The sequence below is a fragment of the Ralstonia sp. 1B3 genome (assembly GCF_036631435.1).
In genome coordinates, this window is the sequence record NZ_JAPNUG010000039.1 from 1 (window position 1) to 56281 (window position 56281).

Here is a 56281-nt window from a genome sequence, read left to right on the forward strand (position 1 = left end):
TCATCAGCGAGGCCGGCATCGTCAGCGCGAACGGCATCTTCGCCGGTGGCGACCTGTGCGCCGACACGCATCTCGAAGCAGGCTGGGGCATCCGGGCCGGCGGCGACATTGAAGCGGGTGGGGCCATCCGCGCGGGCGAAGGCGTGGAGGCGGGCGGCACGATCGTGGCCGGGCCCGGCTACGGCGTGTATGCCGGGCTGGCGGTGCGCATGGCCGACTGGCCCGTCAGCGCGCGCGTGCATGCGCTTGCGCGTCCTGACGGTCTGGTCAGCGGACACTGGGGCGCGCCATGAGCTGCGCGCTGCCCATCCCGCCGCCCCTCGATTGGCCGGCGCTGCCTTCCGTCTTGCGGCCGCTGCAGCGGTGGCTTGCGCCGCTGGGTCTGCGCATCGACGTCGAGCACGGCAGTGACGACATCGAGCGCGAACTCGACACGCTGTACGAGCGCATGCAGACGCCCGGCACGCCGCTGCACGGCATGGCCTGCGACGATGGCACCTTGCCCGGCTTTCGCCTGCACACGCGAGGCCGACGGCGAGATTTACGTCTACGTCGAAGATGTGGCCGCGCGGCGCTTTGCTGGCGTCACGGTGTTCAACCGGCTGATTGAACTCGACAAGCGTGCCGATCGCATCCTGCGTGCACCGCATTCGAAATATGCGGCGGCGTACCAGCGGCGCGGGCTCGCATCGGCGGTGTATCGGCGCGCGCTGGATGGCGGCATGTGCCTGATGAGCGGCGCGCGGCAATCGACGGGCGCGCACGCGTTGTGGCAGTCGCTGGCGGCGCGGTATGCGTCGGGTTACGTGGAAGTGCGCGAGAAGCGCTTGCGCTATCTCGGCGATGCAGTTGGTGCGGACGTGCTCGACGCCTTGCACACGCGCCGCGTGTTGTTGGGCGGCGGCTGGACCATCGCGGCGTTGGCGACTGCCACAAAGATGGCCGCCTGATGATCAACCTGCGACGCTCTCGATCACGTCGCGCATGCGTATCACCAATCCGTCCATCGCTTCGGCCGGCACGTTGCCGTAGCCGAGCACGAGGCCGTTGTATTGCGCGGTCAGCGTGCCGGGCAGGCAGAAGCGTGACAGCGGCCGCAGCACCATCCCGCGTTCCCGGGCGGCGCGGCTGACCTCCGTGTCGCGCACCGGCGCGTCGAGCCGCGTGGAAAGATGCATGCCGCCCGCACCGCCCGATACGGTGACGATGCCGGCCAGGTGTCGCTCGATTGCGGCCTGCAGCGTATCGCGGCGCTCGCCATAGAGGCGACGCATGCGGCGCAGATGCCGCGTGAAATGTCCCGCCTCGATGAACTCGGCCAGCGCGAGCTGCTCAGCCACGCGCCCGCGCAGCGTCAGCGCACCCGCCGTCTTTTTCAGCACGGGCGCCAGGGCTGGCGGTACCACCATGTAACCGAGGCGCAGCGCCGGGAACAGCATCTTGCTGAACGTGCCGAGATAGATGACGGGCGCATCTTCGGTCAGGCCTTGCACGGCGGACAACGGCGCGCCCGTGTGACGGAACTCGCTGTCGTAGTCGTCTTCGATGATCCACGCGCCGGCTGCGCGTGCGTGCTGGATCAGCGCAAGACGGCGCTCCAGGCTCATCACCGCGCCCAGCGGGTATTGGTGCGATGGCGTGATGTAGATGAGCCGGGGCGGCGTGTCACGCCAGTCTTCCGCGCGCGGGGCGAGGCCATCGGCATCGACGCCGATCGGTACCAGGCGCATGTCGGCGGCTTGCAAGGCGGCGCGCGCTCCGTAGTAGCCGGGGTTCTCGATCCATGCAGTGTCGCCCGCATCGGCCAGCGTGCGGGCGCACATGTCGAGGCTGTTCTGCGTGCCATCGGTGATGAGCACCTGCGTCGCATCGCAGCGCACCCCGCGCGAAACGCGCAGGTATTCCGCCACGGCCTGGCGCAGCGCGACGTTGCCTTCGACCGGGCCGTAGCCCATCTGCCCCGGACCGATGCGGCGCCACCCTCGCTCCATGCAGCGGCGCCATTGCGCCAGCGGGAATTCATCCAGCGCGGGCGTGCCGGGCAGGAAGGGCAGCAGGTCGTCCATGCCGCCGCGCGGCGCTCCAGATCCTTCACGCGGTGCGATAGCGCGGGTGGGGCATCCGGCGCCGGTGCGGGCGTCTGCTGCAGGCCGACGCGTGCCACCACCGTGCCTTGCCGTCGGCTGAGCACGAAGCCCTCCGCAGCGAGCTGTTCGTAGGCGTAGAGCACCGAATTGCGTGCGATGCCCAGTTCTTCGGCCAGCGTGCGCGATGGCGCGAGGCGCGTGCCTTCCTCGATCTGTCCGCTCAGGATGGCCGCACGCAGGCAGGCATACAGGCGGTGCTGCTGCGAGGTGCGGGCTCCGCCTTCGCCGTGCATCGCCGTGCGTTCGTAGTTCGACAGCAGGACGCCGTAGTCCATCGTGGCTCCAAGACCTTGCATTTTGGTGGGTCTATGCATGGTGCCACGGTTTTTCTATTGTCGGCATATCGATTGATGATTCGGAGCCTCGCGTGTCGACCACAGAACCCACATCGCCCACCGCACGCACCCGCGTGCGCCGCGTCGCGCACCGCGGCCACTACGACCGCACCACGCTGCATGCGATCCTCGACGAGGCGTACGTCTGCCACATCGCCTTCGCCGACGAGCACGGCGTGCATTGCATCCCGACCGCCTGCTGGCGCGAGGGCGATCATCTGTACATCCACGGTTCCAACGGCAGCCGCATGCTGAAGCTGGCCGGAAGCGGGGCGCAGGTCTGCGTGACCGTCACGCACATCGACGGCCTGGTGCTGGCGCGCTCGGCGTTCAACCATTCGATGAACTACCGGTCGGCTGTCATTTACGGTGCGTTCGAAGTTGTGCCGGATGCGCAGAAACCTGCGGTGCTCGATACCTTTATGGAAGTGCTCGCGCCTGGTCGTTCACGACAGGCGCGGCCGGGTAATGCCAAGGAACTTGCCGCCACGACCGTGCTGCGCATTCCGCTGGATGAGGCGGCGTGCAAAGTGCGCACGGGCGGGCCGAAGGATGATGCTGAAGACCTTGACCTGCCTGTGTGGGCTGGGGTGCTACCGATGGCGCTGTTGCCGTTGCCGCCGGTGGTGGAGGCTGCGCCTGCGGGTACGCCGGATTATGTGCAGGAGTGGAGGGACAGTGCTCGCGTGCCGGTGGGGGATGTGGTGGTGTCGTGACGGCTGGGGTGCTGGTTGTTTTTTGGTCGTGGTGGTGCATCCCTTGTTTCATCCCCTGCCGGGGCTGACTCACTTTCTTTGGTCTTGCCCAAAGAAAGTAAGCAAAGAAATGCGCGCCCGAGATGGCGAAAGACTCCTTGAATTTCTGTAACCGTGCGGAGAAGGAGGCAAACTCGCTGCGCTCAAACAGGCCTCCTTCTTTTTTCCGCCGGCTTACAGAAATTCAAGGCGCCATCTAGGGCAGGAAAGTCAAAGGACAAAGCCGAACCATCTGGGCGCCGACCCAAACGACAAGGCCAACCTGACGATGGGTTGGCCTTTTTCTTTGACGTTGAGCCCTTGATGGCGCCTTGGATTTTTGTTGCGGGAAGGATAAAGAGGGGAGGCCTGTCTGAGCGCAGCGAGTTTGCCTCCCCTCCCTTCCCGCGACACAAATCAAGGAATGGGTCGCCATCTCGGGCGCGCCTTTCTTTTGCTTACTTTTCTTTGGCAAGACAAAGAAAAGTGAGTCGGTCCCGGCAGGGAACGAAAGAGGGGTGGACCAGAAGCCCCAAAAAAACCTCAGTGCACCAACTGATTAATCTCAATAATCGGCATCAACACCGCCAACACAATCAACAACACCACCACACCCATCGTCAAAATCAGCGCCGGCTCCAGCAAGCCAGTAAGGAACAGCGTCCGGCGCTCCAACTCCTGCGCCTCGCCTTGCGCAGCCCGCTCCAACATCGCAGGCAGATTCCCCGTCGCCTCACCCGAGCGAATCAAATGCACCAGCACAGGCGGAAACTGGTTCTGCGCTGCCAACGCCCGCGCCAGCGAAGTCCCTTCCCGCACGCGCGTGGATGCATCCTCCACGTTGGTCTTGAGCGCAACGTTGTTCAGCGTTTCCCCCGCTGCCTGCAACCCACGCAAGATCGGCACGCCGGCACTCGTCAGGATCGCCAGCGTGCTCGCAAACCGCGCGGTGTTGTAGCCGCGAACGAGCTTGCCGAACAGCGGCGCCGTCAGCAGCCATTTGTGCCACGACAACCGCAGCGCCGGCTGCTTGAGCAGATTGCGGATCAGCACGCCAATCGCCGCAAGCACGATCGCTGCCAGCCATCCCCAATTCCGTACAAAGTCCGACAGCCACAGCATGATGATCGTGAGCGTCGGCAGCTTCTGCTTGGTGTTGGCAAACACGCTGACCACCTGCGGCACCACGTAGGACAGCAGGAAGATCACGATCGCAAACGCCACCACCGTGACGATGGCGGGGTACGTGAAGGCCAGCTTGATTTTCGATGTGAGCGCGTTGCGGCTCTCGATGTAGTCGGCCAGGCGCGAGAGGACGAGGCCGAGGTTGCCGGAGTGCTCGCCCGCTGAAACGAGGGCGCGGTAGATGTCCGGGAAATCCTTCGGATGCTGTGCCAGCGCGACCGACAGCGAACTGCCGCCCACCACTTCCGCGCGGATGGCGGCGAGCAGTTCGCCGACGTAGGCGCGTTCGGCCTGATCGGCCAGCGCGGCCAGTGCTTCATCGAGCGGCAGGCCCGCCACCAGCAGGCTGGCGAGCTGGCGCGTGACGAGCGCGTTTTCCTGCGCCGAGAGCCGCTTGCCGAAGCTGGACCCGCCGCGCTTGGTGGCCTGTGTGCCCAGCGCGTCGACCAGCAGCGGCGTCAGCCCGCGTGCGCGCAGCAGCGTGCGCGCCTGACGCGCGCTGTCGGCTTCGATGACACCCTTGTCGGTCTTGCCGGTGGCGTCGGCGGCTTCGTAGCGGAAGGCTGGCATGCGCTATTCGTTCATTCGCGTCTTAGTCGCGCGTGACACGCAGCACTTCTTCCAGCGACGTGGCGCCGGTGTCGATCCAGCGCTGTGCGTCCATGCGCATCGTCTGCATGCCCTGGCCGATGGCGAACGCCTTGATGTCGGATTCAGCGGCCTGGCGGTGGATCATCGTCTGGATTTCCGGCGTGACGGTCAGCAGCTCGTACACGCCAGTGCGGCCCTGATAGCCGGAGTGGCTGCAACGGTCGCAGCCGACGTGATGCCACACCGATTTGCGTGCCGGTGTGGCCGGTGCCACGCCATCGGCAACCGGCGTGCCGGCCACGGCTTCCACTTCTGCGGGCGTGAGTTCGAGCACTTCTTCGCGGCGGCAATGCACGCACAGGCGGCGTACCAGCCGCTGCGCCAGCACACCCAGCAGCGACGACGACAGCAGGAACGGCTCGATCCCCATGTCGATCAAGCGCGTCACGGCGGATGCGGAATCGTTCGTGTGCAGCGTCGCCAGCACCAGGTGGCCCGTCAGCGAGGCCTGCACGGCAATCTGCGCGGTTTCCAGGTCGCGGATTTCCCCGATCATCACCACGTCCGGGTCCTGGCGCAGGATGGCGCGCAGGGCCTTGGCGAAGGTCATGTCGATCTTCGGGTTGACCTGCGTCTGTCCAATGCCGTCGAGGTCGTATTCGATCGGGTCTTCCACCGTCATGATGTTGGTGGACGACGCGTCGAGCCGCGACAGCGCCGCGTACAGCGTGGTCGTCTTGCCCGAACCCGTCGGGCCGGTGACGAGCACGATGCCGTGCGGCTGGTTGATCAGGTGGTCGAAGCGCGCCAGCGTGCCGGCGCCCATGCCGAGCTTGCCGAGGTCGAGCCGGCCGGCTTCCTTGTCGAGCAGACGCAGCACCGCGCGCTCGCCGTGGCCGGTGGGCAGCGTGCTCACGCGCACGTCCACCGGGCGGCCGCCCACGCGCAGCGTGATGCGCCCGTCCTGCGGCAGGCGTTTCTCGGCAATGTCGAGTTGCGCCATGATCTTGATGCGCGAAATGAGCGCGCCGTGCAGCGCCTTCTTCGGGCGCACCACATCGCGCAGCGTGCCGTCGACGCGAAAGCGCACGACGGATGCATTCTCGAACGGCTCGATGTGAATGTCCGATGCGCCTTCGCGCGCGGCCTGCGTGAGCAGCGCGTTGATCATGCGGATGATCGGCGCGTCGTCTTCGGATTCGAGCAGGTCTTCCACGGCCGGAATGTCCTGCATCAGGCGGGAGAGGTCGACTTCGCCTTCCACTTCGCCCACCACCTGGGCCGCGCTGCCGTCCTGCGCGTTGTAGGCCGTCTGCGTGGCGGTGGACAGTGCTGCCGTGTCGAGCGTCACCAGCTGCAGCGCGCCGAACACGCGGCCGAGTTCAGCCAGCGCCGTGCGCGAGGTTTCGGGGCAGACCCACACTTCCAGCGTGTCGACGTCCTGGCGCGCGACGAGCAGCTTGGCGTCGCGCGCAAACGCATACGGCACCAGCCGCACGGCGGACTGCGAGGGCGGCTCCAGCGTGCTGACGTCGGTGGTGGAAGCTTGCGTGGCCATGGTTCGTTGTCCGTTGTCAGCCGCCATTGCGCGGCGCGTTGCCGTCGTAGCCGCCCGAGGTGGGGGCCGCGAAATTCTGCAGGCGCGGCTGGCTGCGCGTGGTGCCCTGCGGCATCGGCATCGGGGCGCCCGGGGCACCTGCGTACCGGCCGGGCCCTTCGGCACGATCGACACATCGCCGTAGTTGTCGGCCGGGCGCATCGCGCTGGGCGACGGCAGCACCGGCGTGTCCTTGTCTGACGTGGTCGGCAGCATGTTCGGCGAGACAAAGCCCTGCTGCGTATCGCGCATGTAGTTGTAGCGGTTGTCCGACAGCGCGCCGGTCGCATCGGCCGTACGCAGGATGATCGGGCGCAGGAACACCAGCAGGTTCGTCTTCACACGCGTCTTGTTTTCCGAGCGGAACAACGCGCCCAGGATGGGAATGTCGCCCAGGCCCGGCACCTTCTGCTCGCCGTCCTGGTAGTTGTCTTCCAGCAGACCGCCCAGCACGACGACCTGGCCATCGTTGGCCAGCACATTGGTCTCGATCGAGCGCACGTTGGTGGTGGGGCCCTGCGTCGCATTCTGCGTGCCCGGCACCACGGCCGACGACTCCTGGAAGATCTGCATTTTCACCAGCCCGCCATCGGTGATCTGCGGCTTGACGCGCAGCGTGATGCCGACGTCCTTGCGGTCGAACGTCTGGAACGGCGTGACCGAAGCCGACGTGCCTGTCTGGGCATACGAGCCGGTGGTGATCGGCACGTTCTGGCCGATCAGGATCTTGGCCTCTTCGTTGTCGAGCGTGATCAGGTTCGGGGTCGACAGCACGTTGACAGAGCCGTCCGAGCCCAGCGCCGACAGAATCGCGCCCAGGCCGCTGGCCTTGTTGAACACGCCGAAGTTGCCGCCGTTGAGCTGCCCGACGTTCACGTTGGACAGCGCCGTCTGCGCCGCCGTGCTGCCGATGCCGCCCGTCGTGATGGTGGCGATCGTGCCGGCCAGCGTCAGCAGATTGCCTGAGCCGGTGCCGAAGTTGGTGCCGCCGCCGCCGTAGGTGTTCGGGCCGCCCGCGCCCACCATCCACTGGATGCCGAGCTGCGACGCCTTGGTGGCCGTCACTTCCACGATCATCGATTCGATGTAGACCTGCGCGCGCCGCGCGTCCAGGTCGTCGATCACGGCGCGCAGGTTGCGGTAGACCGGCTCGCTGGCGGTGATGATGAGCGCGTTGGTGGCCGGATCGGCCTGGATGATGCCGCCGGTGGTGGGCGTGTTGTTCTGCCCGAACGAGGCGCGGAACGAAGAGCTCCCGCTGCCCGAGCCGCTGCCCGAACCCGAGCCGCTGCCGTAGTTGGTGTTCTGCGTGTTCTGATTCTGCGAGGTGTTCACGCCGCCGGCGGGCTGCGAGGTCGCGCCTTGCGCGGCGCTTTGGCCGCCCGGGCCGGTGGATGCCGAGGCCGACAGCGTGGCGTCGGCCGCGACGATCGCACGCAGCGTAGTGGCCAGCTGCACCGCGTTGGCATTCTTGAGCGGCACCACCCAGATATTGCCGGGGCGCGCGTTCGGCACGTCCAGCTTGGCGATCAGTTGTTTGGCCTGGGCGAGACGGGCCGCACTCGACGCACGCACCATCACGCTATTCGAACGCGGCTCTGCCACGACCGACGTACGCAGGCTCGGGTCCGACAGCGCCGCGCCGGCGCCCGCCCCGCCTGCGCCACCGGCAGACGGATCGAGCAGCTTCTGCAGCGTGGCCGCCACGTCGATGGCCACGGCGTTCCTCAGCGGAATCAGCTCGGTTTCGCCGGCCACGGGCGTGTCGATCGACGCGATGATGCGGCCGATGCGGCGCAGGTTGTCGGCGTAATCGGTAATGACCAGCGTGTTGTTGGCCGGGTAAGCGGTGATCGTGTTGTTGGGCGCGATCATCGGGCGCAGCACCGGCACCAGGTTGTTGGCCGATTCATGCTGCAGGCGGAAGACCTGCGTGACGACCTGCTCGCCGCCGCGCGCGCCTGCCGCCCCCACGCTGGTGGGCGAACCCTGCAGCTTGGCGTCGGCTTCCGGCACGACCTTGGTGAAGCCGTTGCCCTCGACAATCGCGTAGCCCTGCATGCGCAGGATCGAGCCCAGCGATTCCAGCGCCTGCGAGCGCGTCACCGGCTTTTCGGTGACGAGGTTGACGGTGCCCTTCACGCGCGGGTCGACGATGAAGTTCTTGCCGGTGGCCTGGCCCACCGCCTTGACCACCGAGTCCAGGTCCGCGTTGACGAAATTCAGCGAGACCTCATCCCCAGGGTTGCCGGCGGCGCCGTTCTGGGAAGATGCCGCGCTCGGCGGGGCGGCAAAGACTGGCATCGAGCCGGCCACCATTGTTGCGCAGCATGCCAGGACGATGGCGCGAACGGTGAGTCGGGAAGAGGCGTTGTACATGGTCTCGTTCATGGTTGTCGGCACGCTGGCTCGCGCGCCGGCTTGAGGATCAAAAGCGGAGTCGATGGTGGGACCCGTCGCGCGGGCCCAGCAGACTCAACAGGCCAATCAATTGCGGTTCCGACTCCGGCGTGGCACTGGCCACCCCGTCAAAATGCGCGCCCTGGCCAAGAGTGCCCTGGCCTTGCAGGGTGAGCGGCCCGGCCAGCGTCGACAGCGACAACTGCATCGGCGCACCGCTCACGCCGCCAAACGACAGCACCGCCTGGTAACTGCCCAGCGGCCGCACCCGGCTGAGGCTGGATGATACCTGCTCGAGCGTGACAGTCAGCGCGCCCTGGGCGGTGTTTGGCTGGCCTTTCCCGCGGCTGAATTGGCCCGAGAGCGGCGTCCATTGCGCCCGCAACCGGCCATCCAGCTTGAGCGTGTTGAATGGCGCGCCAATGCCTTCCAGCAACGATGCCGGCAGCGCGACCGCGCCGGCCTCTGCCTCCCAATGCCCCGGCGTGACCGTCAGCGTGACGGGCTTCTCCAGCGCGCGATCGTGCGCCAGGTGCGCGCGCAGCGTGCCGGTCAGCAGCGGCAGCATGTCGATCGACCAGGACAGCCGGCCGGGCAGTACGGTCGCATCGGCGCCGCCGTTGCCGGCGGTCAGCGCGAGCGTTGCGCTGCCGTGCCAGATACTGCCCTGGCTGTCGGCCAGCAAAACACGGTGCCCCGTGGCTGCGGCAATGCGTTCCGCCGCCCACGCGGCCGGATACTGCGCCACCACGGTCGCGCCCACGGCCAGCAGCGCCACGCCACACCACAGCACACGCCAGCCGAGGCCGGTGCGCTCGTCCGGCCCGGCCCGGCGGCGCAAGCGCAGCGGCGGCAGCGATTCAATCCCCATCGGCACGATCGGACCCGTCAGCGGCCAGCGGCGGCGGGGCCTTGCAGCGTCGCCGTCACGTTGACCAGGGCCGTCGCGCCCACGTATTTGATGTTCGTGTCGATCACCTTCATGCGCTGCGCCTGGCGCACCTCCTGCAGCCATTCGGCGACGGCGCCGAAGGGCACCTTGTCCAGTTGCACCTGCACGCTCTCGCCCGACATCGCCATCCGCGTGGCCTTCAGGCCATGGTTGGTCAGGCTCGTGTTGAGCGCCTGCTGCAGTTCCGCACCGCGCGGCACGGGCGCGGCGGCAATGGCCGACAGGCCGCGCGCTTCCTGGCCCAGCGTTTCCATCTCGGCGAGCTGGGTCCGCATCTGCGGCAGGGCTTTCTCGATGCGGCGCTGGCCTTCGAAGGCCGGCTCCCACAGCACGAGGTAGACGATCACAAGCAGCAGCACCACGCCGCCACCGGCCAGGATGCGGCGTTCGCGCGGCTCGCGCTGCATCCAGAACGTCGTCGCCGCATCGCGCAGCGAGTCCGGCACGCCAATGCGCGGCAGGCGGCGGGATGACGATCGGGAAGAGGAGGGGGAGGAAGTCGCCATGGAGGAAGCGTTATTGGGCGATGGAGACCGTCCAGCGCGAGCCCGGTACGGTCGCCTCGGCACCGCGCGGGGCCTCGGCGGTGTCCATGTTCAGGCCGACATTGCGGGCGGCGGTACGCAGGCTGGCGGTGTCGGTGCCGTCCTTGAGCGTGACCGTGAGCGCGCGGCCGTGGTAATCGAGCGCGAGCAGCGCATCGGGGGCGAGGCCGGTGGCTGCCTGGGCAAATCGATCGGCCAGCGGCAGGAAGTCTTCCGGCGCCGATTTGCCGGCGGCCAGCCGCAGCTGCTCGACTTGGCGGCGCATCTGCGCGGGCGGGTCGAGAATCACGGGCGTATTCGGGAATGCCGTCTGCAGCTGCGCGCGCATGGCGGTATCGAGCCGCTTCTGCTCGGCGCGCAGCGTGAGCCAGCGCGCGTTCATGCCGATGAGCTGCACGACCACGATGAGCACGGCCAGCGCGATGGGCAGGCGCCAGAGGCTCCAGTCCATGCCGGCCACGCCGCCGCGCGCAAAGTCGAACTGGCAGAGATCGGCTTCGCCTGAGGCGAGGGCGTCGCGGGCGCCGGCCGCCCAGGTCGCCCAATCGAGCGTGGCCGTGGCGGGGTCGGTCGACAGGCCGGGCGCCAACTCGCGCAACGCGGGCGACACCATCAACGTGGCCGGCGTGGGCGCAATCCCCAGCCAGTTGCCGACGTTGGCCGGCAGCACGCGCAGGCCGTAGCCCTCGGCGCGGCCGGTGCGTACGGTGATGTCGACGGCCACGGGCGCGTCCGGGTCGGACGATGGCGCCGCGTCGAGCGCGATGGTGGCCGGTGTCACCGCAGCCACGGTTTCAGCCACGGGCGCGTCGACTGCGGGCTCGGCGGCAGCAGAAGCATCGAGCGACGGCTCCGCGCGCTCGACGGCGTTTGCCGATTCTGCAACCGGCGCTGCCGCTGCGGCAGGCGTTTCAAACGGCACGCAAAGCTGCGCAGGCAGCAAATGGCAGGTGCGGTGCTTGTGGCCGGCAAAGGTATCGAGAATGAAGCGCACCCACGCGCGGTCGGCAATCATCAATGCGCGCGATTGCGGCTCGCGGGGTGTCCGCCAGCCACGGGCCGGGGCATCACCCAGGCGCGGGCCGAGAGCGATATGGCATTGCTGCGCGTCCTGCACGAGGCGGTCTTCCACCAGATTGGGCAGCGCCAGACGCAGTTTGGGCAGCGCCAGCGGCGGCACGTTGGCCGGCACGAGCAGCACGTCCGCGGCGGGCAGCAGAAGGATCAGGCGGTCGGCCGCGGGCAGCTCGTCGGTGCGCGAGGTGCCTTCGCGCTGAACGCGTTGCGGGCCCTGCGCACCCTCTTCACGCACCAGCGCGAAGGGCACGGAGGCAAGCGCGCCCGCCGACCAGCGTTCGGGCGATTGAATGGGCCGGTGCGGCAGGCGCACGTACAGGGAGGTCGTCAAACCGCTCCTCTATTGATATTGATCTTGAGAGTGTGAATGCGAACTGCCAACGGAAGCGCCGGATTGCGCAAGACCCGCGATGCTGAACGATGCGGATGACAATACGGCGAAGGCCAGGGTCTGTCTACAAGCGGCGCGTACGCACGTGGAGGGTGTTGCGCCGCCGTCATGACGGAATCTCGTCGATGCGGCGGACCCAGACGATGCGGGTCGCGTTATTGTTGATCGGATCGCCACGTGAAACAAGCGCCACTTCTCCGATCCGGGCGCGCTCGTGGCGGGCCATGCCGTAGACGAGGAAATAGTGCGTCTGCACGTCCAGCAGGTTCGCCGCGGCGGTGGTGTCGACCCCGGGCGCGATGCCGCGCAACTGGTTGGTGACGTCGCCGATGTTGCGGAAGTACGCGCGGTCGCGCGCCTGCACCAGCGAACGGGCGCGGTCCAGACTCAGGTTCGGGATGACGGCGGCCAGCACTTCGGCGCTGGCCGTGTTGGCGTTGATCTGGGTGCGGGTGGGCAGCACGATCACGTAGGGGCGCAGCTTGGCGATCATGTCGGCCGTGTAGCCGGGAATCGTCAGCAGGCTGGTCACGTCGTCGAGCGGTCTGGGGCCGTTGCTGTTGCCGCCGCCGCTCCCGCCGCCGCTGTCTTCACCGCCTTGCTGGCCGCCCTGCATGCCTTCGATCGACTGGAAGCCACCCAGCATCTGCGCCAGGTACGTCGCCGTGACATTGGCCAGGCTCGGGTCGATGCTCAGCGACTGCAGCAGCAGGCCGTAGGCCTTGATGGCGTCCTTGTCGCGGCCGGTGATGAGCGTGCGGGCGCCCAGCGTCTGCGCCGTCAGCAGGTTCATCAGGTTGAAGCGCGCCTGGGCATCGAAGATGCGGCCCGAGAGGTACGACTCTTCGCCGGCGGTGTCCGTGCGCAGCGAGCTGCCGAGAAAGTCCGACAGCTTGGTTTCCTGGATCGGCACGGCCCAGATTTCGCCCAGGTGGTCGACGGCGCCGGTGCGGCGCTGGTCGTCGCGCAGGATGAGGCGCGCCCAGTCGATGCCCGCCCGCGCGATCCACGTGGCCTGCGCTTTCAGGCGCTGGTTTTCCACCGCGCGAATTTCTACCTGCTGGCGCCACAGCATGCCCGACACGATCACCACGGCCAGCGTCACCACCAGCAGCGCCGTGATGATGGCCGCGCCGCGCTGGCGCTTCGCGCGCAGGTCAGGGTGAGCACATCGACGGGAGCATCGCGCCATGTCAAAGCCCCGTCATGCAGATGCGCGTGAAGCGCTGCGGCGCGCCCTGCGGCGTCATGCGCACGAGCAATGCCAGTTCCACCGCACGCACCGAAGCGGCCGGCACCACCACGCCCGGGCTGTTGGCCGACGGCGCCGACGCGCTGGGCGTGGAAGCCGACGGCAAGCCGGTGAGGGTGGTGGTGTTGCTGCCTGCCGGGAACAGCGCCGCCGACAGCGCGCCCGTGTTGTCCATCCAGCCGCCGGGTTCGATCCAGGCGCGCGCGCTGATGCTGTCAACGTTGGCGGCGAGGAGGTAGCGCGCGGCGCCCACGCCGCCCTGGCGCAGGTTGTCCATCGCATTGCGCAGGTCGCCGCGGTTGGTGATCGGTTGGGTCTGGAGGCGCTCGAGCCGGCCGTCGACGATGCGGTAAAGCACCACTTGCCACGCGGGCGGTTGGCCATCGTCGCGGCGGTCGCGCACCATCAGCACGCGGTTGGCGTCCACCTCCACCGGCGAGCGCGACAGCGTGTTCGGATCGGCCAGTTGAGTGCAGTCGGCATCGAACTGCGCGTAGGCCGTCTTGAGCGCCTCGATGCGTTCGTCGCGCTGGGCCAGCGCCTCGTGCGTGCGGGTCATGCTGTCCAGCCCGCGCCAGGCGATCACGGCCAGGATGGCCAGCAGCGTGATCGCCACCAGCAGCTCGAGCAGGGTGAAGCCGCGCGCCGAACGATCAGAAGACATTGCGCGCATCGTTCGGTAATAGCGTCACGAGCCAAGCCAGTCGCACGGATTTGGAGGCATCCGGATAGACGGACACTTCCACGCGGCGGAACACCGGATTGGGCGTGCTGGCGATGGTCTCTTCGCACCACAGCTGCGTATCGCCTTGCGGGCACGCAAAGCCGCGCGCGCCGGGATCGGGGAAGACGCGCGCCAGGCGCAGGTTGGCGAGGTGGTTTTCGGCGCTCCACGTGGCGATCATGCGCGTCTGCAGCGAATCGCTGGCGGTGGTCATGCTGCCCATGGCGCGCATGGTGGCGGTCAGCGCCACGGCCACGATGGTCAACGCCACCAGTACTTCGAGCAGCGTGAAGCCGCGCGTGCGCACACCGCATGCAGGGCGGAGGAGGCGGCGCGTCATTGCGTTTGCGTCTCTGTCAATACGCGCGGGCCGCCGTCGGATACCACGTCGACGCGCGCACCCTGCGAGGTCAGTGCCACGCGCCACGGCAGGCCGATGGCCTCACGACCGAACACGAGGCGCTGCGGGGCGCCGGGCACCGCAGCGGCACCTGCGACGATCTGTACGTTGTCCATGCCTTGGCGCCAGTGGCCGGGCGCGAGCACGTCGCGACTGAGCACACGCCAGCCGTTGGGCGTCGCTTCGTAGAAGCGCCAGCCTTGCGCATCGCCTTCCCACGCCACGGGGCGCGAAGTGAGCTGCGCTTCTTCCTGAGCCAGCTCGATCAGGCGCGCGAGCTTCTGCGCGTCATCGGCCAGTTGCGAGCGCGGGTTGGGCGTGGCGTTTACGGCCACCACGGCCAGCACGATGCCGATGATGACGACCACCACCAGCAACTCCAGCAGCGTAAAGCCGCGAGGGTGCCGGCGGCGTGGTTGACCGAACATGGCGCGCGGTGGGTTGAGGCGACTGCGGCGGCTTAGTTGTCCCAGTTGCCGATATCGGCGTCGTTGCCGGTGCCGCCGGCCTGGCCGTCGGCGCCGAAGCTGAAGACGTCCACCTCACCGCGCACGCCCGGGTTCAGATACTGGTATGGGTGGCCCCACGGGTCTTTGGGCAGGCGTTCCAAATAGCCGCCGCCCTTCCAGTTGTTGGGGATCGGCTCGGTGGTCGGCTTGGTGACCAGCGCGCTGATGCCCTGCTCGGTGGTCGGGTAGCGGCCGTTGTCCAGCCGATAAAGCTTGAGCGCCTGCGAAATGGAAGCGATGTCCTGTTTGGCGGCGATGATGCGCGCCTCGTCGGGGCGGCTCATGATCTTCGGCACCACCAGCGCGGCGAGGATGCCCAGGATCACCACCACCACCATGATTTCGATCAGGGTGAAGCCGCGTGCCGCCCGTTGGGGCAGCCGGGCGAGGGCGCGCTGGCGGAAGGAAGAGCGAAGTTGGCCTTGCATCATGGCGACAGAGTTGGCAATAAGGGGAAGAGACAGAGTATATCCGTGAGATATGACCATATATTGCACGCAGGGGTCATGCTGCGTTGGCTCTAGAGCCGCACCTCCAAGCTGTTCACCGAACCGGCATGAAGGGCGGATAGAATCGGCGTATTCCTACGGTGCCCCGCCCATTTCATGAACGCTCGACAGTCGTCCCGCCTGCTCAGCCTTGTACTGTTTGCTGCCCTGTGTGCGCTCCTGACGCACTGGGTGCTGACGCTGTCGTCGCTGCGCGCGCTGGGCGCGCCGCGTGAGGCCCGTGTGGCGCAGACCGATGCGCTGGAGACCGGCGCGGCCGTCACGCTCTTCGGCGGCGGCCCGCAGAACGGCCCGCGCGATGTGCAGGTGATGGGCGTAGTGGCCGATCTGGCCGATGGCTCCGGCGCGGCCATCGTGTCGGTGGACGGTGGCGCGCCACAGGCGGTGCGCGCCGGCAAGTCGCTGTCGTCCAACCTCAAGCTGGTGGAGATCAAGGCGCGCTCGGTGGTGATCGAGCGCAACGGCGCGCGCCAGGAGATCCCGCTGCCGGCGAGCGCCGTGGCCGGGGTGTCGCCGGCCAATCGCAATGCGCCGGCGATGCCGCTGCCGCCTGCAGGCGCTGCAGCGCCGTTGTCGACGCCCGCCATGCCGCCGGCAACGTCGCCTGCGCCACCGGTGGTCAACAACCCGGCCAACACGGCCATGCCGGGCGCCATGCTGCCGATCGCGCCCGCGCAGATCAACACGGGCGACGAGCCAGCCAACCAGGGCGGCGGTATCGTCGGCCCGCGCCACCGGGCAGCGGCCGCTGCGCGCAAGGGCGATACCCCCAGCCGGGCGCCGACCAATAGGCGTGTCGCGCGTGTTTGCGGCTTGCCAAGCGTTGGCGGACGCATATTACAGCGCATGTCATTGGGGTAACAGCGTGTAAAAGCAGGCAACGCGCTGGCATTGTCGGGTTCTAATCCGCTACACAGTCCATGTGAAAAGGAGCTGACCATGACCAACAAACGTGCTGTCCAAGCCTTCCTCGCCACCTCGGCCCTGTTCCTGGCCATGTCGGGCATGAACGCCCGCGCCCAGGATGCCAGCGCCCCCGCCGCCAGCGCGCAGGCGCCGGCCACCGCGACCGCGCCGGCTGCGCCGCAAGCCGGCCCCCGCGCCGGCAGGATGGGCCACCAAGGCGGCTTCAAGGCCATCGACACCAACGGCGACGGCCAGGTCTCACGCGACGAGGCCAAGGGCCACGCGTGGCTTGAAAAGAACTTCGACCAGATCGATGCCAACCACGACGGCCAGCTCAGCAAGGACGAACTGGCCGCATGGCACAAGGCCCACAAAGGCGAGATGCATGAAAAGATGGCGCAGCGCTTTGACGCCAAGTTCAAGGCGGCCGACAAGGACAACGACGGCAGCCTGACCAAGGAAGAAGTACAGGCCGGCATGCCGCGCCTGGCGAAGAACTTCGACCAGATCGACGCCAACCACGACGGCAAGATCACCGAAGACGAGATCCGCGCCTATATGAAGGCCCGTCACGATGCCCGCAAGGCGCAGAAGAACACGCCTGCGGGCGCGGCCATGCCGGGCGGTCCGTCGGCGACGAAGGGCGAGTGACGCCTCGTTTGAATCTCCACACGCAAGCGGCGCCTTCGGGCGCCGTTTTTATTGCCCGCGCCGGTCCGGATTCTCAAGAGGGCGGCAAGACCGGTGGCGCAAAACACCCCGGTGGCGAACCATCGGGGTGCGGGTACAGCACGCCTGAAGTTTGAGGGTCTTCAGGCCGGCTGATCGTCGGCCTTGAGCACGCCGCGGCGCATCTGGTCGAGTTCGATCGACTCGAAGAGCGCCTTGAAGTTGCCCTCGCCAAAACCTTGGTTGCCCTTGCGCTGGATGAACTCGAAGAAGATCGGGCCGAGCTGGTTTTCCGAGAAGATCTGCAGCAGCAGGTCGCCCGGCGCGCCATCGATGAGGATCTTGCGCTTCTTCAGTTCCGCCACGTCTTCGCCATGGCCGGGGATGCGCTTGTCGACCAGTTCGTAATACGTGTCGATCGTGTCGAGCAGCTTGATGCCCTTGCTGCGCAGCGCGTCCACCGTGTTGAACAGGTTGGTCGAACCGAGCGCGATGTGCTGGATGCCCTCGCCGTGGTACATGTCCAGGTACTCCTGGATCTGACCCGCCTTCTCCGTCCCTTCCTCATTGATGGGGATGCGGATGTTGCCGCACGGGCTCGTCATCGCCTTGCTCTTCACGCCCGTGACCTGGCCTTCGATGTCGAAGTAGCGCACTTCACGGAAGTTGAAGAAGCGTTCGTAAAACTCGGCCCATTCCTTCATCCGGCCACGGTAGACGTTGTGCGTCAGGTGGTCGATGTAGGTCAGGCCGTGCCCGGTGGGGTTCGGGTTGGCGCCCGCGATGGGCACGAAATCGACGTCGTAGATGCTGATGTTGCCGATGTCGCCGGCCTTGGCGTCGTTCTTGCCGGTCCAGCGATCGACCAGGTAGATCAGCGAATCGCCGATGCCCTTGATGGCCGGAATGTTCAGCTCCATCGGGCCGCTGTGGGTGTCGAAGCCCCAGGCGCCCAGTTCCAGCGCGCGCTTGTAGGCGAACGCGGCGTCCTGCACGCGAAACGCGATTGCGCAGATCGACGGGCCGTGCAGGCGCGCAAAGCGCTGCGCGAACGAATCCGGCTCGGCGTTGATGATGAAGTTGATCTCGCCCTGGCGATACAGCGTCACGTTCTTGTGACGGTGCTTCGCGATGGCGGTAAAGCCCATGTTCTCGAACAGCTTGCCCATGGCAACGGGGTCCGGCGCGGCGTATTCGATGAACTCGGAACCGGCGGTGCCCATCGGGTTTTCCCAAGGCGTGAATTGCATGGTGAGTCTCCTGTGGGGGCGCGCTCTGGAGCGCTCAGGTCTTTGACGATCCTCGCAGTGTAGGAGTGTCCGTCCAAGCAAAAATTGCGAAGTTGTGCCCACCTTGCTAAATTTGCGCAAGAAAATTGCCGAATTAATTGGTGCGGAGCAACAAAATGAATAAAGTGGAACTCGACAAGATCGACCGCAAGATCCTGGAGGTCCTGCAGAACAACGGCCGCCTCACCAATCTGGAAGTCGCCGAGCGGGTGAATCTGTCGCCCAGCCCGTGCTTGCGACGCATCCGCCGCCTGGAGGAGAGTGGCGTGATCCGCCAATACGCCGCGCTGCTCGACCCGACCAAGATCGGGCTGGGGCTGTCGGCGTACATCAATGTGCGGCTGGAAAAGCAGGGCGGCGCGCCCAAGGGCAAAGGGCCCTCCGACATCTTTCGCGCTGCGGTGGCGACATGGCCCGAGGTGGTCACGTGCTATGCCATGACCGGCGAGATGGACTACCTGCTCAAGGTGTTTGTGGAAGACATGGAGCACTTCGCGCGCTTCATTCGCGACCAGCTGCTCGCCCACCCGGCAGTGATCGATGTGAAGAGCAGCTTTGCGCTGGAGCGGATCAAGGATACGACGGCGTTGCCAGTGGTGGTGTGAGGGCGATCCGGACGTGCGCCATGAGCAGTATGGGGAGCGGAACTCAGTCAGGCGCGCTCCGATAAATCATTGCTAAATACCAGCGGTGCATGTTCTGTGGGGTTCCAGCATTTCAATGCAATGCCAAAGCGATTGATGGCCGCGGCCTCAATGGGAACCGCGAAACGAGCGCTCTTGCGGTCCAGTCGGCCGCCGCGCTCTTCATATTCAAGCTCGAGTGCTGTGGCGCCGGCACCGTTCGCCACAAAGGCGCGGATAGCCAACCAGAGGTTGGTGTTGTCTTCCTTTGTGCCTCTCGAAGGTGACTTCGTCATCGATACTGGCCGGAAACGCAGCCAATTGCATGCCCCATGCAGTCAAGCTCGGTGCGTAATCGTAGAAGTCGACTGCGACGGATTGGGCAGTGCTTCGAAGTGATAGTCGTAGTTCGAGCATGCCGTCATCTGGGTCACGCCAAAGTAGTTCCAGTGAAAGTCGCATGGCATCAGGGTTTAGGTGGGCGGCAGGTGCTCTACCCAAACGGGCTCACCCGGATGATGCTCCGCGATCGTATCGATAGCATCTTGCAGCGCTTGGGCAGAGGCGCCGCGCAGCGGATAGACAAACCGCGAAACGTTGCGACCGGCGAGTTTGCCGTAGTCAACGTCGGATAATGCATCCGTTCCGCACCAGATTGGCAGATTCGCCTCGCTTGCCAGTTGTAGCGCGCGTTGCAAACCTTCAGGGCTGATTGCTAGGAAGACCATGACGGTATCAGTTGGCCGGGGCGGGCATCACAAGATGTCGATGAACGTGCAGCGATTGACTCTACACCGCACGCTCCACCGGTGGCGCCACGCGGCGCTTGATGAAGACAGCCGGAGATAACACCGGAATATGCCGAGCCCGCAGCGTAACCAGCCAATCGCCTACCGCGTCTTCGCAGGTGACGCGGAAGTGATTCGCGTCGATCCACTCCACCTCATCCAGCCAGAACGTGTAGTACGCCGCGCCAATGGTGCCGGTGCTGATGGCACGTGAAAGATCGGGGGCGACGAGGGTGATGGAGACGGCCTCTTCAAACGGGCAGTCGTAATTGGTGATGAGGACGAAGCCGAGGTCCGTCTGGTATTGCCGAAGCAGCTCGTAGCCGGGGATGGCGAGCGTCGGGTGCGGAACGCCGTCGACGATCACGCGTGTGCGCATGGGCCACTGCTCATACGGGCCGCTGTGTTTCTCCAGGGCGAAGCGTTGGAGCGGCTGCATGGCGGCGGCGCGTTGGCTGCGCTATTCCTTGCGCATGCCGCACAGGGCGATCTGGCGTTCTGGGTCGGCAGAATCCTTCCAGCCGGGTTCTTCGCGCTTCTGGTACGCCTCCATCGTTGGGTAGCCCTTTACGCTCCACGAGAACTCGCTGTAGCGCGAGACCTCGATGACGGCCAGGCCGCAGCGCTTGCGGTGGTCTTCAATCTTGAACGCCGCGTGCGGATGCTCGCCCGACAGGTCCTGCTCGATCACCTTGTAGCGCGTCGGGCCGCACTTGAAGAAGCTGGCGTTCCATTCGATGGTTTTCGGGCGGAGGAACAACGCGCCGTAGCAGGCGCGGCCGTCACCGCGGAAGGTTCCGGTGAGGGCATCTGCTGCCATGGCCGATTGCGCAGCCAGCAGCGATACGGCGATAAGGAGGCGGCCTACTTGCATGCGGCGGTTCCGATCTTCGGGATGAGCGTGAGCACGTAATCGAGTTTCCGGATGTACGCGGCGTCGCCGTGGTTGTACAGCACGGCAATGTTCTGCGTCGTCACGGGGCGCCAGCCGCTGATCACCTTGCGCATGGCGGCCTTGCGGTATTTGACCACCTGCCCGGGTTTCAGTGTTGCGGCGTTCGGGTTGAGCGCGCGCATCTCCGCGAGGGTCGAGCCTTGCGCGCGGGCGATCTTGTCAAAGCTGTCGCCCGCCTTGACGGCCACTTCATAGACCTTGTCGTCGGCATCGCGCACGCTCCGGACGTCGAACTTTGCCATGCGCGTGAGCAGGTAGCCGACGCCGGCACGGATGTTCCACGCCGGCACCGTTCGGGCCAGGCCCGCGTTCAACCGGGTGCGGATGGCCGGGGGACGATGAGGTCGCTGCCTTCTTCGCCGCGCAGCAGGGTATTCAAGGCGGGGTCGCCCAGGTTGCCGATCTGCATCGGCCGGGTGGACCACGCTTCCGAATCGGCGCCGGTCTCGACCCACACCATCGCCTTGACGACCTGCCAGTCCAGCGGCAGATAGCCCGCGTTGCCCATCAGGTGGCGGTTGTATTCCGCCACCGCAGCCTGGATGTCGCAGTCGTAGCCGTTCCAGCGGTCGGGGTGCTGGGCCGCGGTGTTGATGTAATCCTGCCAGCGCTCGAAATCGGTTTTGGGCTTCGCCTGGGCCTTGGTGACCATCTGCCCCTCCGTGGTTGCTTGACCTGTGGAGGGGCATGGTAGCCAGCGCCCGTCGGCGGCGTGTTAACGGCTGTTTATGTACCTTGCCGGCCGCTGGCGATCATCGACGCTGGCGCGTCAGGCTTCACTGCTTGGCCGACGGATCGTCCTGCGGGTTGACGTATTTGACGTCCAGCGGCCCCGTGCCATGAATCTGCACGACCGTTGCCGTCTTGGTGAAGGCGTAGTGATGCATGCCTCCCGGCAGGTTGTGAAACCCGCCGGTCTTGAGCGCATGCGCGGCGCCCATGTCCATGGTGTCGCCGCTGCCCAGGTATAGCGTGCCCGAGATCACCGTGAGGTTCTCCGTCTGGGTGTGCCAGTGCGGGGGCACCTTGTAGCCGCCTGGCGCTTTCAGGCGGACGACGTACGGGCCGTCCTTGCCCGGGTCGCCGTAGAGCACCGCCAGCTTGGCGCCCTTGGGCAAGCCCGGCGGCGCGTCGACCCACTTCAGGGCCGATGGGTTGATCATCGTCATGTCGCCCATGGCGGCGTCCTGGGCGGCAGCGGGCGCGGCGCCCAGGACGAGCAGCACGGCTGCGGTCAGCAGCATCGATTGCGCGGATGGTGTCTTCATCTTCGTCTCCTTCTTGCCTCGGCATCGGCTCGCGGGCGACGCAGATGGCCGCCACTGGAGAGCGAGAGGTGCCGCATCCTCATCGTAGAGAAGACACCCGCGCGGCTGACAAGCACGCAATTGCCCTAGGCGGTGACAGTCGGATCCGGATAGGCACGGATCTCCAGCGCGTGGCCGTCGGGATCGTCAAAGTAGATCGATGCGGCCATGCCGCGCGCGCAAAGCTTTGTCCGACCTGTCCACTGCGTCGGTCGAACGGCGAGCCTCCGTACGCGATGCCGCGTTCCACCAGCCGCGCGTGGATGGTGTCGAACAACGCGCGGTCCATGCTGAAGGCGAGATGTTCGCTCTGGAGTTCGTCGACCTCGCGCAAGTCGAGCGTGAAGGTGTCGTTCACGCGTACGACATCGAAAGGACCCATCTGCCCTCGTGCGCGAAGCCGAGCACCTGGGTATAGAAGTCGACCGCGCGGGCCGCGTTGCGTACCCGGAGGATGGTGTGATCAAGCACAATCATGGCGAACCTCCTTCAGCCGACATAACGGGCAATGACCATGCACACCAGGGCGACAGCCAACAGCGGCGCTGCAACGCGATGCGCCAGTGCCGGCCGCCTACGTAGCGCGCCTTGCACGCCGGCCGCCGCGACGGCCGCCAGGGCGCCGATCATCAGCACGGTGCGCGGCCAGCCGAGCAGCCCGGCGTGGTCCATCGCGCCGAGCCCGAGGCCCGTCAGCACGGCCACCGTTGCCGCGCCCATCTGCGGGCGAAACATGACATCGGCATTGGCACCGCCAGTGCGGGCGAGCATGAAGGTGGAACCGGTCCAGAACACTGTGGCCATGGCGTGAAGCGCAATCAACAGAATCCAACTGAATTGCATGGTGACTCCTGATTTGAACTGCGGGTTGGGCGAACACTCGGGGTCCATCTGGCGTGGACTACTCTTTGACATCGAATGATTCGATATCTATCATAGACCAGCATGAAGCCAAAGCAAGCCCATGGCATCCCTGTGGGATTCCTCCTCGCCCAGACCGCCAAGACGACGGCCCGCGCGTTTGACGACGCGTTGCAGGAACGGGGCGGATCGCTGCCGATGTGGCTGATCCTGAAGGCCCTGATGGCAGGTGAGCACCGTACCCAGGCTGAGCTGGCGGCCACGGTGGGCGTGCAAGGGCCCACGCTCACGCATCATCTGAACGGCATGGAAAAGGACGGCCTATTGATGCGAAGCCCGCTGCCGGACAACCGCAGGGTCCATCAGGTGGCGCTGACGGATGCAGGGCGGGCGCTGTTCTTCAAGCTTCGGGATGCGGCCATCGCGTACGACGCGCGTTTGCGCGCCGGTATCGATGCAGCCGATCTGGAGCGCTTTCGCGTCGTGCTGCAGCGCATGTCTGCCAATGTCGAGAGCGCCGCCGGCGCCGATGAAGACAATGCCGCTAGTTGACCCCTAGTCGGTCACCTCAAACGCGGCCGGGTCAGCCAGCGCCTCCAGCCGATGCGACGCCGTGGGTTTGATGGCTGCGGTCGTCATCGCTTGCAGCATGAGCCGTTCGCGCACGCTGCCTAAAAATCAGCGCGGTGGCGGCGCAGGACGAAATCACGGTAGTTGTCAGCTTCCAGCGCGCGCCACGCCGCCTGGCGGCCAGCTTCGGACTGCATGCGCGCGGCTTCCAGTGCATGGGTTTCGATGCGGGCGTTGGCGGCGGTCAACCGGGCATAGCCGTAACGGGCCATGTCGTCGCGCGCGAGGGTTTCGATGAGCGTGATTTCATCCATCGACAACTGCTGGTGGAACTTGTCGATATTGGCGGTGATGGGCGCGAAGCAGTTGGACGTCCACAACGCAGACAACCGCGAAATCTGCCGCGCTTCGGCCGAGCGGGACACATCGAGCATCTGCGGCAGGAAATCGATCTCCAGGAAGTCGCATACGCGGCGCAACGTGCTTTCCTGATCGACCAGAAAATCTTCATAGCGGATGGTGCAGGTGCGCTCCGGGTACTGGGCGATGAGCGCGTTGGCGGCGCGGTGTGCGGCCACCCAGGTCTGCGTGTTCAGCAGCGTGTCGAAGTCGTGGATGATCGCGCGGTTCATTGACGCGACCTGCGCGCGCGGGTCCCGCACGACGTTCAGGAAGCGCATGTCCGGAAAGAGCGTCATCAGCTCGGCGGCGTAGTGCACGCTGTCGAGCGATTTGTCCATGACCACGCGCGCGCCGTGCTGTGCGCCCGCACGCAGCAATAGTTCCCACACCACGCGGTGCACGCTGCGCGGCTGGTCGCGCAGGGCCTCGAACACCTCCACCGGATCGAACACCATGCCGGGCCACTTGACCATGCTCGCCGCCTGCAGGCCGATCACGTCGGTCACCAAGCGGAAGTAGGCGCGATCGTCTTCCAGGTTGCCGTACAGCGGCACCAGCGGCATGAAGTCGACGATGTGCAGCGGATACGGCGCATAGAACGCCGGGTTGAAGTTCAGGCGCAGGCGCAGCGCGTGGCTGCCGCAGCGGCGCAGCGGAATCATCAGGACGGGGCGCGGAAGGGCGGTCATCGAACGGTCTCCGGTTGACGGATGTCCAGCCAGGCGGACAAATGTGCGTGCAGCGCGGCCGTGGCCGCCTGCAGCGGCATGGCGCCGGTATCGAGCCGCAGCGACGGCGCCGCCGGTGCCTCATACGGCGACGACACGCCGGTGAACTGCGGGATCTGCCCGCCGCGCGCCCGGGCGTACAGTCCCTTCGGATCGCGGGCCTCGCACACATCCAGCGCGGTGCAGACGTGTACTTCCACAAACCGGTCTGCACCGATGATCTCGCGCGCCATCTCGCGATCGGCACGCAGCGGCGAGATGAACGCGGTCACGACGATCAGCCCGACGTCGTTCATGAGGCGTGCCACCTCGGCGGCGCGGCGCAGGTTCTCGGTGCGGTCGGCTTCGGTAAAGCCGAGATCGTGGTTCAGGTGATGACGCAGGTTGTCGCCATCGAGCACGGCGCAGCGCTGGCATGTTTCGTACAGGCGCTTCTCCAGGGCATAGGCGAGCGTGGATTTGCCTGCGCCGCTCAGGCCCGTCAGCCACAGGGTGAGCGGCGCATGGCCAAACTGGTGCGCACGGGCCTCGTCGGCCACGCCGCCGGCATGCCAGTAGACATTGCGTGCGGCGGGGCCGGCGCAGGACGAAAGGGCAGATTTCATCGTGGGGTCTCGGGCTCAGGCCGGCAACAGGGCGGCCTGGTGATAGCCGATGCGCGCAGCAGGTGCTGCCGCTTTCGCCGGGTTGGCGAGCTTGAATACGCTCACCACACCCACCAGTCGGCTCGACTGCTCGCGCATTGATTCCGCCGCTGCGGCCGCTTCTTCAACCAGCGCAGCGTTCTGCTGCGTGACTTCGTCCATCTGCGTGATGGCGCGGTGAATCTGGTCGATGCCGCTGGCCTGTTCGTCGGTCGCGCCCATGATCTCGGTCACGATGGCGGTTACGCGGTGGATGCTCGTCACGACGTCCTGCATGGTCGTGCCGGCCTGCTCGACGAGGGTGTTGCCCGCATCCACGTGGTTGACCGAATCGCTGATCAACAGCTTGATTTCCTTGGCTGCCGTCGCCGAGCGTTGCGCCAGCCCGCGCACCTCGCTGGCGACGACGGCAAAGCCGCGCCCCTGCTCGCCGGCGCGGGCTGCTTCCACGGCAGCATTGAGCGCGAGGATGTTGGTCTGGAACGCAATGCTGTCGATCACGCCGATGATTTCGCTCACCTTGCGTGCCGATTCGCTGATTGCCCCCATGGTGTCCACCACGCGCGCCACCACCGTGCCGCCTTGTGTCGCGACCTCGGCGGCCGTGGCGGCGAGTTGGTTGGCGTGCCGCGCGTGCTCAGCGTTCTGCTTGACGGTGGCGTTGAGTTCTTCCATCGACGCCGCGCATTCCTCCAGCGCGGAAGCCTGTTCCTGCGTGCGGGTCGACAGGTCGAAGTTGCCGGTGGCGATCTGCTCCGATGCCGTGGCCAGCGTGTCGGTGCTGGTGTGCACCTGTTCGGCAATCGTCGCGAGGCTGTCACGCATGCGCTTCATGGCGTGCATGAGGCTTGCCTCGTTGTCGCTGCGCGTTGGAATGACCACCGCCAGATTGCCTCCAGCGATCTGGCTGGCGATGTCGGCCACCGTTCCAGGCTCGCCGCCAAGCTTGCGCAGCAGGCCGCGCGTGATGAGCGCGCTGGCCGCGAGGCTCACCAGCAGTGCCAGCACGCTCAGCGCAAGCAGCCAGTTGCGGCTGTCGACATAGCTCGACTTGGCCTTGGCGGTGTTTTCGTCGTTGAGCTTTTCTTCAAACGCCTGCAACTTGCCGAGCAGATCCCACCAGGCGCGCTGCACGGGGCGGAATTCGAAGCGCAGGACTTTGTACGCGTCTTCCTTGTGGCCGGCCGCGACTAGCGCCTTGACGCGCGTTGCGAACGGCGCAGCAAGTTCGGCCTGCTGCCGGATTTGTGCGAGCAGCGCTTTCTCTTCGGTGGTGGTGTCCGCCAGTGTGTCGAACATGCGGCCAAGCTTGCTGTCGGCCTCGCTGTACTGGCCTTCCTGTTTTTCGATGCGGCTCAGTTCGCTCTGGATTTCGTCATGCTGCTCCAGCAGCACGATATTCCGATAAGCCAATGCGCGTTCGGTAACGCTCGAATACATTTTTGCGGCGAGCTTGGCTTCTACGGCATTGATTTCCGTGGTGTCTTCCAGCAGCCGCCGGAAATCCGACATGCGCTGCAGGCTGAATGCCATGAGCAGCACGAGCAGCCCCATCGTCAAGCCGAAACCCCACGCCAGTTGGGTGGCCACCTTCATTTTGGAAAAGCGCATGTTTGTCCCCGTCATAATCGATCACGACTGCTCTATCGAGCGGGGCGGCTGGAGCTTGAGGGATTTAATTCAAATTACTCAATATGCGTAATGCCGCGTCGAACCAACATCACAAAATGGATGCTGAAAAATCGATGCGATTTTCTGCAGATATTATTTTGATGAAATGACTTGCATTAAATTGCGGGCAATCCAAATGCGTCACGCAAAAGAAAACGCCCGTGGAAGCCGGGCGTTTTTCTTTGCTGAGCGGTGCAATCACACGGTGCGTTTTTGTGGCACCAGTGAGCGCCAGAAGCGCTGACCGAAGCGGCGCACGTCGCGCAGGTTGCGCTTGAGCATGTAATCGAGATCGGCCACTTGCTCGTCAATGGCCTCGGTCAGCAGGCTCATCGTGTCGGCGGGCGGCAATTCGAGGTAGGCATCGGCTTCGCCATAGGCGTACTGGACGCGCATGCCGGCTTTCTTGGCGATGTGCATCATGGCTGCGTTGCGCGACAGGCAGTGCATGTACAGGGTGCGCACCTTGGTGTTCTGGCCGTGCATGGCGGCACGCTGGAACAGCGCGCTGCCCACGCCCTTGCCGCGTGCCGATTCCGACACCGACACGCCGAACTCCGCCACACGTCCTTGCGGGTTGTCGCGCAGGTAGGCGAGGTGGCCCACGCCGGTCAGCTCAAGGCGCTCGTTGTAGACGCCAAAGACCTTGTCGTGGTCGAAATCGATGCTGTCGACGTACGCCTCGATGACGTGATCCCGGACCACCTGGCCGAAACGCAGCAGGCGGTCTTCCTCGCCGAGCGCGAGCAGATGTTTGAGCAGGCGCGACCGGTGGTGCGCGGCAAGCTCGCGCACCAGCACGGTGGAACGCGGCGCGCCTTGCGCTGCTTCCGTCTTGTCGATGTCGTCCTGGGTGACGACCCCGATGGCCTTGCTCAGTTCGAGCGGGTTCACGACATGGTTCCTGTTCTGATCGCGCCTTTCAATGGAGGGCAGCGAAGTGATGAGTCGGAGGCGCGGATGGCACCTCCGGGGCACTCAATCGGGTGCAACTGAGTGTTGTGCAACGCACCATGCAATTGTAGTGCAATCAGGGTTTCCCCGTAAGTCTGGTGTCAGACTTTCCCAAGGATTTCCCGGTAAATCCTTGATTTAGCGCATCCGAGCGCCGTCTCCAGCGGTGTGGTGTGGTAACAACGTAAATGCTGCGCCGCGCAAAAGTGAAGGGCGGCGCGCTTTCGGGCCCTGCTCGCGTTACATCGTTAGCCGATGCGCGCCCCTCTTCGTAACGCCGCTTCACAATAGCCGTGCGAAGATGCGCCATCAAGACGCCCCAGCCTCCTGATTTTCCATGACCTCCTCGCGCATTCTTGTGATCTACGCACACGCTGCGCCGCGCCGTTCGCGTGCCAACAAGCCGCTCGCGCGTGCGCTCGCCAGCCTGCCCGGCGTGGCCATGCACGACCTCTACTGGCATTACCCGGATTTCGACATCGATGTGCGTGCCGAGCAGGAGGCGGTGGAAGCGGCGGAGTTGATCATCTTCCAGTTTCCGGTGCAGTGGTACGCCACGCCGTCGCTGCTCAAGGAGTGGATCGACGTGGTGCTGGAGATGGGCTGGGCCTATGGGCCGGGCGGTACGGCGCTGCGCGGCAAGCACCTGATGGTGCTCGCCACCACCGGGGGGCGCGCGCATTCCTACAACCTGGATGGCATTCACGGCCACACGTTCGACATGTTCCTGCTGCCGCTGCAGCAGACGGCAGCGCTGTGCGGCATGCAATGGCAGCCGCCGCATGTGCTGCACGACGCCGACGATGCATCCACTGAGACCATCGACGCCCATATCGCGCAGGTCCGGGCCGCGCTGCAACCCTGGCTTCCGGCCGACGCCGTCGCTCGTTCCGTCGCCTGACGTTTCCGACTTCTTCCTTGCCCATGCAATCGCACGACCTGCTCGTCAATTTCGTCATCTACCTGGCTGCAGCCGTGGCGGCAGTGCCGCTGGCGCGTCGCCTGGGACTGGGCTCGGTGCTCGGCTATCTGCTGGCCGGGGTCATCGTCGGGCCGTGGGGCCTGCGGCTCATCACGAATGTGCAGTCGATTCTGGATTTCTCTGAATTCGGCGTCGTGCTGATGATGTTTGTCATCGGCTTGGAGCTGGAGCCCGCGCGGCTGTGGTCGCTGCGGCGCAGCATCTTCGGTTATGGCGGATTGCAGCTCGTGGTGTGCGCGCTGGCCGTGGGGCTGGCGGTCATGGCGGTCGGCCACCCGTGGCGTGCGGCGGTGGTGGCCGGCCTGGGGCTGGCGCTGTCGTCCACGGCGATCGCGCTCGCCACGCTTGCCGAGCGCAACCTGATGCGCACGCCGGCGGGCACGGCCAGCTTCGGCATTCTGCTGTTCCAGGACATTGCGGCCATCCCGATGATCGCGCTGCTCCCCTTGTTGGCACCCGAACCCGCCGATGCAGCGGGCGGCGACCATTGGCTTGCGGCGCTTAAAGCGGTGGGCGTGGTGGCGGCCGTGATCTTTGGCGGGCGCACCTTGCTGCGGCCCGTGCTGCGCGCGATTGCCCGCACCAACATGCGCGAGATGTTCACTTCGTTCTCGCTGCTGCTGGTGGTGGGCATCGCGCTGCTGATGCACAGCGTGGGCTTGTCGATGGCGCTGGGTGCCTTTATTGCCGGCGTGCTGCTGGCTGATTCGGAATACCGTCACGCGCTGGAAACCGACATCGAGCCGTTCAAGGGGCTGCTGCTTGGCCTGTTCTTTCTCGCTGTCGGCATGTCGATCGACTTTGGCGTGCTGATGCGCCAGCCGTGGGCCGTGATCGGCCTGGTGGCGGTGTTCCTGGCCGTGAAGATCGGCGCGCTGCGTCTGTTGGCCACGCGCTTTGGCATTGCGCGCGGACAGGCGTGGCTGTTTGCCTTCCTGCTCTCACAGGGCGGTGAGTTCGCGTTTGTGGTGTTTGGCCCCGGCGTGGCCGGCAACGTGCTGGGCGACGAGACGGCCGCCGCCCTCAACCTCGTGGTGGCGCTGTCGATGGCCGCCACGCCGTTGCTGCTCCTGCTGCACGACAAGGTGCTGGTGCCGCGCATGATGGACGGCAAGAAGCGCGCGCCCGACGCCATCGAGCCGCAGGACAACCAGGTCATCATCGCGGGCTTCGGGCGTTTCGGGCAGATTGTCGGCCGCATGCTCTACAGCCAGGGCTATAGCGCCACCGTGCTCGACCACGACCCGGACCAGATCGACATGCTGCGCCGCTTCGGCTTCAAGGTTTTCTACGGCGACGCCACGCGCATGGACCTGCTGGAAACGGCCGGCGCCGACAAGGCCCGCATGATGGTCGTCGCCATCGACGACATGGAAACCAACCTGGAAGTGGTCGATCGCGTGCGCGAGCGTTTTCCGCACCTGAAGCTGTACGTGCGGGCGCGCAACGTGTCGCACGTCTACCAGCTGCGCGACCGCGGCGTGGAGGTGATCGAGCGTGAAATGTTCGAGGGCTCGCTCATGCTGAGCCGTCGCGTGCTGGAAGGCCTGGGCAAGGCGCCGTACGAGGCGCATCGCATCGCGCAGACGTTCCGCCGCCACACGCTCAATTCAATGGAGCAGGTTTACCCGGTTTATCGCGATCAGAAGAAGCTCGTGTCGCTTGCGCAGCAGGGGCGCGACGAGCTGGCCGAAATGTTCCAGCGCGACCGCACGCAGCGCAAACGCCTGCGCGAATCCGGTATGCCGTGGGGCGAGGGCGACGTCCACAGCGACATGGAAGGCGCGCAGCCCGACAGCGACCTTGCCAACGAGGTCGACGGCGGCGACGCCGATGCCCCGATTGGTTGCCCCGCGCGGGCTGGCCTCCGGCGCGACGGGTAACTCGCGCCGGTTACGAACGCGCTTCAGGCGCAAGCCGCGCACAAACAAAAAGGAGCGCTTTTGGCGCTCCTCGGGTCACATCCAGGTTTAGGGCGGCAGTTACACGGCCACGCTGACGTTGCGCCGCAGCTCGCAGGTGCTGAGCGAATCGGCCTCGCCGCGCAGCAGCAGCTGCCCGTTGCCGACCAGTTCGCGGCAGCGCCAGAAGACAAACCAGTCGCTGGCGAGCAACCCGTCGATGGCGCCCATGATGCTGCCCACCACGTCGCGTGCGCTGGCCCAGTCGGTCGGAACGTGCTCCAGGATCACTTCATCGACGGTGCCGTACGACACCGGCACCAGCGTGTTGCCCTTCCACAGCCGCGTGTCGGCGTTCTCGCGCACGGTCTGCTGCCATTCGTAGGCCAGGCGGCCGATGCGCAACACCGACACCGGCGCGATGGTCGAAAACCGCCGTGCCAGGCGGGCGCCCGAATACATGCCGATGGTCGTCAGCGGTCCCTGACCGTTGGGGGCCTCAAGTTCGCGCACATCCATGCCGACTTCATTGATGCGCTGGGGCGCTTGGTGCAGGTGAAACGCCACCCGGCGCAGCATGAGCTGGTCCGACGCGCTTTGGCCGTGCCAGATGGCGACTTCCGTGGTGGCATCGCGCAGGTCGGCGAGCGACGCCAGTGCGTCGCGCATCTCGGCGGCGAAGTCGATGTTGCTGTTGGGCGCCACCCGCTGCCAGAAGCCGGAGCGCGCCATGGCGACACTGTCGACGTCGACCAGCGGCCCGACGGCGAGATCGTCGCGCAGTACGACTACGGAATCGGGGCGGCCAGCCTGTGCGAGCGCCTGCTTGAGCGTGGCGCCGGCAACATCGCCGTTGACGACATGGATGTATTGCATGGCAGCAATTGTAGCGAGAGTGTCAGCCCTGCGCTTTCGTTTTGCGCATCTCTATCAGTATTCCTTTGCGCGGTGTCATGCGCCTAGCCAAAGGGGGAATGGCCCTCGGGCAATCCTCAGGCGGGCGTGAGAAAATCGCCGGTTTGTTGCAGACCATAACTAAGAACAGGTGAGGAAGCATTCATGAGAGCCCCGTTGTTGCCCAAGGGCGTGCGCCCTGCAGTGCTGGCCGTTGTCGCATTGGTGGGTGCGCTGGTTGCCGGTCAGGCCGCCGCCGTGCCCCCGGCTGAAATTTACAAGCGCGCCCAGCAGGAAAAACCGGCGCTGATCGACACCATGAAGACACTGGTTTCGATCGAATCGGGCAGCAAGGACATCGAAGGCCTCGACAAGATTGCCGGGGTGATTGCCGAGCGCCTGCGCGGCATGGGCGGCGACGTCAAGCTCATCGACCCGAGCGACCATGCCTACCGCATGGCCGACACGCCCGAAAAGATCGGCAAGATGGTCCTCGCGCGCTTCAAGGGCGAGGGCAAGCGCAACATCATGCTGATCGCGCACATGGATACCGTCTACCTGAAGGGCATGCTGGCGCAGCAGCCATTCCGCATCGACGGCGAACGGGCCTACGGCCTGGGCATCGCCGACGACAAGAACGGCGTGGCGGTCATCCTGCACACCATCGCCATCCTGCAGGCCGTCAACTTCAAGCAGTACGGCACGCTCACGGTGCTGATCAACGGCGATGAGGAGATCAGCTCGCCGGGCGCGCGGGCCATGCAGGCCAAGCTGGGCGCCGAGCAGGACGCCGTGTTCTCGTGCGAGGGCACGCGCGTGACGTCGGACAAGCTGTCGCTGGCCACCAGCGGCATCGGCGCGATCCTGCTGGATGTGAAGGGCAAGGCTTCGCACGCGGGCGGCGCACCGGAGCAGGGTCGCAACGCGCTGTACGAGCTGTCGCACCAGGTGCTGCAGATGCGCGATCTGTCCAAGCCCGAAACGGGCCTGAAGGTGAACTGGACGGTGGCGCAGGCCGGAACGAACCGCAACGTGATCCCGGCCGTGGCCAGCGCCCAGGCCGATGTGCGCCTGCTGCGCGCGGCCGACGCCGACAAGCTGGAAGAAACCGTCAACGAACGCATCAAGAACAAGCTGATTCCGGATACGCAGGTCACGGCCAAGTTCGAGCGTCGCCGCCCGCCGCTGGAAGCGACGCCGGCCTCGCGCGCGCTGGCCGAGCACGCCCAGAAGATCTACGGCGAACTGGGCAAGACGCTGGAGATTGACGACAAGGCCGAAGGCGGCGGCACCGATGCCGCGTTTGCCGCCTCGAAGACCAAGGCGCCGGTGATCGAGCGTTTTGGCCTGGCGAGCTTTGGCGCGCACTCGAACGACGCCGAATACGTCGACCTGAACTCGATCGTGCCGCGCCTGTACCTGTTGACGCGCATGGTCATGGACGTGTCGCGCGACCGCGTCGGCCCGGCCAGGTAACCGCACTGCAACGCGGCGCGTAAGCCTTACACGCGCCGCAGCACATCTCCTGCGCGAAGCCGCTGTCCTGCGGCTTCCCACCGCCCGGGTGCCGGGTATTCCGCTTGCTTTCCCGTGACGCATGTCCCCAGCTACGGCCGCCCGGCCGGTGGAGCGCGCGTCATGTCCGAACATCCCTCCGCAGCACCGAACCACCCAGCCCGCGAATCGGATGGATCACCCGCCCGCCCCAGCCGGCGCGGCTTTGCAGAGCGCCGCGGCCGCGGCCTCGGCGTTGGCGCTGCCGCATGAATCCGCCGGCGCGCGCCCTCCGGCGCAGGGCGCGGCCCGCTCCGCTGCTTTGGCGCCGGCGCGGCCGGTCTCGCTCAACATCAATGGCAAGCCGTATGCGTTGTCGCTGGAGCCGCGCGTCACGTTGCTCGACGCGCTGCGCGAGGTGCTGGGGCTGACCGGCACCAAGAAAGGCTGTGACCGCGGCCAGTGCGGCGCATGCACCGTCCTCGTGAACGGCCGGCGCATCAACAGTTGCCTGACGCTGGCGATCATGCACGAAGGCGAGGCCATCACCACCGTTGAAGGCTTGGCGCACGCGCACGACGGCGTGGTCGACCGTGCGGCGCTGCATCCGGTGCAGGCCGCGTTTCTTGAACATGACGCGTTTCAGTGCGGCTATTGCACGCCGGGGCAGATCTGCTCGGCGGTGGCGGTGTTGGAAGAGGCGCGCCGCGGCATGCCGAGCACCGTGACGTCGCCTGCGGCAATGGCCAATGACGGCCCTGTTGCGCTGACCGAAGACGAAATACGCGAGCGCATGAGCGGCAACCTCTGCCGCTGCGGCGCGTACCCCAACATCGTGGCGGCGATTCGCGTGGTGGCTGCCAAGTCGGGCAACACTGTTTGAGGAGCCGCCATGCAATCGATTGCCTATGACCGTGCGTCGACCATCGAAGCCGCCGTGCGCCTGGGCCGCGAGCCGGGCGCGCGCTATATCGGCGGCGGCACGAACCTGCTGGACCTGATGAAGGGCGGCGTCGAGCAGCCGCAGCGGCTGGTCGATGTCAGCCGTCTGCCGCTGGCGCAGATCCGCGCGTTGCCCGACGGCGGCCTGCGCCTGGGCGCGATGGCACGCAATGCCGATACGGCGGCGCATCCGCTGGTGCGCTCGCGCTATCCGCTCCTGAGTGAGGCGATTGTGTCGGGCGCGTCGGGCCAGTTGCGCAACATGGCCACCAACGGCGGCAACCTGATGCAGCGCACGCGCTGCCATTACTTCTACGACACGGCGTACCCGGCGTGCAACAAGCGGCAGCCCGGCCCGGCTGCGCCGCGCGCGAGGGCTTCAACCGCATGCACGCCATCCTGGGTGCGAGCGAGGCCTGCGTGGCGACGCATCCATCCGACATGGCCGTCGCGCTGGCCGCGTTGGACGCCACGGTGGTTGTGCACGGCACGCATGGCGAGCGGCGTATCCCGATCGAAGCCTTCCATCGGTTGCCGGAAGCGCATCCCGAAATCGACACGACGCTCGAGCCCGGCGAGCTGATCGTCGCCATCGACCTGCCGGCGCCCGTGTTCGGCTCGCACGTGCATTACCTGAAGGTGCGCGACCGCGCGAGCTACGCGTTTGCGCTGGTGTCGGTGGCTGCGGCGCTGGCCTTGCAGACAGATGGGCGGACGATTCGGGAGGCGCGCATTGCGCTCGGCGGCGTCGCGCACAAGCCGTGGCGTGCGCATGCGGCCGAGCAGATGCTGGCGGGCCAGGCCGTGGATGCGCAGTTGTTTGCCCAGGCGGGCGCGCTGGCTGTGCAGGGCGCCCAGCCGCTGCGCGACAACGGCTTCAAGGTGCCCTCGCACAGCGGGCCGTGGCCCGGGCGCTCACCATCGCGGGCAATCCCGCCAATCCCGCCAATCCGACAGGAGGTGTGGCATGAGCAACGTCGGCCAACCGCTGGACCGCACCGACGGTCTGCTCAAAGTCACGGGCCAGGCGCGCTACTCAGCAGAGTTCCAGGTGCCGCGTCTGGTGCATGCGGTGCTGGTGCAGAGCACCGTGCCGGCCGGTCGAATCACGCGGGTCGATACCCATGTCGCGCAGGCCATGCCCGGCGTGCTGCTGGTGATGACGCATGAGAACGCACCGCGCTTGCCCAACGGTGGCAAGCCCGCGCTGGAACCGCCGGCCGGGCGCGTGCTGTCGCTGCTGCAGGACGATCAGGTGCATTACAACGGCCAGCCCGTCGCGCTGGTGGTGGGCGACACGCTGGAACATGCGCAGGCCGCAGCGCGCATGGTGCGCGTGGAGGTTGCCCAGCAGCCGGCGCGGCTCGATTTCGAAACTGCCCGCGCCGATGCGCACTCGCCCGGCAAGGTGCAGGGGCAGTCGGCCGACACCACGCGCGGCGACGTGGTTGCCGGCATGGCGCAGGCAGCGCAGCGCATCGAGGCCGTTTACGGTACGCCCATGGAAACGCACAACCCGATGGAGCCGCACGCGACCATCGCCGTGTGGGAGGGCGATTCGCTTACGCTGTACGACAGCACGCAATACGTCTCTGGCGTGCGCCGCACCGTCGCCAAGACGCTTGGCCTGTCGCCTGACAAGCTCCGTGTGGTGTGCCCGTTCGTGGGCGGCGGGTTCGGCTGCAAGGGTTCGGTGTGGTCGCACGTGGTGCTGGCGGCGATGGCTGCGCGGCAGGTGGGGCGGCCGGTCAAGCTGGTCCTGGAGCGGCCGCAGATGTTCGGCCCCGTTGGCGGCCGCCCGCGTACCGAGCAGCGCATCGCCCTGGGCGCCGCCAGCGATGGCCGCTTCACCGCCATCTCGCATGACTCGCTGACCACCACGTCGATGATCGAGGACTGGACCGAGCCCTGCGCCATCGTCACCCGCATGCTTTACGACACGCCCCATCAGCGGACGACGCATCGGCTGGCGCGTCTGAACGTCGGTACGCCCACGTTCCAGCGCGCACCAGGCGAAGCCACCGGCACGTTCGCGCTGGAAGTCGCACTGGATGAGATGGCCTACGCGCTCGGCATCGACCCCGTGGAGCTGCGCCTGCGCAACGATGCCGCCCAAGACCCGGAAAACGCATCCCGTGGTCGAGCAAGTCCCTGGCTGCGTGCTACCGCGCTGGCGCCGAGCGCTTCGGCTGGGCGCGTCGCAACCCGCAGCCGGGCAGCATGCGTGAGGGCAACACACGCGTCGGCTGGGGCATGGCCACGGCCACGTACCCGGCCAATCGCAGCGCGGCCGCTGCCACGGCGCGCTATCTGCCGGACGGTACGGCGCAGGTCGAATCGGGCTCGCAGGATCTGGGCACCGGCACCTACACGGTGATGACGCAGGTAGCGGCCGATGCCATGGGCATGCCCGTCGACCGCGTGCACTTCAGCCTGGGCGATACGCGCATGCCGGAAGCGCCGGTGTCGGGCGGCTCGCAGAGCGTGGCCAGCGTATCGCCCGCCGTGCAGGCCGCCGGCCAGCAGGCGCGCGATGCATTGATTGCCGCGGCCATTGCCGCGGCCATTGCCGACGCCAGTTCGCCGCTGCATGGGCTGGCCGCGGAGGACATCACGGTGGCCGACGGTGTGCTCGCCGCACGCAGCGGTGCGCGGGAACCGGTGGCTGCCGTGGTTGCCCGCCATGGTCGCCCCATCGAGGTGACGGCCAAGGTGCAGCCGGGGGAGGAAAAGCAGAAATTCTCAATGCACTCGTTCGGCGCGGTGTTTGTCGAGGTGCATGTCGATGCGGATCTGGGCGTGGTCCGCGTCTCGCGCATCGTGGGCAGCTACGGCGTAGGGCGGTTGCTCAATGCCAAGACGGGACGCAGTCAGCTCATGGGCGGCATCGTGTGGGGGATGGGCATGGCGCTGTTCGAAGAGAGCCTGCTCGACACGCGCTACGGCCGCATCGTGAACAACAACCTGGCGGAGTACCACGTGCCCGTCAACGCCGATGTGCCCGACATCGACATCCTCGTACTCGACGAGGCGGACGCATACGTCAACCCGCTGGGCGCCAAGGGCATCGGCGAGATCGGCATTACCGGCGTGCCGGCGGCCATCGCCAACGCCGTCTACCACGCCACCGGCCGGCGCGTGCGCGAATTGCCAATCACGCTCGACAAGCTCATCTGAGCGCGCATGAAAAAGCCCCGCTGGCGCATCACCAGCGGGGCCCGAGTGGGCCAAGAGGCGGAAAACGGAGGATGCCTGGAGACCGGCCCGTAACTGATCAATGCGTAACGGCTGCGTGACGAACGCGGTGAATGCCGTTCAGCGCATCAATTCGGAACCGGATACCCGTAGACCGTGCCGCCACCCTCGCGGGCGCGGCCGGCAGGGTCGCTGCGCATGCCGTCCGAATACGGATCGAAGCGGCCGCTGCGCGCCCTTCTGTATATGTGTCGAAGCGTCCGGTGCGGGCACCGTCGCTATAGACGTCAAACCGTTCGGCCCGTGCATTCTGGCCGAACACTTCCACGCGGCTGGCCTGCGCCCAAGCGCTGCCCGCCGCGAGGGCCCCGACCGCCAGCATGGCGGCCAACCCCATTTGCTTGAGTCGCATGGCGAACTCCTTCTTCAACTGATTTTCGGTGCTGTTTTAGGCGTGGTCATTTGATGTCTTGCCACGGTCTACAGCCTAGGTCAGGGGCATGCCGCATCCACGGTGGTGCGACGAACGGTTTGTTGTTGGCGCCGAAATGATGCAAGTCAGCGTGAATGGCGCTGAAATTCGCGCCAGTGGCGTAATGCCCTCGGCAAATTCCTAACCTTTTTGTCTAATCAAGAGAGCGGTTCAAATGCCGCGGCCGACCTTGATGCACCACAGCAGGGCGCGACGCGGCTGCAAGCCTTGTTGCAGGCCGATTTGGTGCGGTGCATTAAGAGCGATGCGCGCTTACCACACTTGGTAGAACGATTCCGTGAATTGCTTTGCCGCGCATATGGGCTTTTGTTAAATTTGCGCGGCACTTCCGACACGGAAGTTAAGGAAACGGAGGAGCCCAGCCTCATGCACACGGGGTCGGGCGGTTTGAGACAACTCTTTTATTACGAGCCCACATGAAAAAGTCTGCCATTCTGGTTGCAGTTGGCGCCCTGTTCGCAGGTTCTGCCTACGCCCAATCGAGCGTGACGCTGTACGGTATTGTCGATACCAGCATTCACTACATCAACAACGCCAACCAAGCTGGCAACAGCGTGACCCAGATGGAAAGCGGTGCTGTGTCGAACAGCCGCTGGGGCCTGAAGGGCTCGGAAGACCTGGGTGGCGGCAACAAGGCACTGTTCGTGCTGGAAAGCGGCTTCAACTCCGACTCGGGCCGCATGAGCAGCTCGGGTACGCTGTTCAACCGTCAATCGTTCGTGGGTCTGTCGAACAAGGACCTGGGCACCATCACGCTGGGCCGTCAATACAACTTCGGCTTCACGACCGGCGGCAACTTCGACCCGCTGGGCGTGGGTAACTACGACGGCAACTCGTGGATGTACTACGGCCTGACCGGTCTGCGTGAATCGAACATGCTGAAGTACGAAGGCAAGTGGAACGGCCTGTCGGTCGGCCTGGCCTACGGCTTTGGCGAAGTGGCTGGCGCTGCTAGCCAGAACTCGTACGTTGGCGGCACGGTGGCCTATGAATTCGGTCCGGCCTACATCGGCGCCTTCGCACAGCAGCACAAGGACGTTGCTGGCAACAAGCAAACCGTTTGGGGTATCGGTGGTAACTACACCATCGCCGCAGCCAAGCTGTTCGCAGGCTACATCGACAGCAGCGACGCCACGGGTTGCGTGAACAGCTCGGCAAACTGCGTCGGCGGCAGCGCCTTCGGCCTGAACATCTACGGCAACGCCACCTCGGGCGCTGGCCTGACCCCGGGCGCCACGAAGCGTCGTGACCACGTCGGCATCCTGGGCGTGACGTACAACATCACCCCGGCGCTGGCTCTGACGGGCGCGTTCTACTACGACAGCATCAAGAACGCTGCTCTGACCGCCGGCAACGACGGCAAGCGCTACACCGGCGTTCTGCTGGCCGAGTACGCCCTGTCCAAGCGCACGCAAGTGTATGGCACGGTCGACTACAACAAGGTCAAGGACGCAGCTCTGCCGGAACTGTCGGGTGGCGGCAACGCAGCCGGCACTGGCAAGTCGAACCAGACCAGCGTTGGCGTGGGTATCCGCCACATCTTCTAATCGACGCTGTCACTCGATTGGGAACGGAAAAGGCGCCTTCGGGCGCCTTTTCTTTTGCCTGCTGTTTTTCTACGTGGCCGGGGCGAGCTTGCCTGGCATCGGCCTACAATGTTCCTTTCCGTTTCTTGCCCCCGACATTGCGCCATGACTTCCGCACGTACTGCCCGCCGTCGTCTGATTGCTTCTGCCGCGCTGCTGTGCGCCGGCCTGCCGCTGCTGGCCTCCGTGCCTGCCCAGGCGCAGGACTATCCGGCCAAGCCGATCCGCATCATCGTCGCGTATCCGACCGGTGGCATTTCCGACAACGTGGCGCGTGCGCTGGGCGAAAAACTGTCGGCGCAACTCGGGCAGCCGGTGGTGGTGGAAAACCGCGCCGGTGCCGGTGGCAGTATCGGCATGGACGCCGTGGCCAAGGCGCCGCCCGATGGCTACACGCTGGGCTTCTCGTCGGTCAGCCCGCTCACGCTCAATCCGCATTTCGGCAAACTGCCGTATGACCCGCAGAAAGACATCGCGCCCGTGGCCAACGTCATGTACGCACCGATGATCCTGCTGGGCACGCCGTCGTTCACGGGCAAGAGCTTTGCAGACATGCTGAGCCAGTCCCGCGCCAAGCCGGGTTCGATCCGCTGGTCGACATCGGGCCTGGGTACGGTGGGGCATCTCGCGCTGGAGCAGATCAAGTCGCAGGCGCGCGTGGATATCACGCTCATCCCGTACAAGGGCGGCGGCCAGCAATTGACGGATGCGCTGGGCGGCCAGGTGGAAGTCATGTCGACCAACGTCGGCCCGACCTTGATGCAACACATCACGAGCGGCAAGCTGCGCCCGCTCGCGGTGGGTGCGCCGCACAGGCTCGATGCGCTGCCGAATGTGCCGACCTTCACCGAACTCGGTTACGCCAAGGCGAACATGGCGTCGACCTTCGGTGTGTTCGCGCCGGCCAAGACGCCTGCGCCAGTGATTGCCCGCCTGAACGCGGAGATCAACAAGGCGCTGGCTGCGCCCGATCTGCGTGAGCGCCTCACGCAGGCCGCCGTGGTGCCGGCCGGCGGCACGGCCGAGCAGTTTGCCGCGGCCATCCGCGCCGAGTACGACAGCAACGGCCGCATCGTGCGCCGCAGGCATCAAGGAGCAGAACCGGCTTACGCCGTAAAGCGGTACCCGACGCCGACTTCGGTCAGCAGGTGCTCGGGCCGCGCCGGATCGCGTTCCAGCTTGTGGCGCAGATGGCCCATGTAGATGCGCAGATAGTGGCTGCTGTCGGCATGCGCGGGCCCCCAGACTTCGCGCAGCAGCTCACGGTGCGTCATCACAGTGCCGCGGCGGCCGAGCAGCACCGCCAGCAGCCGGTATTCGATCGGGGTGAGATGCACCGCCTCGCCGTTGCGGCTCACCAGGCGGCGTGCCAGGTCGACTTCGACCTCACCGAAGCGGATGACGCTGCTGCCGTCTTCGCCGCGCTTGGCATGTCGCCGCAGCAGCACGCGCAGGCGTGCAACCAGCTCGCCCACGCCGAAGGGTTTGGTCAGGTAGTCATCGGCCCCGGCATCGAGCGCGTCAATCTTGTCGCGCTCGTCCACGCGGGCCGAAAGCACGAGCACCGGCACTTCCGTCCAGGTGCGCAACTCGCGTATCAACTGCATGCCGTCGCCGTCGGGCAGGCCCAGATCGAGGATCACCGCATCCGGCTGGCGCGTGCCCGCTTCGATCAGGCCGCGCTCGACGCGATCGGCTTCGTGGACATCGCAGCCTTCCGCCTCCAGTGCGGCTCGGACGAAGCGTCGGATGTGCGGTTCGTCGTCGATGACGAGGACCGTGGGCGTGAATGTGAACGGCATGGCCCGCATTGTAGAGCGCGCGACCATAAAAAAACGGACCCCGCAGGGTCCGCTTTGCTTGGCGGTGATACCGCTTCGCTCAGGCCTTCTTTGCCCAGGCGCTGCACCAGCCCTTGTTGGCGACGTCCTTGCCCGCAAACAGGGGGCAGCCGCCTTGCGCAGCCGTACCGCCTTGGTACAGGGCGCAGTTGCCGCAGTGCTGATCCGGCGTGTGCTTGGGGAACTTGGCCTTGTCGGCCTTGGTGGTGTCAGCCACGTAGCCCAGCGCCTTGGCTTGCGGGTCGCTTTCCGCCACCATCGGTGCAGCCAGTGCCAGGTCCGACATCGACATGACGGCGCCCGCGGCGGCCACGATGGGGATGCTCTTCAGGAATTGACGACGATTGGACATGCTGATTCCTTTTGTGGGAGTGTGTTGTGTGGCGTCCCGTGCCGCCCGCGCAGTGCTCAGGCTCGCCCTAGGGGACAGCGGACGGCGTCGGCGCGCCGTTTACCCGCTCGTGCATTCTGGCACAGCAATCGGCCTGCGGCATCTGCGTACAGTCAATGTTCCGCATACCTCAGTGCAGCAATCGGTTGCCTCCGTGGCCTTCGATCCACACTGCGCCATGCCGCGGATGCACCGTGTGGTCGAGGCATGCGGCCATCTGCGCCGGGCGGTGCCCTCCAAATGGCGGGCGGACCCCGGTGGCAATTTGCCGCAGACGCCCGCGTACTTACTTCAGCAGACCTTGCAGCGCCTTTAAGAATGCGTCGCATTCATCGTCGGTGCCAACGGTAATGCGCAGATGCTGATCGATGCGCGGAAGCTTGAAGTGGCGCACGAAGATCGCCTGCTCTTTCAGGCGCGCCGCCAGCGTGGCGGCATCGTGACGCGGGTGCCGCGCGAAGACGAAGTTCGCCATCGACGGCACGACCTCGAACCCCAGCGACTGCAGCGATTGCGTCAGCCGCGTGCGACTCGCCATCACGCGTGCGCACGTGGCGCGGAAGTACGCATCGTCTTCGTAAGCCGCTTGGGCGGCAGCTTGCGCAAGGCGATCCAGCGGATACGAATTGAAGCTGTCCTTCACGCGGTTGAGCGCTTCGATGAGCGCCGCGTGCCCGAACGCAAAGCCCACGCGCATGCCCGCCAGCGAGCGCGACTTCGACGTCGTGTGCACCACGAGCAGATTCGGATAGCGGTCGATGAGCGCAATGGCGGACTCGGCGCCGAAATCGACATAAGCCTCATCCACCACGACGACCGACGACGGGTTCGCGGCGACGATCCGTTCGATTTCCGCCAGCGGCAGCGCGTGGCCGGTCGGCGCGTTCGGGTTCGGGAACAGCACGCCGCCCGCGTCACCAAGATAGTCATCGGCGCGGATGGAGAAGTCGTCCGCCAGCGGCACCACTTCGCACTGCACGCCGTACAGCCGCGCGTAGGTCGGGTAGAAGCTGTACGAAATGTCGGGAAAGCGCAGCGGCTTGTCGTGCTTGAGCAGCGCCTGGAAGACGTGCGCCAAGACTTCGTCCGACCCGTTGCCCGCAAAGATCTGCTCGGGCTTGAGGCCGACCTGCGCGGCGACCGTCTCGCGCAGCCGGCGCGACAGCGGATCGGGATAGCGGCGCAGGCTCTCCCGTCTCTCCCAACTCGGCAGAGATTGCAGCCACCACGCGGGGCGATGGCGGGTATGGGTTCTCGTTGGTGTTCAGCTTGATGGGCCGCGCGATGGCTGGTTGCTCGCCCGGGACGTAGGGCACAAGTTGCTGAACGATATCGCTCCAGTAACGGCTCACAGCTCGACTCCTGATGGGGTGACTATCTCTTCAAGCATGCCCGCAGCCCGATCAGCGGATCGAAAACGCAGGGGAGCTGAATAAGGTTCGGGGATAGGCAGGCCTGCACGTTGCGGCGGAAGCGCGGTTCTGGCGTGGGAAAACCGTACAAGTCGCGGCAATCTTTGATTTTTGGCGCGCCCGGCTGGGATCGAACCAGCAACCCCTGCCTTCGGAGGGCAGTACTCTATCCATTGAGCTACGGGCGCATATCGGCACAGAACGTACCGAAAGAGAAGCCCCGCAGGATAGCGCATTTGGGCGCAAGCGTCCATCGCAGGCCCATGAAGGGGGCGGTACGAGGCGTGCTGCAGCAACGTTTCGTTGGGTTTTTGACGCAGGTCGAAAAGCGGCGCCTAGGGCTGTCCCGCGTGTCAAAGGCCCAGGCATTACGGATATAATCGCGCGTTATTTGCCAGAAGAAAGACGGGGACAGGTCTGTCTGGGCCGACGCGGCGATTCAATCGTCATGGTCTTCCTGCCCTCATCGCGATCCAATGCGGCCCCCATGCACTCCCGGCGATGCTCGTGACCTTGCCGGTGGCGCTTCGAGGGCTCCAAGAGCGGTTCCACCATCCTGAGAGTTGAGCATGAGCGACGCGCAACACGACGAACACGAGCCTCTGATCAAGACCCCCAAGCAGCTGATCATCGCGGTGATCGCCGCCTTTGCCGTTCCCATCCTCATCATCATCCTGCTGGCCAATTACGTTGGCCTGGGCGCCAAGGAAGGCGCGGGCGGTTCCGGCATGTCGGAAGAGGCGGTCAACGATCGCATCAAGCCCGTTGCGCAGCTCGAACTGAAAGACCCGAACGCCCCGCGCGTTTTCAAGACGGGCGAGCAGCTCTACAAGGAAGTCTGCGCGACCTGCCATGCAGCAGGCGTTGCTGGTGCGCCCAAGTTTGGCGACGCGGCAAGCTGGGGTCCGCGCCTGTCGCAGGGCCTCGATGGCCTGACGAAGGTGGCGCTGGCCGGCAAGGGCGGCATGCCTGCACGCGGCGGCACGTCGCCGGATGACGTGAGCGACTACGAAATCCAGCGTGCCATCGTCTACATGGCCAACTCCGCTGGCGGCAAGCTGCAGGAGCCGGCCGCACCGGCGGGCGCCGCACCGGCTGCTGCCGCATCGGCACCGGAAGCATCGGCGCCTGCGGCTGCACCGGCTCCGGCCGCTGCTGCACCGGCACCTGCTGCCGCGGCACCCGCCGCACCGGCTGCTGCTGCCGCACCGCAAGCCGCCGCAGGCGAAGTCGGCAAGAAGGTCTACGATTCGACCTGCCAGATGTGCCATGCCGCTGGTGTGGCCGGCGCGCCGAAGTTCGGCGACAAGGCCGCCTGGGCGCCGCGCATTGCCGAAGGCAAGGCCAAGATGTATGACATCGCGCTGCACGGCAAGGGTGCGATGCCGCCTAAGGGCACGTACGCCGGCTCCGACGACGACGTGAAGGCCGCCGTGGATTACATGGCAGCCGCCGCCAAGTAAGCCGCCCGTATCCGCCGAAGAAGCCCGCCCCGTGCGGGCTTTTTTGCCTGCCGCAGCAGCGTCACGCGTGGGGCATGCCGTTTGCTACGTCTTGTTCGAATGTGCGGAGAACGATGCAGCGATACTGCGTCGCCCCGCATACGTCTGTGCAATGAGGCAAACGGAGGTTGCGATGCGAATGGAACGAACGACGCTGATCTACTGGGTGGCTGCTGCGCTGGCAATGGGTGGCTCGGCGGCCATGGCGGCCGACAACTGGGCCAAGCTCGCCCCGCTGGCCGACAACGCGGGCTCGCTCTATCTGGACAAGGACTCCATCGAGCGCAACAAGGACGGCACCGTGCGCGCCACGACGCGCGACGCCTATGACGCGCCGCGCAAGCTTTCAGACGGCAGGGCGTATCAATACGACACCCGCACATCCGTCTACGACTGCAAGGAAGGCCGCATCCTGCCGGTCAGCGCACTGATCCAGGATAGCCAGCACGGCACGGTGCTGACCAAGACCATCGACGGCCCGCGCTGGAGGCCGTCGTGCCGCGCTCAGAGGGCGAGGCGATCCTGCACGCCGTCTGCCAAAAGTAGTGCGCTGACGCCGGTGTTACTGGACGGCCGCCGCCGGCGAGATCGACGCGCAGCGTGCCGTCCGCATCCATGCGCGTGGTGCCGCGCGCAGCGGCCTCCCGGTAGTGGTACAGATCGAAGCGCAGCGGCCCGCGCGTGGATGTATCAGTCACCAGAATGCGGCTGTTGGTCACCAGCACGTTGTACATCTTCAGGTCGCCGGACTGGATCCAGATGCGGCTGGCGGCGTCGGTCGGCGCAGGCGCGCACATGGCGGGCGCGGGCCCGAAGCCGAGCACCAGCCCGTCGGGCGTGACGCGCGCTGTCTTCATCTGACCGATCAGGCGCGGCGGCGGGAACACCGTGTATTGGTCCAGCACCATGTCATTGCCGTCCAGCTTGGCGCCGGTGCGGTTGAGCGGCGCGAGCTGCGACAGTTCCAGCCCCATCCCCTTGAGCAGTGCGAGCGTCTGGATGCCCATCACACGCGCCTCGGTGGGCGTGTAGACAAGGTAGCGCGATTCCTTGAGCGCCAACGTGCCGCGCATGCCGAACGGCAGCCACACGCCCGGAAAATGATTCCGCAGCTTGAGCCCGCCCGACACGTCGAGCACACCGTCGCCGGGTGTGAGCGACAGCGCGTTGAGCGAGCGCGGCGAATAGTCGAGCAGATACTGGTTGAACAGCGCGTCGAGCGACTCCTTGGGCACCGTCACTTCGCCGCCCAGGATGCGGATGTCGAACTGGCCCGGATCGTCCATGTCGACGGGCTGCCCCGGCTTGTGCGCCACGAGCTGCGCGGTCAGTTGGTGCACGTGGAAGCCGATGTCGCCGGTGATGCGGAAGTCCACATCGCGCATTTGCACGACGGGCGGTGCGGTGCCGGAGTCGCGCGCCGCAGCCGGGCCGCTGGCATTGGGTGCGCCGGACGAGGGATCGCAGCGCTGCGTCCATTGCTGGCGTACGGAGATCAGCTCTTTGCGTTGCGCGCTGGCCATCGGTGGCTCGGCGGCGCGGGCAAGCGCGCTGGCCAGAAGGCCGGTCAGGCCAAGCGCGACCAACGCCAGGCGCAACATCACAGCGGCGAAAGCGAAGGCGGGGGCGATCATGGCGCGGTCCTCTTGGCGAGTTGCAGGGCAGGCTTGCTCGTCTTGGCAACCGCAGTTGCCTTGGCGGCCTGAGCGGTGGCGAGGGGTCGAACGACGGCATCAGCACGCGAATGCCGCCATCGGGCGAGAAGCGCAGCGACCCCGCCACGAGCTGATCGCGATAGCGGTACAGGTTGAAGACGAACGGCTTGGCCGGATCGGCGACGACGATATCGATGCGCGCGTTCATCGGCATCGAGCGCATGAAGCGGATGTCGCCACCGCGGAAGAGGATGTACGGGCGCTGCGCGTCGGCGGCGTTGGCCAGCGGCGGCATCTGCGGATTGCCATCGCCGATCTGCATGAGCAACCCGTCGCGCGTGACGCGAATGGCGGAGAGCTTCAAATCCAGAGCGGGCGGCGGAAACAGCTTGGGCACCTGCATGACGATTTCACTGCCGGCCAATTGCACGGCGGGCGTCGATACCGGCAGCAGATCGGCCAGTTCGATATGCGCCGCGCCCATCAGCGCGCCGGCGTCCTGCCCGCGCACCTTGACCACGTTGGGGCGGAACACGATGGTCTGCGGATCGCGCAGCACCAGCGGGCCGCGCAGCTCGATCGGCACCCACGCGCCGCGCCGCCGCATCTCGGCACGCATGTCGAGCGTGCCGTCGTCGAGCGCGAAGCTGAAGCCGCGCAGCGGCGGATCTTGGCCCGGCCCGCGCGCAAACACCACGGTGTTGAACAGCGCGGCCATGCTCTCGGCCGTGACGCGCACCGAACCGCTCACCGGCTGCAGCGTGGCGACGACACATCGTCGAGCCACACCGGGTCGCCCGGTGCACGCGGCACCATGCGCAGCGCGAGCTGATCGACCAGAAAGCCCACGCCGCCGTCGAAACGAAAATCGACATGACGTAGATACGAGATCGCATCGGGCTGGCCCGAATCGCGCAGCGTGGCGGGCCGCACCTCGCGCGTGGCGAGATTGCCCGACTGGAATGGCGCTCGCGCTTGCGCGCGTGCATCTTCCAGCTGCTTGGCTTTGTCGGCTTCGATGGCGCCGTGCCCGTCGCCCGCGGTGGCGCAACTCTGCAGCAGCAGTGCCGCCGCCAGCGCGCCCACAGCCCGCAGCGCGCTATTTCGATGACGCATCATCAAGTCCCACATCGACGGTCTCCTCGTCGTGAGAAACGCACCGGAAACGTTCCGGTCACCGACGCGGTCTGTCGCCGCGCTCGTGTAAAATTTTTGCATGCCCGCCCGCAAACCAACCGGCGACGCCGGTCCGCCCACCATTCCGCCCGCCCGCGAGTTCACCATCGATGAACTGGCGCGCGCGGCCGAAACCACTGTCCGCAACGTCCGCTCGTATCAGGACCGCGGCCTGATCGATCCGCCCGAACGCCGCGGCCGCGTGGGCATCTATACGCAGGCGCATCTGGGGCGGCTCAAGCTCATCAACCACCTGCTCGGGCGCGGCTACACGCTCTCCAACATCCAGGAGCTGCTCAAGGCCATCGTCGAAGGCCATGACCTGCGTTCCATCCTCGGGCTCGAATCGGCCATCGCCAGCCCGTGGTCGGACGAGTCGCCCAAGCATTACTCGCTGCTCGCGCTTGCCAAGCTGTTTGGCCGCGCCATGTCGCGTCAGGCGCTGGCGCGGGCCATCTCGCTGGGCCTGCTTGAACCCGATGGCCTCGGCTATCTGGCGCGCAGCCCGAAAGCGCTGCTGGCGGGCGCACAGATGGCAAAGGCCGGTTTCCCGCTCATCGAAGTGCTCGACATCATCGAGCGTGCCAGGCCGCATACGCAGGCGGTGGCCGACGATCTCGTCTCCATGGTCGTGCGCGAACTCGACAAGTACGGCAGCGACCTGCCGCCGGTCGAAGACGTGCCGCGTCTGGTCGATGTGATCTGGCGCATCCGTCCGCTGGCGCTGGTGGCGGTCGAAGCCGAGCTGATGCGCGCGCTTGAGACGGCCGCCAACAAATACCTGGGCGACCGCGTGGCGCAGGTCATCGAGCACATGCATGAACCGCCGGGCAGCGCGCCCGGGCCGGACAAAGGCTAGCGTCTCCGGCGCGCCCATGCGTGGGGCGCGCCCTATCTATTTCTAGTTTGATCCCGATACGACGGGTGCTGCAGGCGTTTTGAATGCCTGCTCAAGATCCGGCCGCACCCGCCGTCGACAGCTTGCGGCGGATCGACGGCGACGGCGCTTCGCCGTTCGCTGCCGCATAGGCTTCGATTTCCGAGATCAGCTTGGGCAGGCGTTCAAGCGCGTCACGGTTGTCTTCATCCCACGGGTGGAATGACGGCCGGAAGAAGTCGAAGAACTCCGGGATGATCTTGCGCAGCGGCGCCGGGTGAATCCACAGGAAATGGAACGCCTTACCGAGGCCGAGGAATTTGTGCTTGACGGTGCGATCCGCAAAGATCAGCCGCAAGTGCACGTAGAACACCATTGCCCAGAAGGTAACGGTCGTCACCAACATCGTCAGCGTGCGCGTGAGGTATCGGCCCACGCCTGGCTTGATGGCCAGGTTCCACACGTCGTAGCTGACGGCCTTGTGCTCGGTTTCTTCCATGGCGTGCCACAGCCAGACCTGGCGATAGCCGGGCTCCGAATTGCGGCCCAGGCCATCTTCATGTGAAAGCACCTGACCGGCCAGCATGGCGGTGTAGTGCTCGAGCGCCACGGTCACGGCCAACTGGTGCGACTTGGGCGTGTATTTGCGCAGCACGTTCAGGAACTTGCCAATAAAGCGGTCGATGCGCGTGGCAGGCAGTCCGGCGCGATCGAGCAGGTCGTTGTACAGCACGTGTTCGCGTGTGCATGGCTTCCTGCCCGATGAAGCCGGCCACGGCCTGCTTGAGCTCGGGATCGGTCACCAGATGGCGGTAGTTGCGCACGCTATCCATGAAGAAGCGCTCGCCGGTCGGGAAGAAGATCGACAGCGCGTTCAGGAAGTGGGTCACGTGCGGGCCTCGCTCGTGCCAGTTGCTGATGCGATCAGCCGGCAGGTGAGGATGCACGTCGCGACGGACTGGCATCATGGGCGGTTCTCCTGGAATGTGGTTTCTGAAAGGCGCGTCGCTGCGCGCCCTGATCGAGGAATGCACAGAGGTCGGTCCCCACGCGGACGGGGTCTTCCTCCATCGGGATATGGCCGAGCGCCGGGTACATGCGCAGCGTGGCGCCGGGAATGCGGCGGGCGAATTCGCCGGCATGCGCGGGCGGGATCCACCGGTCGCGCTGGCCCCAGAGGATGAGCGTGGGCACTCGGATCGAGGCCAGCCCGCTGGTATCGACATCGTCAAGCGGAACTTCGGTACCATCTTGCCGATGGCCTGTCGTGCACCGTCGGCATAGAAGAAATCGGCGTAGCGGCGCAGCGTGGGTTCGGACACGCGCGACGGGTCGCCATACACATCGCGCGTGGCGGCGCGGATGATCCCCTCGGGCAGCATCCACGGCGACGTCATCCGCACGCCAATGTGATTGAACAGATCGATGTAGATCGGCAGCTTCATCGGGAAGCCGGCGGAGTCGATCAGCACGAGCTTCTCGACGCGGCCCGGGTGCCGCACGGCAATCCCACGACACCATGCCGCCCAGCGAATTGCCGATCAGCGTGAGTTTCGACAGGCCGAGCGTGTCGACAAACGCGTCGATGAAGTCGCGGTACAGCGGCAGCTCCATCGTGCGCGGGCGGCCCTGTGCATCGCGCAGCGGGCCGGTGATGCCGAACGGCGGCAGGTCGAGCCGGATCACGCGGTAGCGCCGCGTGAGCTGCGGCAGCACGCCGTCCCACGTATGCAGCGACGCGCCAAAACCGTGGATCAGCAGCAACGTGCCTTCGGCGTTGGCAGCGCCTTCGTCGGTGTAATGCACGCGCGTGCCCATCAGCGGCAGGTAGCGCGACTGCGGCTTGGCGTAGCGCGCGATCAGCACATCGCGGCCGATGCTGCGCAGGCCGATGCGGCCGGGGCGCAGCATGGCGCGTGCAACGTTGAGCAGGTTCGCACGCGGGGGCTGGCGAACAATTCTCCGGTGGTGGCCGTGTTCATCGGCGACCTCCTACTTTGCGCGGGCGGTGGCGGGCGCCGTATCGTCGCGCAGCGCCTTCTTGCGCGTGCGGCGGGCTTCGCGCACGACCAGCGCCTGGTATGCGGCCGGCAGCAAGCGGGCCATCACATCGGCGGCGTGGGCGTCGGGGCCGATCAGCACGCGGCGCTTGTTCTTGCGCACGCCATCCAGGATCACCTCCGCGGCCTTGTCGGCCGAGGTGATGAAGAATTTCTCGAATTCCGCCTTGCCCTGCTGTTCGTCGCGCACCAGGAAGCCGTTCATGCTTGGCGAGACGCGGCTCGACTTGGCAATGTTGGTCTTGATGCCGCCCGGATGGACGCACGTGGCCGACACGCCGCAGTTCATCAGATCCAGTTCCTGGCGTAGCGCCTCGGTGTAGCCGCGCACGGCGTACTTGCTGGCGTTGTAGGCGCCCATGCCGGGCTGCGCGAAGATGCCGAAGATGCTCGACGTGTTGATGATGTGGCCGTTGCCGGTCGCCTTGAGCAGCGGCAGGAACGCCTTGGTACCGTGCACGACGCCCCAGAAGTTGATGTTCATGATCCAGGCCAGCTCGTCGTCTTCCATGCCTTCGATCGTGCTGGACAGCGCCACGCCCGCGTTGTTGAAGATCAGGTTGACCTTGCCGTGCGCAGCGGCCGCTTCTTCGGCCCAGCGGTACACCGCGGCGCGGTCGGCCACGTCGACGGCATGCGTGGTCACGCGGATGCGATCGCCTTCATGCGCACGCACCAGTTGCAGCGTCTGCGCGAGCGCCGCTTCATTGCGATCGGCCAGCGCGAGGTGGCAGCCTTCGCGCGCCAGCTGCAGCGCCAGCGAGCGGCCCATGCCCGACGCGGCGCCCGTGATGGCGGCAACCTGGTTGTTGAATGACTTCATGGCGTGGTCTCCGTGGGGCTGACGCGCGTCAGACGCGGTCGAGCGCTTCTTCGTTGGGGGTGTTTTGGGCGGCCGGCACCGTGCGGGCGGGTACGCGCAGCGGCACACCCTTCGGTACGGTCATCGGGCGCGTGCGGTAATCGGCCAGCCGGAAATGCGCGGTCGCGCGGCGGAACTGCCACGTGAATCCTGGCCACAGCGTCGTGTTCTTGCCGGTCTTCGGATCGAGGTACCAGCTCACGCAACCGCCCGCAGACCAGATCGCATTCGACAGCCGCTTCTGGATGCCGTCGTTGAAGCGGCGCTGCACGTCCGGGCGTACGTCGATGGCGGCCACGTTGTGCGCACGCATCGACTTGAGCGCATCGACGATGTACGCCACCTGCGACTCGATCATGAACACCATCGACGAGTGGCCGAGCCCCGTGTTCGGGCCCACCACCATGAAGAAATTCGGGAAGCCCGACACCGTGGTGCCCAGGTAGGCCTCGGCGCCGTGCTTGTCCCACATGTCGACAATGTCCACGCCCTGGCTGCCGAGCAGCACGCCGCGCGGGAACGGGTCCGTTGCGTGAAAGCCCGTGCCGAAGATCAGGCAATCGACTTCGCGCCGCGTGCCGTCAGTGGTGACGATGGCGTTGGGCTCGACGCGTGCGATGCCGGAGGTGATGACGTCGACGTTGTCGCGCGTGAGCGCCGGGTAGTAGTCATTCGAGATCAGGATGCGCTTGCAGCCGATGGTGTAGTTGGGCGTGACCTTCTCGCGCAGCACGGGGTCGGCAATGCGGCGCTTGATGTGGCCGCGCGCCATGCGCTCCACCGCCTTCATCAGCTTCGGGTGGATCACAAAGCCGAGCACGCGCGACTCCAGCATCCAGTAGATGCCGGTACGCATCAGCTTTTGCGTGAACGGCAGGTGGCGGAACAGCCAATGCTCGGCGCCCGAAACCTTGCGGTCGGGCTTGGGCAGGATCCACGGCGGCGTGCGCTGATACAGGTCGAGGCGGCCGACCTTCGGCGCAATCTGTGGCACGAATTGGATGGCCGACGCGCCCGTGCCGATCACGGCGACGCGCTTGCCGCGCAGGTCGTAATCGTGTTCCCAGAGCTGCGAGTGGAAGGCCTTGCCCTGGAAGGTCTCGATGCCGGGAATGTTCGGCCAGGCCGGACGGCTCAGGCCGCCCATGCCGGAGATCAGCGTGCGGGCACGGTAGCGGCGGCCGTCGGCCATTTCCAGGTTCCACACGCCTGCCGCGTCGTCGAAGGCCGCACGCGCCAGCTCGTGATGGAAGCGCACATGCGGGCGCACGCCAAATTCATCGGTGCAGCGCTCCAGATACGCGCGGATTTCCGGTTGCGGCGAATACATGCGCGACCAGTCCGGATTGGGCGCGAACGAAAACGAATACAGGTGCGATTGCACATCGCACGCGCAGCCGGGGTAATGGTTGTCGCGCCACGTGCCCCCGACGGAGCCCGCCTTTTCGAAGACGAGGAAGTTGTCGATGCCGTGCTGCTTGAGCTGAATCGCCATGCCCAGGCCGGCAAAGCCCGTCCCGATGATCGCGGCATCGATGAGGGGCGGGGCGTCAGCGCTGTGCGGGGCCGATGCAAAGGCGTCGGCGCGCGGGAAGTCGGTCCGTGCGTTCACGTGGTGTCTCCGTGGGCACCACATGGGCGCCTCTTAATGTGACATTGGTCGATGTCATCGTAGGAGGCTGCCCTGACCGAGTCAATCGGCCGATTGGAACGGTTCATCTAAAAGCGGCGTATGAACCGCTTGAAACGGTTTTCCCTTATGAATCCGTCACTTGCGTGCGGTGCACAACGTCGGCGGACGCTGGCAGGAAGGCGTTCAACAACGCATTGATGTGCGTTAGCAGCCGCAAAGCGCGCAAGCCGGCGGCGCGGATGTCGTCCTGGCTGCCATGGTGGACCGCATGGCGGAAAGCTTCCGCCACAGCGTCGACGTCCGGGCTGTGCAGAAGTGCCAGTGCACCGCCCGTGCGATGGGCCCATTGGCGCAGGGCGGGGCGGTCCATCGCGTCCAGCAGCGGCTGAAGTCGCTGCGCATCCTCGGCCAGCGACGACAGAAAAACCTGCGCCAACCCGGCCGCGGCGGGGTCCGTCCCGAGCGCGGCGTGCAGGTCGTCGAGCGACAGACTGAATGGATCTTCCGCGCTCGTGCCCGCAACCGCGAGACCATCGGCGCTCCACAGCGCAGACAGCGCTTCCTGCAGGGTGGCGAGTGTGGTGGGTTTCAGCAGGCTCGCGTCCATTCCCACGGCACGACAGCGCGCGTGTTCTTCGGCGAGCGTCGTTGCCGTGATGGCGATGATGGGCAGGCGAGGCCCATCCGCGCGTTCTTGTTCTTCCCGGCGAATGTGCCGGGCCAAGTCGAAGCCGTCCATGCGCGGCATGTGGCAATCGGTGAGCAAGGCGTCGAAACGGTGTTCGTGCAATCGCTCGAGCGCGACGACGCCATCTTCGGCCAGCGTGACCCGATAGCCGAGCAGCCGCAACTGCTTGGCGATCAGCTCGCGGTTGATCGGATGGTCTTCCGCCACGAGGATGTGTGCACCGGGCGCTTCAGTGGGCGCGGCGGCGGGAAGCGCGTGTACCGCCGTGCTGGCCGCTTGCACGTGTTCAGATGGCGGCAGGGCGCGCTCGCATGCCTGCACGAAAGCGTGCCAACGCAGCGGATTGATGCTCAGCGCGTTGTCCGGCTCGGCATAGCTGGCCTCGGAGGTGATGCGGATGGTGCGCCGCTCGGCATGCGGCGTCGTGGTCAGAAGGATGTCGGCGTCGGTGGTCGGAGCAGGCAGCAGTCCGGCCGCGACCGCGAGTTCCGTGAGGCTGTGCCGGACGGCCGCGTCATCAACGTCAATGGCAACGCTGCGGCCCGCCAATTGCGGCAGCGCATATCGGGCCGTGAGTATCGGTACGGCCAGGTGCAGCGTGACGGCGGTGCCTTGTGCTGGTGCACTTTCCATGACGAGCCTGCCGCCCATCAGGCCGGCAAGCTGGCGGGAGATCGCCAGCCCGAGCCCAGTCCCGCCGTAGCGCCGCGTGGTCGAGCGCTCGGCCTGCACGAACGGCGCGAACAGCGTTGCCTGTACCTCCGGTGAGATCCCGATGCCCGTATCGGTGACAGCGATGACGAGGTGCGCCGTGTCGTCGGTGACGTGCGCGCAGTCGGCTGACAGTCGCACGCTTCCCCGGTCGGTGAACTTGATCGCGTTGGAAAGCAGGTTGAACAGAATTTGCCGTAGACGAATGCTGTCGACCGAGACGCTGGCCGGCACGTCGGCGGCCACAGTCACATGCACGGTGAGCGATTTTTCGTGTGCGCGGCTTGCCAGCAGGCCGACCGTGCCGTCAAAGACCTCGCGAAGGTCCGTGGCCGAGGGGGATATATCCAGGCGACCGGCCTCGACCTTTGCGTAGTCCAGGATGTCGTCGAGGATATGCAGCAGTGCGCGCCCCGAATCCTGCACCAACGAAACCATCTGCTGCTGCTCGCGGTCGAGCTTGGTCTGCTGCAGCAGCTCGACCAGACCCAGCACGCCGTTCATGGGCGTGCGGATTTCGTGGCTCATCATGGCAAGAAAACGGTCTTTCGCGTGCAACGCCGACTCCGCAGCATTCTTGGCAGCTTCCAACGCATCGGCCTGCTCGCGCTCCGTGGTGACATCGCTCAGGTAACCGTTCCAGACCGTGCGACCGTCGGCTTCGCGATGCGGGATCGAGCGCGCGTGCAGCCAGCGGATGACGCCGTCTTCGCAGACGTGGCGGAATTGCTGGTCGAACGGCGTCAGCTGCTCCGCAGAGACAAGCACCGTGTCGATCATGCGCTGTCGATCCTCTTCGTGAATCAGCAGTTCCGGCGTCGATAGATAGCCCAGCAGATCCGAAGGCCGCGCGCCCAGCGTTTCGTGCGCTTTGCCCGCCACGTAAGTGATGCGCCCCCGCGCTTGGCCTGGCGCCAGTTCGAACTGGTAGACCAGCGCCGGCAGCGATTCGGTGACTTCGCGCAGGCGCTGTTCGAGGCATTCGGCGCGCGCCTGCGCTTCGCGGATCTCGCTGATGTCGACCAGCGACGCGACGGTGCCCGCGGGTTGTCCGTCCGGCAAGTGGAACGGCTCGATCCAGTACAGCACGTGGCGCGATTGACCATCCGGCGTGTCGATGATGACCTCTTCGCGTGTGCTTTCGCTGGTCTCCATTGCACGCCGGTTGATCTCCGACAACGGCGACGCGTTGCCCGTCGAATACAGCCCAAGCTCCTGCGGCGTATGGCCGAGCAAAGATGCGCTTGTCCGGCCGAACATGTTGCAGAACGCCGCGTTCACGGCCACGTAACGGTGCGAGGCGTCTTTGGCGACAAGTGGAAAAGGCACGGCTTCCATCAGCGCGCGCTGGAAGCTCAGCTGGCGCGCAAGGGTTTCTTCAGCGCGACGGCGCTGGTGGTTTTCGCGGCGCAGCTGCATCTGCTTGATGAAGAGCGCTACCAGCGCCACCAGCACGAGCGCGGCGACGGGCCCGAATTTGCCTAGCACGGCCCAAGCGGATGGGCCCAGCTGGTAGCTGACCGACAGCCACTTGTTGCGGATGCTGACCTGCTCGCCTTCGGGCATGGCGAAGAGCGCGCGGTTGATGAGCGGCACCAGCGCGGCGTATCGGGCCGACACGCCCACGCCGATGCTCTCGGTCGTGTTGGCCGAGCCCGTGACCTTCAGCTCGCCGGGAAAATGATGGCGGATCAACGCGTCGGCCACCGGCAGATTGGCGATGGTGAAATCGGCCTCGCCGGTCCCCACCATGGACAACGCATCGTTGACGGATCCCGCGCGCAGGATGCGAATCTTCGGCACGTTTTCTTTCAGCAGCGTGGTCAGCGTGTCGCTGGTCGGCAGGGCGACCGTCTTGCCGGAAAGCTCGGATAGCGCAGCCACCGTGAGCGCGTCGCTGCGTCCGACGACGACCATCGGGGTCGCGTCGATGGGCTGCGTGAGCGTAAAGCCAGGCGGCCGGGAATCCTGGTCGGACATGCCGAGCAGGATGTCGATCTCGCCGTTGCGCGCCTTGGCAAGCGCGTCTGCCCAGTCGCGCACGGTCACACGCTCGAAGCGCAGTCCGAGCGTGCGTGAGAGGAAGTTCTGGTATTCGGGAAGATGCCGAGCATTCCATCGCCCGCGCCGTTGAAGGTGTACGGCATGTAGTCGGGATCAGCGGCGTAGCGCAGCGGCGGCAGCGCGGCGAGCATGGCGCGTTCGTCGTCCGATAACTGCAGCCCCACGGACGACGCGCCGCCTTGCGTGATCCAGCGCGCGCGCAGCTCG

General features: G+C 66.0%; 48 protein-coding genes, 1 tRNA gene and 12 pseudogenes (1 of these 61 cut by a window edge). 20 read left to right on the top strand and 41 right to left on the bottom strand.

Annotation, left to right across the window (positions count from 1 at the left end; all coding sequences use genetic code 11):
- From OWR21_RS11320 to OWR21_RS12655, 3 genes and pseudogenes are all read left to right on the top strand, one after another.
- Nucleotides 1-293, top strand: a pseudogene (locus OWR21_RS11320) (hypothetical protein); the annotation flags it as partial.
- Entirely contained in the window at nucleotides 290-610 is a 321-nt protein-coding gene (locus tag OWR21_RS12650) for a hypothetical protein (RefSeq protein WP_442968625.1), read from the top strand. The pseudogene OWR21_RS11320 and the gene OWR21_RS12650, both read left to right, overlap by 4 nt.
- Complete coding sequence (locus OWR21_RS12655) at nucleotides 591-950, top strand: hypothetical protein (RefSeq protein ID WP_442968626.1); 360 nt, start codon at nucleotides 591-593, stop codon at nucleotides 948-950. Before OWR21_RS12650 ends, OWR21_RS12655 begins: the two co-directional genes overlap by 20 nt.
- Before the next feature lie 3 nt (nucleotides 951-953).
- On the opposite strand, the pseudogene pdxR reads toward OWR21_RS12655, so the two are convergent.
- Nucleotides 954-2422 (bottom strand): annotated as a pseudogene (pdxR, locus tag OWR21_RS11330) (MocR-like pyridoxine biosynthesis transcription factor PdxR).
- A 92-nt stretch (nucleotides 2423-2514) separates the two neighbouring features.
- Between pdxR and OWR21_RS11335 the strand changes: the two are divergent.
- Nucleotides 2515-3198 carry a pyridoxamine 5'-phosphate oxidase family protein gene (locus OWR21_RS11335; RefSeq protein WP_316891671.1) on the top strand — a complete coding sequence of 228 codons (684 nt, stop codon included), beginning with the start codon at nucleotides 2515-2517 and terminating at the stop codon, nucleotides 3196-3198.
- Between the two features lie 561 nt (nucleotides 3199-3759).
- Here OWR21_RS11335 and gspF read toward each other — a convergent pair.
- The 11 genes and pseudogenes from gspF to gspG form a co-directional block, all read right to left on the bottom strand.
- A complete protein-coding gene (gspF, locus tag OWR21_RS11340) occupies nucleotides 3760-4971 on the bottom strand; it encodes a type II secretion system inner membrane protein GspF (protein WP_332395305.1) in 1212 nt (403 codons plus the stop codon).
- Nucleotides 4972-4993: 22 nt separating this feature from the next.
- Nucleotides 4994-6550 carry a type II secretion system ATPase GspE gene (gene gspE / locus OWR21_RS11345; protein ID WP_332395306.1) on the bottom strand — a complete coding sequence of 519 codons (1557 nt, stop codon included), beginning with the start codon at nucleotides 6548-6550 and terminating at the stop codon, nucleotides 4994-4996.
- Nucleotides 6551-6566: 16 nt separating this feature from the next.
- Nucleotides 6567-8980, bottom strand: a pseudogene (gspD, locus tag OWR21_RS11350) (type II secretion system secretin GspD).
- A gap of 37 nt (nucleotides 8981-9017) precedes the next feature.
- Nucleotides 9018-9860: a type II secretion system protein N gene (locus OWR21_RS11355; RefSeq protein ID WP_316891665.1), complete on the bottom strand. Its 843-nt coding sequence runs from the start codon at nucleotides 9858-9860 to the stop codon at nucleotides 9018-9020.
- 17 nt (nucleotides 9861-9877) lie between these two features.
- Entirely contained in the window at nucleotides 9878-10447 is a 570-nt protein-coding gene (gspM, locus tag OWR21_RS11360; RefSeq protein ID WP_102063922.1) for a type II secretion system protein GspM, read from the bottom strand.
- A gap of 10 nt (nucleotides 10448-10457) precedes the next feature.
- On the bottom strand, nucleotides 10458-11894 hold the full coding sequence (gene gspL, locus OWR21_RS11365; RefSeq protein WP_332395307.1) for a type II secretion system protein GspL: 1437 nt from the start codon (nucleotides 11892-11894) through the stop codon (nucleotides 10458-10460).
- A gap of 166 nt (nucleotides 11895-12060) precedes the next feature.
- A complete protein-coding gene (gene gspK, locus OWR21_RS11370) occupies nucleotides 12061-13146 on the bottom strand; it encodes a type II secretion system minor pseudopilin GspK (protein WP_332395308.1) in 1086 nt (361 codons plus the stop codon).
- 1 nt (nucleotide 13147) lies between these two features.
- Nucleotides 13148-13879 carry a PulJ/GspJ family protein gene (locus OWR21_RS11375; RefSeq protein ID WP_332395309.1) on the bottom strand — a complete coding sequence of 244 codons (732 nt, stop codon included), beginning with the start codon at nucleotides 13877-13879 and terminating at the stop codon, nucleotides 13148-13150.
- Entirely contained in the window at nucleotides 13860-14270 is a 411-nt protein-coding gene (gspI, locus tag OWR21_RS11380; RefSeq protein ID WP_316877039.1) for a type II secretion system minor pseudopilin GspI, read from the bottom strand. The genes OWR21_RS11375 and gspI overlap by 20 nt, the downstream gene beginning before the upstream one ends.
- On the bottom strand, nucleotides 14267-14758 hold the full coding sequence (locus tag OWR21_RS11385) for a GspH/FimT family pseudopilin (protein WP_332395310.1): 492 nt from the start codon (nucleotides 14756-14758) through the stop codon (nucleotides 14267-14269). Before OWR21_RS11385 ends, gspI begins: the two co-directional genes overlap by 4 nt.
- A 32-nt stretch (nucleotides 14759-14790) precedes the next feature.
- Nucleotides 14791-15270 (bottom strand): type II secretion system major pseudopilin GspG, encoded by a 480-nt coding sequence (gene gspG, locus OWR21_RS11390; protein WP_147219054.1) that lies wholly within the window; start codon nucleotides 15268-15270, stop codon nucleotides 14791-14793.
- 174 nt (nucleotides 15271-15444) lie between these two features.
- Between gspG and OWR21_RS11395 the strand changes: the two genes are divergently transcribed.
- A complete protein-coding gene (locus OWR21_RS11395) occupies nucleotides 15445-16209 on the top strand; it encodes a type II secretion system protein N (RefSeq protein WP_332395311.1) in 765 nt (254 codons plus the stop codon).
- 78 nt (nucleotides 16210-16287) lie between these two features.
- The gene (locus tag OWR21_RS11400) at nucleotides 16288-16905 is read left to right on the top strand and encodes an EF-hand domain-containing protein (RefSeq protein WP_147216670.1); all 618 of its coding nucleotides are present in this window, start codon (nucleotides 16288-16290) and stop codon (nucleotides 16903-16905) included.
- A gap of 161 nt (nucleotides 16906-17066) precedes the next feature.
- On the opposite strand, the gene hppD is transcribed toward OWR21_RS11400, so the two are convergent.
- The gene (hppD, locus tag OWR21_RS11405) at nucleotides 17067-18173 is read right to left on the bottom strand and encodes a 4-hydroxyphenylpyruvate dioxygenase (RefSeq protein ID WP_332395312.1); all 1107 of its coding nucleotides are present in this window, start codon (nucleotides 18171-18173) and stop codon (nucleotides 17067-17069) included.
- A gap of 155 nt (nucleotides 18174-18328) precedes the next feature.
- Between hppD and OWR21_RS11410 the strand changes: the two genes are divergently transcribed.
- Complete coding sequence (locus tag OWR21_RS11410; RefSeq protein ID WP_027680403.1) at nucleotides 18329-18817, top strand: Lrp/AsnC family transcriptional regulator; 489 nt, start codon at nucleotides 18329-18331, stop codon at nucleotides 18815-18817.
- Between the two features lie 47 nt (nucleotides 18818-18864).
- Here OWR21_RS11410 and OWR21_RS11415 read toward each other — a convergent pair whose 3' ends face one another.
- The 11 genes from OWR21_RS11415 to OWR21_RS11465 form a co-directional block, all read right to left on the bottom strand.
- Complete coding sequence (locus OWR21_RS11415) at nucleotides 18865-19131, bottom strand: hypothetical protein (protein WP_332395313.1); 267 nt, start codon at nucleotides 19129-19131, stop codon at nucleotides 18865-18867.
- Between the two features lie 42 nt (nucleotides 19132-19173).
- Nucleotides 19174-19302 (bottom strand): hypothetical protein, encoded by a 129-nt coding sequence (locus OWR21_RS11420; RefSeq protein WP_332395314.1) that lies wholly within the window; start codon nucleotides 19300-19302, stop codon nucleotides 19174-19176.
- 6 nt (nucleotides 19303-19308) lie between these two features.
- Nucleotides 19309-19563 (bottom strand): hypothetical protein, encoded by a 255-nt coding sequence (locus OWR21_RS11425; protein ID WP_332395315.1) that lies wholly within the window; start codon nucleotides 19561-19563, stop codon nucleotides 19309-19311.
- Between the two features lie 61 nt (nucleotides 19564-19624).
- Nucleotides 19625-20062, bottom strand: a complete 438-nt coding sequence (locus OWR21_RS11430) for a hypothetical protein (protein ID WP_102063932.1) — start codon at nucleotides 20060-20062, stop codon at nucleotides 19625-19627.
- A gap of 21 nt (nucleotides 20063-20083) precedes the next feature.
- Nucleotides 20084-20497 carry a hypothetical protein gene (locus OWR21_RS11435; protein WP_147216659.1) on the bottom strand — a complete coding sequence of 138 codons (414 nt, stop codon included), beginning with the start codon at nucleotides 20495-20497 and terminating at the stop codon, nucleotides 20084-20086.
- Entirely contained in the window at nucleotides 20488-20868 is a 381-nt protein-coding gene (locus OWR21_RS11440) for a LysM peptidoglycan-binding domain-containing protein (protein ID WP_332395316.1), read from the bottom strand. The genes OWR21_RS11435 and OWR21_RS11440 overlap by 10 nt, the downstream gene beginning before the upstream one ends.
- A gap of 20 nt (nucleotides 20869-20888) precedes the next feature.
- A complete protein-coding gene (locus tag OWR21_RS11445) occupies nucleotides 20889-21230 on the bottom strand; it encodes a hypothetical protein (protein ID WP_332395317.1) in 342 nt (113 codons plus the stop codon).
- Nucleotides 21231-21354: 124 nt separating this feature from the next.
- On the bottom strand, nucleotides 21355-21846 hold the full coding sequence (locus tag OWR21_RS11450; protein ID WP_147216655.1) for a cupin domain-containing protein: 492 nt from the start codon (nucleotides 21844-21846) through the stop codon (nucleotides 21355-21357).
- A gap of 79 nt (nucleotides 21847-21925) precedes the next feature.
- A complete protein-coding gene (locus OWR21_RS11455; protein ID WP_332395318.1) occupies nucleotides 21926-22243 on the bottom strand; it encodes a hypothetical protein in 318 nt (105 codons plus the stop codon).
- A complete protein-coding gene (locus OWR21_RS11460) occupies nucleotides 22240-22362 on the bottom strand; it encodes a VOC family protein (protein ID WP_332395319.1) in 123 nt (40 codons plus the stop codon). The genes OWR21_RS11455 and OWR21_RS11460 overlap by 4 nt, the downstream gene beginning before the upstream one ends.
- A gap of 12 nt (nucleotides 22363-22374) precedes the next feature.
- Entirely contained in the window at nucleotides 22375-22728 is a 354-nt protein-coding gene (locus OWR21_RS11465; RefSeq protein ID WP_316902002.1) for a hypothetical protein, read from the bottom strand.
- Between the two features lie 132 nt (nucleotides 22729-22860).
- Here OWR21_RS11465 and OWR21_RS11470 point away from each other — a divergent pair, with 132 nt between their 5' ends.
- Nucleotides 22861-23298 (top strand): MarR family winged helix-turn-helix transcriptional regulator, encoded by a 438-nt coding sequence (locus OWR21_RS11470; RefSeq protein WP_332395320.1) that lies wholly within the window; start codon nucleotides 22861-22863, stop codon nucleotides 23296-23298.
- Nucleotides 23299-23396: 98 nt separating this feature from the next.
- Here OWR21_RS11470 and OWR21_RS11475 read toward each other — a convergent pair.
- The 4 genes and pseudogenes from OWR21_RS11475 to OWR21_RS11490 form a co-directional block, all read right to left on the bottom strand.
- A pseudogene (locus tag OWR21_RS11475) lies at nucleotides 23397-24407 on the bottom strand (sulfotransferase family protein); the annotation flags it as partial.
- Nucleotides 24404-25051, bottom strand: coding sequence for an adenylyl-sulfate kinase (cysC, locus tag OWR21_RS11480; RefSeq protein WP_332395321.1), 648 nt, complete (start codon nucleotides 25049-25051; stop codon nucleotides 24404-24406). The gene cysC and the pseudogene OWR21_RS11475, both read right to left, overlap by 4 nt.
- Nucleotides 25052-25066: 15 nt before the next feature.
- Nucleotides 25067-26701 carry a methyl-accepting chemotaxis protein gene (locus tag OWR21_RS11485; RefSeq protein WP_332395322.1) on the bottom strand — a complete coding sequence of 545 codons (1635 nt, stop codon included), beginning with the start codon at nucleotides 26699-26701 and terminating at the stop codon, nucleotides 25067-25069.
- Between the two features lie 258 nt (nucleotides 26702-26959).
- Entirely contained in the window at nucleotides 26960-27655 is a 696-nt protein-coding gene (locus tag OWR21_RS11490; protein WP_027680412.1) for a GNAT family N-acetyltransferase, read from the bottom strand.
- A 397-nt stretch (nucleotides 27656-28052) separates the two neighbouring features.
- On the opposite strand from OWR21_RS11490, the gene kefF reads away from it, so the two are divergent.
- Nucleotides 28053-28616 (top strand): glutathione-regulated potassium-efflux system oxidoreductase KefF, encoded by a 564-nt coding sequence (gene kefF / locus OWR21_RS11495; RefSeq protein ID WP_147216641.1) that lies wholly within the window; start codon nucleotides 28053-28055, stop codon nucleotides 28614-28616.
- 23 nt (nucleotides 28617-28639) lie between these two features.
- A complete protein-coding gene (gene kefC / locus OWR21_RS11500; protein ID WP_316891646.1) occupies nucleotides 28640-30580 on the top strand; it encodes a glutathione-regulated potassium-efflux system protein KefC in 1941 nt (646 codons plus the stop codon).
- Between the two features lie 99 nt (nucleotides 30581-30679).
- On the opposite strand, the gene OWR21_RS11505 is transcribed toward kefC, so the two are convergent.
- Nucleotides 30680-31474: a DUF1835 domain-containing protein gene (locus OWR21_RS11505; RefSeq protein ID WP_024977378.1), complete on the bottom strand. Its 795-nt coding sequence runs from the start codon at nucleotides 31472-31474 to the stop codon at nucleotides 30680-30682.
- Nucleotides 31475-31657: 183 nt separating this feature from the next.
- On the opposite strand from OWR21_RS11505, the gene OWR21_RS11510 reads away from it, so the two are divergent.
- The 4 genes and pseudogenes from OWR21_RS11510 (at nucleotide 31658) to OWR21_RS11525 (ending at nucleotide 37105) form a co-directional block, all read left to right on the top strand.
- Nucleotides 31658-32968, top strand: coding sequence for a M20/M25/M40 family metallo-hydrolase (locus tag OWR21_RS11510; protein ID WP_332395323.1), 1311 nt, complete (start codon nucleotides 31658-31660; stop codon nucleotides 32966-32968).
- A gap of 211 nt (nucleotides 32969-33179) precedes the next feature.
- On the top strand, nucleotides 33180-33869 hold the full coding sequence (locus OWR21_RS11515; RefSeq protein ID WP_332395324.1) for a 2Fe-2S iron-sulfur cluster-binding protein: 690 nt from the start codon (nucleotides 33180-33182) through the stop codon (nucleotides 33867-33869).
- Nucleotides 33870-33878: 9 nt separating this feature from the next.
- A pseudogene (locus OWR21_RS11520) lies at nucleotides 33879-34899 on the top strand (FAD binding domain-containing protein).
- Nucleotides 34896-37105, top strand: a pseudogene (locus OWR21_RS11525) (xanthine dehydrogenase family protein molybdopterin-binding subunit). The pseudogenes OWR21_RS11520 and OWR21_RS11525 overlap by 4 nt, the downstream one beginning before the upstream one ends.
- Nucleotides 37106-37251: 146 nt before the next feature.
- Here the strand turns inward: OWR21_RS11525 and OWR21_RS11530 are convergent.
- A pseudogene (locus OWR21_RS11530) lies at nucleotides 37252-37535 on the bottom strand (hypothetical protein).
- A gap of 497 nt (nucleotides 37536-38032) precedes the next feature.
- Between OWR21_RS11530 and OWR21_RS11535 the strand changes: the two are divergent.
- Nucleotides 38033-39163 carry a porin gene (locus OWR21_RS11535; protein WP_147219076.1) on the top strand — a complete coding sequence of 377 codons (1131 nt, stop codon included), beginning with the start codon at nucleotides 38033-38035 and terminating at the stop codon, nucleotides 39161-39163.
- Between the two features lie 144 nt (nucleotides 39164-39307).
- A pseudogene (locus tag OWR21_RS11540) lies at nucleotides 39308-40319 on the top strand (Bug family tripartite tricarboxylate transporter substrate binding protein).
- Here the strand turns inward: OWR21_RS11540 and kdpE are convergent.
- From kdpE to OWR21_RS11560, 4 genes and pseudogenes are all read right to left on the bottom strand, one after another.
- On the bottom strand, nucleotides 40309-41013 hold the full coding sequence (kdpE, locus tag OWR21_RS11545) for a two-component system response regulator KdpE (protein WP_147219072.1): 705 nt from the start codon (nucleotides 41011-41013) through the stop codon (nucleotides 40309-40311). The pseudogene OWR21_RS11540 and the gene kdpE sit on opposite strands and share 11 nt — an antisense overlap.
- Nucleotides 41014-41083: 70 nt before the next feature.
- Entirely contained in the window at nucleotides 41084-41395 is a 312-nt protein-coding gene (locus tag OWR21_RS11550; protein ID WP_147219071.1) for a high-potential iron-sulfur protein, read from the bottom strand.
- A gap of 325 nt (nucleotides 41396-41720) precedes the next feature.
- Nucleotides 41721-42786, bottom strand: a pseudogene (hisC, locus tag OWR21_RS11555) (histidinol-phosphate transaminase).
- Between the two features lie 172 nt (nucleotides 42787-42958).
- Nucleotides 42959-43034 (bottom strand) — tRNA-Arg (locus OWR21_RS11560).
- 381 nt (nucleotides 43035-43415) lie between these two features.
- Here OWR21_RS11560 and OWR21_RS11565 point away from each other — a divergent pair.
- On the top strand, nucleotides 43416-44309 hold the full coding sequence (locus OWR21_RS11565; protein ID WP_332395326.1) for a c-type cytochrome: 894 nt from the start codon (nucleotides 43416-43418) through the stop codon (nucleotides 44307-44309).
- Nucleotides 44310-44550: 241 nt separating this feature from the next.
- Nucleotides 44551-44718: pseudogene (locus OWR21_RS11570) on the top strand (surface-adhesin E family protein); the annotation flags it as partial.
- Nucleotides 44719-44767: 49 nt separating this feature from the next.
- Here OWR21_RS11570 and OWR21_RS11575 read toward each other — a convergent pair.
- Complete coding sequence (locus OWR21_RS11575) at nucleotides 44768-45871, bottom strand: DUF2993 domain-containing protein (RefSeq protein ID WP_442968627.1); 1104 nt, start codon at nucleotides 45869-45871, stop codon at nucleotides 44768-44770.
- On the opposite strand from OWR21_RS11575, the gene OWR21_RS11580 reads away from it, so the two are divergent.
- Nucleotides 45852-46835 carry a hypothetical protein gene (locus OWR21_RS11580; protein WP_332395336.1) on the top strand — a complete coding sequence of 328 codons (984 nt, stop codon included), beginning with the start codon at nucleotides 45852-45854 and terminating at the stop codon, nucleotides 46833-46835. The genes OWR21_RS11575 and OWR21_RS11580 overlap by 20 nt on opposite strands.
- Here OWR21_RS11580 and OWR21_RS11585 read toward each other — a convergent pair.
- A complete protein-coding gene (locus OWR21_RS11585) occupies nucleotides 46751-47134 on the bottom strand; it encodes a hypothetical protein (protein WP_332395327.1) in 384 nt (127 codons plus the stop codon). The two genes, OWR21_RS11580 and OWR21_RS11585, sit on opposite strands and share 85 nt — an antisense overlap.
- An 85-nt stretch (nucleotides 47135-47219) precedes the next feature.
- On the opposite strand from OWR21_RS11585, the gene OWR21_RS11590 reads away from it, so the two are divergent.
- The gene (locus tag OWR21_RS11590; protein ID WP_316877017.1) at nucleotides 47220-48038 is read left to right on the top strand and encodes a MerR family transcriptional regulator; all 819 of its coding nucleotides are present in this window, start codon (nucleotides 47220-47222) and stop codon (nucleotides 48036-48038) included.
- 91 nt (nucleotides 48039-48129) lie between these two features.
- Here OWR21_RS11590 and OWR21_RS11595 read toward each other — a convergent pair.
- The 5 genes and pseudogenes from OWR21_RS11595 to OWR21_RS11615 all read right to left on the bottom strand — a co-directional run.
- Nucleotides 48130-49024 (bottom strand): annotated as a pseudogene (locus OWR21_RS11595) (metal-dependent hydrolase).
- Nucleotides 48981-49967, bottom strand: coding sequence for an alpha/beta fold hydrolase (locus tag OWR21_RS11600; RefSeq protein WP_332395328.1), 987 nt, complete (start codon nucleotides 49965-49967; stop codon nucleotides 48981-48983). The pseudogene OWR21_RS11595 and the gene OWR21_RS11600 overlap by 44 nt, the downstream one beginning before the upstream one ends.
- An 81-nt stretch (nucleotides 49968-50048) precedes the next feature.
- A complete protein-coding gene (locus tag OWR21_RS11605) occupies nucleotides 50049-50939 on the bottom strand; it encodes an SDR family NAD(P)-dependent oxidoreductase (protein ID WP_147218435.1) in 891 nt (296 codons plus the stop codon).
- A 28-nt stretch (nucleotides 50940-50967) separates the two neighbouring features.
- Nucleotides 50968-52590, bottom strand: a complete 1623-nt coding sequence (locus OWR21_RS11610) for a flavin-containing monooxygenase (RefSeq protein ID WP_332395329.1) — start codon at nucleotides 52588-52590, stop codon at nucleotides 50968-50970.
- A gap of 145 nt (nucleotides 52591-52735) precedes the next feature.
- Nucleotides 52736-56281: pseudogene (locus OWR21_RS11615) on the bottom strand (ATP-binding protein); it runs 794 nt beyond the window's last position.

Excerpts from the sequence above, each read along its gene's own strand:
- OWR21_RS12650 (WP_442968625.1), top strand. The coding sequence starts at position 290 with ATGAGCTGCGCGCTGCCCATCCCGCCGCCCCTCGATTGGCCGGCGCTG.
- gspF (WP_332395305.1), bottom strand. The coding sequence starts at position 4,971 with ATGCCAGCCTTCCGCTACGAAGCCGCCGACGCCACCGGCAAGACCGAC.
- gspE (WP_332395306.1), bottom strand. The coding sequence starts at position 6,550 with ATGGCCACGCAAGCTTCCACCACCGACGTCAGCACGCTGGAGCCGCCC.
- OWR21_RS11355 (WP_316891665.1), bottom strand. The coding sequence starts at position 9,860 with ATGGGGATTGAATCGCTGCCGCCGCTGCGCTTGCGCCGCCGGGCCGGG.
- gspM (WP_102063922.1), bottom strand. The coding sequence starts at position 10,447 with ATGGCGACTTCCTCCCCCTCCTCTTCCCGATCGTCATCCCGCCGCCTG.
- gspK (WP_332395308.1), bottom strand. The coding sequence starts at position 13,146 with ATGGCGCGATGCTCCCGTCGATGTGCTCACCCTGACCTGCGCGCGAAG.
- OWR21_RS11375 (WP_332395309.1), bottom strand. The coding sequence starts at position 13,879 with ATGCGCGCAATGTCTTCTGATCGTTCGGCGCGCGGCTTCACCCTGCTC.
- gspI (WP_316877039.1), bottom strand. The coding sequence starts at position 14,270 with ATGACGCGCCGCCTCCTCCGCCCTGCATGCGGTGTGCGCACGCGCGGC.
- OWR21_RS11385 (WP_332395310.1), bottom strand. The coding sequence starts at position 14,758 with ATGTTCGGTCAACCACGCCGCCGGCACCCTCGCGGCTTTACGCTGCTG.
- gspG (WP_147219054.1), bottom strand. The coding sequence starts at position 15,270 with ATGATGCAAGGCCAACTTCGCTCTTCCTTCCGCCAGCGCGCCCTCGCC.
- OWR21_RS11395 (WP_332395311.1), top strand. The coding sequence starts at position 15,445 with ATGAACGCTCGACAGTCGTCCCGCCTGCTCAGCCTTGTACTGTTTGCT.
- OWR21_RS11400 (WP_147216670.1), top strand. The coding sequence starts at position 16,288 with ATGACCAACAAACGTGCTGTCCAAGCCTTCCTCGCCACCTCGGCCCTG.
- hppD (WP_332395312.1), bottom strand. The coding sequence starts at position 18,173 with ATGCAATTCACGCCTTGGGAAAACCCGATGGGCACCGCCGGTTCCGAG.
- OWR21_RS11410 (WP_027680403.1), top strand. The coding sequence starts at position 18,329 with ATGAATAAAGTGGAACTCGACAAGATCGACCGCAAGATCCTGGAGGTC.
- OWR21_RS11415 (WP_332395313.1), bottom strand. The coding sequence starts at position 19,131 with ATGACGAAGTCACCTTCGAGAGGCACAAAGGAAGACAACACCAACCTC.
- OWR21_RS11420 (WP_332395314.1), bottom strand. The coding sequence starts at position 19,302 with ATGCCATGCGACTTTCACTGGAACTACTTTGGCGTGACCCAGATGACG.
- OWR21_RS11425 (WP_332395315.1), bottom strand. The coding sequence starts at position 19,563 with ATGGTCTTCCTAGCAATCAGCCCTGAAGGTTTGCAACGCGCGCTACAA.
- OWR21_RS11430 (WP_102063932.1), bottom strand. The coding sequence starts at position 20,062 with ATGCAGCCGCTCCAACGCTTCGCCCTGGAGAAACACAGCGGCCCGTAT.
- OWR21_RS11435 (WP_147216659.1), bottom strand. The coding sequence starts at position 20,497 with ATGCAAGTAGGCCGCCTCCTTATCGCCGTATCGCTGCTGGCTGCGCAA.
- OWR21_RS11445 (WP_332395317.1), bottom strand. The coding sequence starts at position 21,230 with ATGGTCACCAAGGCCCAGGCGAAGCCCAAAACCGATTTCGAGCGCTGG.
- OWR21_RS11450 (WP_147216655.1), bottom strand. The coding sequence starts at position 21,846 with ATGAAGACACCATCCGCGCAATCGATGCTGCTGACCGCAGCCGTGCTG.
- OWR21_RS11460 (WP_332395319.1), bottom strand. The coding sequence starts at position 22,362 with ATGATTGTGCTTGATCACACCATCCTCCGGGTACGCAACGCGGCCCGC.
- OWR21_RS11465 (WP_316902002.1), bottom strand. The coding sequence starts at position 22,728 with ATGCAATTCAGTTGGATTCTGTTGATTGCGCTTCACGCCATGGCCACA.
- cysC (WP_332395321.1), bottom strand. The coding sequence starts at position 25,051 with ATGAAATCTGCCCTTTCGTCCTGCGCCGGCCCCGCCGCACGCAATGTC.
- OWR21_RS11485 (WP_332395322.1), bottom strand. The coding sequence starts at position 26,701 with ATGCGCTTTTCCAAAATGAAGGTGGCCACCCAACTGGCGTGGGGTTTC.
- kefF (WP_147216641.1), top strand. The coding sequence starts at position 28,053 with ATGACCTCCTCGCGCATTCTTGTGATCTACGCACACGCTGCGCCGCGC.
- kefC (WP_316891646.1), top strand. The coding sequence starts at position 28,640 with ATGCAATCGCACGACCTGCTCGTCAATTTCGTCATCTACCTGGCTGCA.
- OWR21_RS11505 (WP_024977378.1), bottom strand. The coding sequence starts at position 31,474 with ATGCAATACATCCATGTCGTCAACGGCGATGTTGCCGGCGCCACGCTC.
- OWR21_RS11510 (WP_332395323.1), top strand. The coding sequence starts at position 31,658 with ATGAGAGCCCCGTTGTTGCCCAAGGGCGTGCGCCCTGCAGTGCTGGCC.
- OWR21_RS11515 (WP_332395324.1), top strand. The coding sequence starts at position 33,180 with ATGGATCACCCGCCCGCCCCAGCCGGCGCGGCTTTGCAGAGCGCCGCG.
- OWR21_RS11535 (WP_147219076.1), top strand. The coding sequence starts at position 38,033 with ATGAAAAAGTCTGCCATTCTGGTTGCAGTTGGCGCCCTGTTCGCAGGT.
- kdpE (WP_147219072.1), bottom strand. The coding sequence starts at position 41,013 with ATGCGGGCCATGCCGTTCACATTCACGCCCACGGTCCTCGTCATCGAC.
- OWR21_RS11550 (WP_147219071.1), bottom strand. The coding sequence starts at position 41,395 with ATGTCCAATCGTCGTCAATTCCTGAAGAGCATCCCCATCGTGGCCGCC.
- OWR21_RS11565 (WP_332395326.1), top strand. The coding sequence starts at position 43,416 with ATGAGCGACGCGCAACACGACGAACACGAGCCTCTGATCAAGACCCCC.
- OWR21_RS11575 (WP_442968627.1), bottom strand. The coding sequence starts at position 45,871 with ATGGCCAGCGCGCAACGCAAAGAGCTGATCTCCGTACGCCAGCAATGG.
- OWR21_RS11585 (WP_332395327.1), bottom strand. The coding sequence starts at position 47,134 with ATGTGGGACTTGATGATGCGTCATCGAAATAGCGCGCTGCGGGCTGTG.
- OWR21_RS11590 (WP_316877017.1), top strand. The coding sequence starts at position 47,220 with ATGCCCGCCCGCAAACCAACCGGCGACGCCGGTCCGCCCACCATTCCG.
- OWR21_RS11600 (WP_332395328.1), bottom strand. The coding sequence starts at position 49,967 with ATGCTGCGCCCCGGCCGCATCGGCCTGCGCAGCATCGGCCGCGATGTG.
- OWR21_RS11605 (WP_147218435.1), bottom strand. The coding sequence starts at position 50,939 with ATGAAGTCATTCAACAACCAGGTTGCCGCCATCACGGGCGCCGCGTCG.